General features: G+C 46.5%; 49 protein-coding genes and 1 tRNA gene (1 of these 50 running past the window's edge). 16 read left to right on the plus strand and 34 right to left on the minus strand.

What is annotated here, in order from left to right; genetic code table 11:
- Positions 1–437: 437 nt before the first annotated feature.
- Positions 438–1,781: a DUF2130 domain-containing protein gene (locus Q0144_RS06875; protein WP_298062801.1), complete on the minus strand. Its 1,344-nt coding sequence runs from the start codon at positions 1,779–1,781 to the stop codon at positions 438–440.
- On the minus strand, positions 1,774–3,282 hold the full coding sequence (gene putP, locus Q0144_RS06880) for a sodium/proline symporter PutP (RefSeq protein WP_298062802.1): 1,509 nt from the start codon (positions 3,280–3,282) through the stop codon (positions 1,774–1,776). Before putP ends, Q0144_RS06875 begins: the two co-directional genes overlap by 8 nt.
- A gap of 169 nt (positions 3,283–3,451) precedes the next feature.
- Here putP and Q0144_RS06885 point away from each other — a divergent pair, with 169 nt between their 5' ends.
- The 7 genes from Q0144_RS06885 to Q0144_RS06915 are packed head-to-tail and all read left to right on the plus strand — an operon-like array spanning position 3,452 to position 9,399.
- Positions 3,452–4,114, plus strand: coding sequence for an amino acid ABC transporter permease (locus Q0144_RS06885; protein ID WP_297995910.1), 663 nt, complete (start codon positions 3,452–3,454; stop codon positions 4,112–4,114).
- Positions 4,107–4,835, plus strand: coding sequence for an amino acid ABC transporter ATP-binding protein (locus Q0144_RS06890; RefSeq protein ID WP_298062804.1), 729 nt, complete (start codon positions 4,107–4,109; stop codon positions 4,833–4,835). The genes Q0144_RS06885 and Q0144_RS06890 overlap by 8 nt, the downstream gene beginning before the upstream one ends.
- Positions 4,836–4,846: 11 nt before the next feature.
- Entirely contained in the window at positions 4,847–5,587 is a 741-nt protein-coding gene (locus Q0144_RS06895) for a basic amino acid ABC transporter substrate-binding protein (RefSeq protein ID WP_298062806.1), read from the plus strand.
- Between the two features lie 59 nt (positions 5,588–5,646).
- On the plus strand, positions 5,647–6,183 hold the full coding sequence (locus Q0144_RS06900) for a hypothetical protein (RefSeq protein WP_298062808.1): 537 nt from the start codon (positions 5,647–5,649) through the stop codon (positions 6,181–6,183).
- Positions 6,176–6,790, plus strand: a complete 615-nt coding sequence (gene thiE / locus Q0144_RS06905; protein ID WP_297942543.1) for a thiamine phosphate synthase — start codon at positions 6,176–6,178, stop codon at positions 6,788–6,790. The genes Q0144_RS06900 and thiE overlap by 8 nt, the downstream gene beginning before the upstream one ends.
- Positions 6,777–7,553, plus strand: a complete 777-nt coding sequence (locus tag Q0144_RS06910; RefSeq protein ID WP_298062810.1) for an undecaprenyl-diphosphate phosphatase — start codon at positions 6,777–6,779, stop codon at positions 7,551–7,553. Before thiE ends, Q0144_RS06910 begins: the two co-directional genes overlap by 14 nt.
- Positions 7,554–7,575: 22 nt before the next feature.
- Positions 7,576–9,399: a phosphoethanolamine transferase gene (locus Q0144_RS06915; protein ID WP_298062812.1), complete on the plus strand. Its 1,824-nt coding sequence runs from the start codon at positions 7,576–7,578 to the stop codon at positions 9,397–9,399.
- 620 nt (positions 9,400–10,019) lie between these two features.
- On the opposite strand, the gene Q0144_RS06920 is transcribed toward Q0144_RS06915, so the two are convergent.
- Positions 10,020–11,336 carry an aminotransferase class V-fold PLP-dependent enzyme gene (locus tag Q0144_RS06920; RefSeq protein WP_298062814.1) on the minus strand — a complete coding sequence of 439 codons (1,317 nt, stop codon included), beginning with the start codon at positions 11,334–11,336 and terminating at the stop codon, positions 10,020–10,022.
- A 125-nt stretch (positions 11,337–11,461) separates the two neighbouring features.
- Between Q0144_RS06920 and Q0144_RS06925 the strand changes: the two genes are divergently transcribed.
- Positions 11,462–12,271, plus strand: coding sequence for a DUF234 domain-containing protein (locus Q0144_RS06925; protein ID WP_298062816.1), 810 nt, complete (start codon positions 11,462–11,464; stop codon positions 12,269–12,271).
- A gap of 452 nt (positions 12,272–12,723) precedes the next feature.
- Here the strand turns inward: Q0144_RS06925 and Q0144_RS06930 are convergent, their stop codons facing one another.
- Positions 12,724–13,464, minus strand: coding sequence for a hypothetical protein (locus tag Q0144_RS06930; protein WP_298062818.1), 741 nt, complete (start codon positions 13,462–13,464; stop codon positions 12,724–12,726).
- Positions 13,465–13,552: 88 nt separating this feature from the next.
- Between Q0144_RS06930 and efp the strand changes: the two genes are divergently transcribed.
- A complete protein-coding gene (gene efp, locus Q0144_RS06935; protein ID WP_005871146.1) occupies positions 13,553–14,119 on the plus strand; it encodes an elongation factor P in 567 nt (188 codons plus the stop codon).
- Between the two features lie 274 nt (positions 14,120–14,393).
- Here the strand turns inward: efp and Q0144_RS06940 are convergent, their stop codons facing one another.
- The 9 genes from Q0144_RS06940 to Q0144_RS06980 all read right to left on the minus strand — a co-directional run bounded on the left by Q0144_RS06940 (position 14,394) and on the right by Q0144_RS06980 (position 27,572).
- On the minus strand, positions 14,394–14,627 hold the full coding sequence (locus Q0144_RS06940) for a SelT/SelW/SelH family (seleno)protein (RefSeq protein ID WP_291940039.1): 234 nt from the start codon (positions 14,625–14,627) through the stop codon (positions 14,394–14,396).
- A 153-nt stretch (positions 14,628–14,780) separates the two neighbouring features.
- Entirely contained in the window at positions 14,781–15,491 is a 711-nt protein-coding gene (locus tag Q0144_RS06945) for a metallophosphoesterase (protein WP_298062820.1), read from the minus strand.
- Between the two features lie 368 nt (positions 15,492–15,859).
- A complete protein-coding gene (locus Q0144_RS06950; protein WP_298062822.1) occupies positions 15,860–16,912 on the minus strand; it encodes a GDSL-type esterase/lipase family protein in 1,053 nt (350 codons plus the stop codon).
- Positions 16,905–18,215: a DUF459 domain-containing protein gene (locus Q0144_RS06955; RefSeq protein ID WP_298062824.1), complete on the minus strand. Its 1,311-nt coding sequence runs from the start codon at positions 18,213–18,215 to the stop codon at positions 16,905–16,907. Before Q0144_RS06955 ends, Q0144_RS06950 begins: the two co-directional genes overlap by 8 nt.
- Entirely contained in the window at positions 18,216–19,775 is a 1,560-nt protein-coding gene (locus Q0144_RS06960; protein WP_298062825.1) for an MBOAT family O-acyltransferase, read from the minus strand.
- A gap of 1,512 nt (positions 19,776–21,287) precedes the next feature.
- A complete protein-coding gene (metE, locus tag Q0144_RS06965; RefSeq protein ID WP_298062827.1) occupies positions 21,288–23,570 on the minus strand; it encodes a 5-methyltetrahydropteroyltriglutamate--homocysteine S-methyltransferase in 2,283 nt (760 codons plus the stop codon).
- A gap of 355 nt (positions 23,571–23,925) precedes the next feature.
- Positions 23,926–24,510, minus strand: coding sequence for a hypothetical protein (locus Q0144_RS06970; RefSeq protein ID WP_298062829.1), 585 nt, complete (start codon positions 24,508–24,510; stop codon positions 23,926–23,928).
- Between the two features lie 255 nt (positions 24,511–24,765).
- Positions 24,766–26,946, minus strand: coding sequence for an STT3 domain-containing protein (locus Q0144_RS06975; protein ID WP_298062831.1), 2,181 nt, complete (start codon positions 26,944–26,946; stop codon positions 24,766–24,768).
- A 251-nt stretch (positions 26,947–27,197) separates the two neighbouring features.
- On the minus strand, positions 27,198–27,572 hold the full coding sequence (locus Q0144_RS06980; RefSeq protein ID WP_298062833.1) for a hypothetical protein: 375 nt from the start codon (positions 27,570–27,572) through the stop codon (positions 27,198–27,200).
- Positions 27,573–27,781: 209 nt separating this feature from the next.
- Between Q0144_RS06980 and Q0144_RS06985 the strand changes: the two genes are divergently transcribed.
- On the plus strand, positions 27,782–27,940 hold the full coding sequence (locus tag Q0144_RS06985) for a hypothetical protein (RefSeq protein ID WP_298062835.1): 159 nt from the start codon (positions 27,782–27,784) through the stop codon (positions 27,938–27,940).
- 30 nt (positions 27,941–27,970) lie between these two features.
- Here the strand turns inward: Q0144_RS06985 and Q0144_RS06990 are convergent, their stop codons facing one another.
- The 12 genes from Q0144_RS06990 to Q0144_RS07045 form a co-directional block, all read right to left on the minus strand.
- The gene (locus Q0144_RS06990) at positions 27,971–29,098 is read right to left on the minus strand and encodes a TIR domain-containing protein (RefSeq protein ID WP_298062837.1); all 1,128 of its coding nucleotides are present in this window, start codon (positions 29,096–29,098) and stop codon (positions 27,971–27,973) included.
- A gap of 60 nt (positions 29,099–29,158) precedes the next feature.
- Positions 29,159–30,373, minus strand: a complete 1,215-nt coding sequence (locus tag Q0144_RS06995) for a saccharopine dehydrogenase family protein (protein ID WP_298062839.1) — start codon at positions 30,371–30,373, stop codon at positions 29,159–29,161.
- Positions 30,374–30,746: 373 nt separating this feature from the next.
- Positions 30,747–30,920: a DUF2892 domain-containing protein gene (locus Q0144_RS07000; RefSeq protein ID WP_298062841.1), complete on the minus strand. Its 174-nt coding sequence runs from the start codon at positions 30,918–30,920 to the stop codon at positions 30,747–30,749.
- A gap of 495 nt (positions 30,921–31,415) precedes the next feature.
- Positions 31,416–31,901 carry a hypothetical protein gene (locus Q0144_RS07005; RefSeq protein ID WP_005871117.1) on the minus strand — a complete coding sequence of 162 codons (486 nt, stop codon included), beginning with the start codon at positions 31,899–31,901 and terminating at the stop codon, positions 31,416–31,418.
- Between the two features lie 42 nt (positions 31,902–31,943).
- On the minus strand, positions 31,944–32,573 hold the full coding sequence (locus Q0144_RS07010; protein ID WP_298062843.1) for a LysE/ArgO family amino acid transporter: 630 nt from the start codon (positions 32,571–32,573) through the stop codon (positions 31,944–31,946).
- 10 nt (positions 32,574–32,583) lie between these two features.
- Positions 32,584–33,507 (minus strand): hypothetical protein, encoded by a 924-nt coding sequence (locus tag Q0144_RS07015; protein ID WP_298062845.1) that lies wholly within the window; start codon positions 33,505–33,507, stop codon positions 32,584–32,586.
- Complete coding sequence (locus tag Q0144_RS07020; protein ID WP_298062847.1) at positions 33,504–34,121, minus strand: hypothetical protein; 618 nt, start codon at positions 34,119–34,121, stop codon at positions 33,504–33,506. Before Q0144_RS07020 ends, Q0144_RS07015 begins: the two co-directional genes overlap by 4 nt.
- 238 nt (positions 34,122–34,359) lie before the next feature.
- Positions 34,360–34,917: a formate dehydrogenase FDH3 subunit beta gene (gene fdh3B, locus Q0144_RS07025; protein ID WP_297924332.1), complete on the minus strand. Its 558-nt coding sequence runs from the start codon at positions 34,915–34,917 to the stop codon at positions 34,360–34,362.
- A 9-nt stretch (positions 34,918–34,926) separates the two neighbouring features.
- Positions 34,927–37,848, minus strand: a complete 2,922-nt coding sequence (locus Q0144_RS07030) for a formate dehydrogenase subunit alpha (protein ID WP_298062849.1) — start codon at positions 37,846–37,848, stop codon at positions 34,927–34,929.
- Positions 37,849–37,858: 10 nt separating this feature from the next.
- Entirely contained in the window at positions 37,859–38,056 is a 198-nt protein-coding gene (locus Q0144_RS07035; RefSeq protein WP_298028524.1) for a twin-arginine translocation signal domain-containing protein, read from the minus strand.
- Positions 38,057–38,308: 252 nt separating this feature from the next.
- A complete protein-coding gene (locus Q0144_RS07040) occupies positions 38,309–39,178 on the minus strand; it encodes a molecular chaperone TorD family protein (RefSeq protein ID WP_298062851.1) in 870 nt (289 codons plus the stop codon).
- Positions 39,178–40,860 carry a 4Fe-4S binding protein gene (locus tag Q0144_RS07045; RefSeq protein WP_298062853.1) on the minus strand — a complete coding sequence of 561 codons (1,683 nt, stop codon included), beginning with the start codon at positions 40,858–40,860 and terminating at the stop codon, positions 39,178–39,180. Before Q0144_RS07045 ends, Q0144_RS07040 begins: the two co-directional genes overlap by 1 nt.
- 166 nt (positions 40,861–41,026) lie before the next feature.
- Between Q0144_RS07045 and selA the strand changes: the two genes are divergently transcribed.
- Genes selA through Q0144_RS07060 form a run of 3 tightly spaced genes read left to right on the plus strand, consistent with a single transcriptional unit; the run spans position 41,027 to position 45,215 of the window.
- On the plus strand, positions 41,027–42,637 hold the full coding sequence (gene selA, locus Q0144_RS07050) for an L-seryl-tRNA(Sec) selenium transferase (protein WP_298062854.1): 1,611 nt from the start codon (positions 41,027–41,029) through the stop codon (positions 42,635–42,637).
- On the plus strand, positions 42,630–44,450 hold the full coding sequence (selB, locus tag Q0144_RS07055; protein ID WP_298062855.1) for a selenocysteine-specific translation elongation factor: 1,821 nt from the start codon (positions 42,630–42,632) through the stop codon (positions 44,448–44,450). Before selA ends, selB begins: the two co-directional genes overlap by 8 nt.
- A gap of 51 nt (positions 44,451–44,501) precedes the next feature.
- Positions 44,502–45,215, plus strand: a complete 714-nt coding sequence (locus tag Q0144_RS07060; RefSeq protein WP_298040753.1) for a histidine kinase — start codon at positions 44,502–44,504, stop codon at positions 45,213–45,215.
- 502 nt (positions 45,216–45,717) lie between these two features.
- Here Q0144_RS07060 and Q0144_RS07065 read toward each other — a convergent pair.
- From Q0144_RS07065 to Q0144_RS07100, 8 genes are all read right to left on the minus strand, one after another.
- Entirely contained in the window at positions 45,718–47,679 is a 1,962-nt protein-coding gene (locus tag Q0144_RS07065; protein WP_298062856.1) for an autotransporter domain-containing protein, read from the minus strand.
- A 128-nt stretch (positions 47,680–47,807) separates the two neighbouring features.
- Positions 47,808–48,164, minus strand: coding sequence for a 50S ribosomal protein L20 (gene rplT / locus Q0144_RS07070; RefSeq protein ID WP_297961674.1), 357 nt, complete (start codon positions 48,162–48,164; stop codon positions 47,808–47,810).
- A 98-nt stretch (positions 48,165–48,262) separates the two neighbouring features.
- Positions 48,263–48,454: a 50S ribosomal protein L35 gene (gene rpmI, locus Q0144_RS07075; protein WP_005871089.1), complete on the minus strand. Its 192-nt coding sequence runs from the start codon at positions 48,452–48,454 to the stop codon at positions 48,263–48,265.
- Positions 48,455–48,770: 316 nt separating this feature from the next.
- The gene (gene infC / locus Q0144_RS07080; RefSeq protein WP_177388239.1) at positions 48,771–49,292 is read right to left on the minus strand and encodes a translation initiation factor IF-3; all 522 of its coding nucleotides are present in this window, start codon (positions 49,290–49,292) and stop codon (positions 48,771–48,773) included.
- Positions 49,289–51,112, minus strand: coding sequence for a threonine--tRNA ligase (gene thrS, locus Q0144_RS07085; protein WP_298062857.1), 1,824 nt, complete (start codon positions 51,110–51,112; stop codon positions 49,289–49,291). Before thrS ends, infC begins: the two co-directional genes overlap by 4 nt.
- A gap of 102 nt (positions 51,113–51,214) precedes the next feature.
- A complete protein-coding gene (locus Q0144_RS07090; protein ID WP_298062858.1) occupies positions 51,215–52,414 on the minus strand; it encodes a multidrug effflux MFS transporter in 1,200 nt (399 codons plus the stop codon).
- Positions 52,398–53,135, minus strand: coding sequence for a spore coat protein (locus tag Q0144_RS07095; protein WP_298062859.1), 738 nt, complete (start codon positions 53,133–53,135; stop codon positions 52,398–52,400). The genes Q0144_RS07090 and Q0144_RS07095 overlap by 17 nt, the downstream gene beginning before the upstream one ends.
- 263 nt (positions 53,136–53,398) lie before the next feature.
- Positions 53,399–53,473: transfer RNA gene (locus Q0144_RS07100), tRNA-Glu, on the minus strand.
- Positions 53,474–53,551: 78 nt separating this feature from the next.
- On the opposite strand from Q0144_RS07100, the gene Q0144_RS07105 reads away from it, so the two are divergent.
- Together Q0144_RS07105 and nfo are read left to right on the plus strand one after the other, a co-directional pair.
- Positions 53,552–54,043, plus strand: a complete 492-nt coding sequence (locus Q0144_RS07105) for a hypothetical protein (protein WP_298062860.1) — start codon at positions 53,552–53,554, stop codon at positions 54,041–54,043.
- 369 nt (positions 54,044–54,412) lie between these two features.
- Complete coding sequence (gene nfo, locus Q0144_RS07110; RefSeq protein ID WP_298062861.1) at positions 54,413–55,267, plus strand: deoxyribonuclease IV; 855 nt, start codon at positions 54,413–54,415, stop codon at positions 55,265–55,267.
- Between the two features lie 766 nt (positions 55,268–56,033).
- Here nfo and Q0144_RS07115 read toward each other — a convergent pair.
- Positions 56,034–56,720 carry a tetratricopeptide repeat protein gene (locus Q0144_RS07115; protein ID WP_297949482.1) on the minus strand — a complete coding sequence of 229 codons (687 nt, stop codon included), beginning with the start codon at positions 56,718–56,720 and terminating at the stop codon, positions 56,034–56,036.
- Between the two features lie 192 nt (positions 56,721–56,912).
- On the opposite strand from Q0144_RS07115, the gene murI reads away from it, so the two are divergent.
- A protein-coding gene (gene murI, locus Q0144_RS07120) for a glutamate racemase (protein ID WP_298062862.1) crosses the window boundary here: on the plus strand, positions 56,913–57,671 show its 5' portion. 282 nt of this gene lie beyond the right edge of the window; only the first 759 of its 1,041 coding nucleotides appear in the window; the start codon lies at positions 56,913–56,915; its stop codon lies off the right edge, out of view.

A 57,671-nucleotide genomic window follows, 5' to 3' on the forward strand; every position in this document is an offset into this window, starting at 1 on the left:
AAAAATATTAGAAATTCTAAAATTTCGACGCAGAAATTTAAAAAATTTTATAAATTTTCATGAAATTTGCAGATCAAAATTTTAAAATTTTTATGGTACGGCAAAGCGAATTCCTAAAATTTTGCTATAGCTTTTAGTGTAAAATCTTCCTAATTGAGATACAAGATAGAAATTCCAAATCAAATTTTCGCGACGTGAAGCGCTTCCTTAATTATGAATTTAAAATTTTACACGCTACACAGTGCAACATATTTCTGCCGAGATAAAATTCGCAAGTAAAATTCCAACCTCGCAAACCCAAAAGCATACAACAATTATTTCTTGAAATTTTAGCACCACTTGTCCGCGGACAAATATCGCGTTGCTTACGAAATTTCGGCCTCACGCCGTAAGATCATCTCGCGTTCTCGCTAGAACGGCGACCCGTCCACACGCCGCTATAGCGTCTCGTCGCCGTCTTGGTTTTGAAGCGCGTCCGCTTCGCCCTCCGTCGCAATCGCCTCGAGACTTAAAATTTCATCGACATCCTCCAGCTGCGCTACGCCGCTTCCGGCGATGCTTCTGATACTTGCGTGCATCGCGATCGCGCCGTCTCGCGCACGCGCGATCTGTTTTTCGCGCTGTTTCCAGATGCGCTCCATCGCGTTGCGTTCCTTATTTAGGCTTTCTTGCATGCCGACGAATGCCGATACGATCGTCTTTATCTGGTTGGCAAACTCGGGCGAGGTCAGATAGTCGTAGAGCATCGCCGTTTTGCTATCTTGATTTTGCCCCGATCTTTTGGCAAAAGCAAGCGCCACGACATGTTCGCGCAAGACGGCGCAAAGCCCCTTAAATTCCTCAAACGAACAGATCCAGATGCTAGCATCGCTCGGCGCTTGGTGCAGCCTAGGGCTGTGAGGCGGCATCTGCTCGGTTACGATAACGCCGATCTGCGCGCCCTCGCCTATCATATCGTCTTTGAGTTTGTCGATCCATTTGGGCTCGAAGCTTTTCGTGCGCTTGCTCTCGTATAAAATTTTACCGCAGCCCACAAACTCCCTCGTATGCACTATCTGCACGCAGTCTGCGCCGCGCGCGCCCTTTTTGACCTCGTCTATCTCGTCCAAAGGAAAATTGAGCCGCAGATACTCCTGCAGCGCGAGCTCCTGCACCTCGCCCTGAAGCTGCTGCGAGCCTACTTCCGAGCGGCGCTTGAGCTCGTTTATTTGGCCGATTAGGCTTTGGATCTGCTCATCTTTTTGGCGGAATTTCAGCTCGTTTTCCTGCGAAATTTGCTTCGAAAGCCGCTCGCGCTCCTGATTCACGCGGTTGGTTAGCTCGATCTCGGATTTAGCTTTATTCTCGGCTTCAAGCTCGCTAAATTTACGCTTTTGTGCCTCCATTTCCGCCTTTATTAAATTTAGCTCGGAAATTCTTTGCGATTTTTCTTGCAGCTCCTTTTGTAAAATTTCAAATTTCGCCGCATTTTCGCTCTCGATCTGAGATTTTGCAAGCGCTAAAATTTTCTCCCGCTCGCTGTTTAGCGCAGAATAGGTCGCCGCTTTTACGCGCTGCTCAAAGGCGTTTTCCTTCGCTTGCAGCTGCGCTAAATGCTTAGCATACTCCTCGCGCTTAGCGGCGATCTCGGCTTCAAATTTAAGCGTGGCTTCGTTTTGCTGCTGCTGCCACTTTCGCTTCTGCTGCAAAATTTCATTTTCGAATTTAGCCTTGATATCGCGTTGCAGCGCCTCGTCTATATCAATCTGCGAGCCGCAGTGCGGGCACTTTACGTTAGCCATCTTTACCCCTTAAACTTTGCTCCTTCATCTTTTCAAATTCCTGCGAAATTTGCGCGGCATTGGGCTCATCCGCCATCTTATCGAGCACGGAGTTGTAGCGATTTACGAGCAGTATCGCAAGCGCCGAAAAGCAAAAGCCCGGCAGCAGCTCGTAAACGATCGCCGAAAGCCCCGATAATATCCAGCAAATGACCGTGATACCGCCTACGAGCATGCCTACTAAAGCAGAGAGCGCGCTCATCTTTTTAGAATACAGGCTGAAAAGCAGCACCGCTCCAAAGCTCGCGCCAAATCCCGCCCAAGCGTTTCCGACGACGTTTAGCACCGTATCGTTTGAGCCGAACGCCAAGATCGCGGCGACCGCGGCGATGATCACGACGGCGATACGGCTGCTTAGCGTCTGCGTGCGCTCGCTCACCTCTTTTTTATAAAACGCGAAGATAAAATCCTTCGTAACCGCGCTCGCGCTTACCAGAAGCTGGCTTGAGATAGTACTCATAATCGCCGCCAGCACCGCAGAGATTATGACGCCTAGGATGAATGGGTGAAAGAAAATTTTACCGAGCTCCAGGAAAATTTTTTCGGGATCGTCTATGCTAAGGCCCTTTTGTGAAAAATACACAAAGCCGATCAGACCGCTAAGCATCGCGCCCGCAAGACCTAACACCATCCACGAAATTCCGATGCGGCGCGCGCTATCAAGCTCGCGCGAGCTTCTAATCGCCATAAAGCGTACGATAATATGCGGCTGTCCGAAGTACCCGAGCCCCCAAGCAAGCAGACCCAAAACGCCTAAGAAGCTTTGATTGTAAAATAGATCAAGGTGGCTCGCGCCGTATAGCCGCACCTGTGCCAAAAAGGAGCTGTCCGCGGGGATCTGCAGCGCGCGGTAAGAAAACAGAGGGATCAAAATAAGCACCGCAAACATCAGTGCGCCCTGAAACGCGTCGGTGATCGCGACGGCCTTAAATCCGCCGAAAAAGGTATAAAACACGACGATTAAGATCGTAGCGACCGCGCCGTAGGTAAAATTTAGCCCGAAAAAGCTCTCAAAGGTCTTGCCGCCCGCGATTATGCCGCTGCTAACATAGAGCGTAAAAAATATGATGATCAAAAGTCCTGAGATGATGCGAAGCGTCTTGGTATGGTCTTTGAAGCGGTTTTCTAAAAAATCCGGGATCGTGACACTGTCGCTTGCTACCTCGGTGTAAATTCTAAGCCTTTTTGCAAGAAATTTATAATTGCACCACGCGCCCACGCAAAGTCCTAGGGCTATCCAGATATTGCAAATTCCCGTCGCAAACATCGCGCCGGGCACTCCCAAAAGCATCCAGCCGCTCATATCGCTAGCGCCCGCGCTAAGTGCCGTTACGAATGGACCCAGGCGGCGGTTATCGAGCAGATACTCGCTTAAGCTCGCATTCTTGTCATAATAATACCTACCTATAAAAATAAGCGCGCCGAAATATATCGCGATTGCGCAATAGGTCCAAAAGCTCATCGTTGCCTCCTTTTAAAAAAGCTAATTTTACTCTATTTCAAATAAAATTTTACTTTCGGAATTTAGCCAGATTTTAACGAAATTTTAGTATTCTTGCCGTTTAAATTTTAAGAAAAAGGCGCCTTGGTTGAACGAGAAAATTTTAAAGGTCGTATTTGTTTTGACTGTAATCGCCGTGGGGCTTTATTTCACCTATCCCGAACTGAGCGAAGCGCAAAAAATTTCATACGCCAAAAGCTACGGCATTACTCTTATTTTGACCTCCGGCGGCATTGTGATCGGTATCGCATTAGGATTTATGCTGGCATTTTTAAAATTTCTAAACAATAAATTTTTAAGCTTCATTATCGACGAATACGTAGACATCATCCGCGGAACTCCGATCGTTATCCAGCTGATGGTGTTCGTGTTTATTATTTTTGCTACGTGGAGCAATAATATCGCAGCTGCGATCTTTGCGCTGGGGCTTAATAGCTCCGCCTACGTCGCGGAGATCGTGCGCGGCGGCATAAACAGCGTCGATCGCGGCCAGATGGAAGCCGCGCGTGCGATGGGTCTAGGCTACGGCACGGCAATGAAAGAGATCGTCTTTCCGCAGGCGATAAAAAACATCCTGCCTGCGCTTGCGAATGAGTTTATTAGCCTATTTAAAGAGACCTCGGTCGTGGGCCTCGTAGCAATTACTGATCTTACGTTTTTTTCAAAAAGCATGCAGGCTGCGCTTTATACCGTCCAGCCGATACTTTTTGCCGCAGTACTTTACTATGCAAGCGTGAAATTTTTTTCGTTTTTAGTAAAAATGCTAGAAAGTAGGTTAAACCGCAATGATTGAAATATCAAATTTAACCAAATCCTACGGCAATTTATCGGTGCTAAAAGGAATTTCAAAGAGCATAAATAAAGGCGATATCGTAGCAATCATCGGTCCAAGCGGCGGTGGTAAATCGACCTTTTTGCGTTGCTTAAATCTGCTCGAAATTCCGAGCGGTGGCACTATTAAAATAGACGGCGAGGATATTACCGATAAGCACACTGATATTAATAAAATTCGCCGCAAAGTTAGTATGGTGTTTCAGCATTTCAACCTCTTTGCAAATAAAAACGTGCTGGAAAATTTAACTCTAGCGCCCATAAAAGCGGGCATTTATACTAAAGAGCAAGCCTACGCAAAAGCAGAGGAGCTGCTGCAAAAGGTCGGTCTTAGTGATAAGACCTATACTTATCCGCACAAGCTTAGCGGCGGGCAAAAGCAACGCATCGCAATCGCTAGAAGTTTGGCGGTAAATCCGGACGTGATTTTATTTGACGAGCCCACTTCGGCATTAGATCCCGAGATGATCGGCGAGGTGTTAGGTATAATGAAAGAGGTCGCCAAAGAGGGCATTACGATGCTTGTGGTAACGCACGAGATGGGCTTTGCACGCAATGTCGCGAATAGGATTTTTTTTATGGAGGGCGGCAAGATCGCTGTGGACGATACGCCTAAAAATGTATTTGAAAATCCGCAAAATCCGAGATTGAAAGAATTTTTAAATAAAATTTTAAACCACTAAAGGAGAGGGAAATGAAAAAATTTATGAGATTTCTAGTTGCGGGCGCTTTGCTTTGCGGTTCGCTAGCCGCTAAAGACTTTACCAAAGATACGCTTATCGTAGGCACGAACGCCGAGTATCCGCCGTTTGAGTTCGTGGATGAAAACTCCAAGGTTACCGGCTTTGATATGGATCTGGTAGCCGAGCTTGCAAAGCGCACGGGCGTAAAATATGAAATTTTAAATATGAGCTTTGACGGGCTAATCCCTGCAATTAAAAGCGGCAAGATCGATATGATCGCCTCGGGCATGAGCGCGACGCCGGCTCGTAAAAAGGCTATCGATTTCACGGCTCCTTACTATAAAGTCGAGAATTTATATGTCAAGCGTAAGGACGATAGCTCGTTAAATTCTAAGGCGGATCTACAGGGTAAGCGCCTTGCCGCGCAGCTAGGCACCATTCAGGAGCTTGCGATCAGAGATATAAAAGGCGCCGAGGTTAGCGCTACGGAGAACGTTTTTGTAGCCGTTATGTCGCTGAAGAACAAAAAGATTGATGCGCTTTGCGTGGATTCATCCGTGGGCTACGAATATCTTAAGAAAAACGACGATCTAACCGCATTTTTTAAAGAATCCGACGGCAGCGAAGGTTTTTCGATCGCATTTGATAAGGGCAAGTATCCAGAGCTACTCACTAAATTTAACGCAGCGCTTGAGGATATGAAAAAGGATGGAAGCTACGAAAAGCTTTTGGAAAAGTATAATTTAAAATAATCCGCAAAATTTAGGCGCAAATTCCTCTCACAGAATTTGTGCCGCCTAAGAGGAATCCTATGAAAAAGATATTTTTAGCACTTGCGATTTTGCTCTGCACGCAGAGCTTTGCGGAGCAAAAAGACAGATACGGCATCGCTGCGTTTGCAGGTCTTGGCAATGACGGCAGAAGCTTCGTTTTTACCTTCAGAAAGGCTCAAAAAGATCGTTTTTTTCCCTGCGACTTAAAAAATTTAAACATAATCGCCGCGGGCGCTTCAAGGTGCATAACGGACGCCAAAGAGCTAAGGAAATTCGATAAAGAATATAAAAAAGCTCTCGAGTCCGTGATAAAACCCGGCAAGCGCTACTACGTAAATTTAATCAATCGCGGCAACGACGCCTATGTTTGCGACGCAAGCGATCCTAAAAGCAATCTGCGATTAGACCTAGTGGCAGCAGGGTTTGCCGTGCCGACAACCGACGATAGTGAACTTCTTTTAAAAGCCGCCGAGGAAGCCAAAGAGGCTAAACGCGGAATGTATAGCGCAAAATTTTGGGATGTTACCAACTGCATCCTAAACGGCGCGCCGATGCCGAAAAAGATAGATGAGTGAAATTTACGCACTTAGCGACGATAGCTTAACGCCGCCGCAAACTATCTTTTCGCAGATAGATGAAATTTTACGCTGCGGCGTAAAGCTCGTGCAGTATCGCAGCAAGCTCGCCGCGCGGAATGAAGCTTTAATCCGCTCTCTCATCGGTCTTTGCGAGGATTACGGCGCCAAACTCATTATCAACGACGATGCAGCGCTTGCTAAAAAGCTTGGTGCGCATGGCGTGCATATCGGAAAGGACGACGGCGAGACGGCGCAGGTGCGTGAGTTTTTAGGCGCGGATAAGATCATCGGCGTTAGCTGCTATGCTGATCTTGCTCGCGCGCAAAGGGCCGAGGCGCAGGGCGCTAGCTATGTAGCCTTCGGCTCGCTAAGGCGCGGCAAGACAAAGCCTGATGCGCCGCTTTGCCCCGATGCGCTTGTGCAAGAGGCGCGAAAATCTTTAAACCTCCCAATCGCCGTAATCGGCGGCATAAGCTTAGAAAATTTAAATGAAATTTTAATTCTTAAGCCCGATTATATCGCGATGGTAGAGGCGATCTACAGGCCCGCTTCGATCACGCAAAATTTAGCAAATTTAAAGGAAAAAATGGATGAATATATTTGACGCCGTGATTTTAGGCATCGTCGAGGGGCTGACTGAGTTTCTACCCGTAAGCTCGACCGGGCACATGATCCTAGCTGCAAAACTGATGGGCCTGCAGCAAACCGATACGCTTAAATGCTTCGAAGTCGTTATCCAGCTAGGCTCGATTTTAGCGGTCGTCGCGATGTTTTACAAGCGGCTTTTGGTTGATTTTAAGCTCTGGTGCAAGCTCGTCGTGGGTTTCATCCCCACCGCCGCGATCGGATTTTTGCTCTATAAAAGCATCAAATCGCTCTTTGCGCCCCAGACCGTCGCCTACGCGCTGATCGGCTGGGGCGTTATTTTTATCGCGGTCGAGCTCTTTCGTAAGGCGCGCCCGAGAGAAAGCGAGCTAGAGCATCTGGATCAAATTTCATACGTTCAGGCCTTCATCATCGGGCTTTCGCAATGTTTTGCGATGGTGCCGGGCACTTCGCGCAGCGGCGCTACCATCATCGCAGGGCTTTTGTGCGGGCTAAGCAGAAACCTAGCCGCGCGCTTTAGCTTCCTACTCGCGATCCCTACGATGTTTGCGGCGACTTTTTACGACACCTATAAAAATTTAGACACCTTCGCGCAAAACTCTGACAATATCACGACCTTTCTCATAGGCGGCGCAGTAGCGTTCGTCGTGGCGCTTGCGGCGATCAAGCTATTTCTAAGCTTCGTTTCGAAGTTTGATTTCATCCCGTTTGGAATTTATAGAATTCTAATCGGCGTCGTATTTTTTATCTTCGTTTTTTAAACGCAATCATCAAAGGAATTTCATGAGCCTAGCAAAAAATATCGGCGCATTTTTAAAAGACAGATTTAGCCTCCTATCGGTATTTGATGGCGCGGTACTAAACACATACGCGCTAGTTTTAGTATTAAATTTAGCGCTCGGGCTGCTTCTTATCGCGCGTGGCGGCGAGCTGTTCTCCTCTCAGGCGCTGTTTTTCGTGGCGTCTGCGATCTGCGGCGTGACGATACTTTTTTTCGCGCTTTACGTGCTCAGCTTTTACAGCGCCAGGCTATATAAAATTCTCGCCTTTGCGCTTTTGGCGCTAAACGTAGCCTTCGCGATCGCTCAGATTTTTTTGATCTTTAGCCTGGAGCTTACCTACTCGCACGGCACGCTGGACGCGCTAGTGCAAACGACGCCTAAGGAGGCCTTTGAGTTCGCGCATGCGTTTTTAAATTTCAAGCTTATCGCGGCTTTTTTGGCGCTTTTGATCTTCGTCTTCGCCGCTCTTAGGCTTAGAGTGAGCCAGCGAGCACGGATGAAGCTATGTCGCGCGATAAAGCTAATCTTTTTGCTTAGCTTGCTCGTTTTTATCGCGCATGCGGCGTTTAAAAGCTACGTAGCCAAAAGCTCGAAAATGCGCGCCAGCATCATAATCGCACTGAATAAAATTCCGATTTATAACTTTGCTTTCGTTACGAAGGATTATTTCGGCGCCGATTTTAAAAGCGTGCGCGAGCTGCAAGCCGGATACCAAAGCATTTACGCCTCACATTCGCATAAAACCGCGCCAAACCGCATCTCAAACGTCGTTTTTATTATCGGAGAGAGCCTGCAGCGAAATTTTATGAGCCTATACGGCTACTATCTGCCCACCACACCGAATCTGCAAGCGCTTGAGCAAAGCGGAAATCTAATCGCCTTTAGCGACGTCGTCTCGCCGGGTGCCAAGACCAACGACGTATTAAAATACGTGCTAAATTTCGGAAATTACGAGAGCGAAAAGCAGCGCCCGTGGAGCGCCAACCTCGACATCGTAAATCTCGCGCGGCTGGCAAACTACGAGACCTTTTGGATCAGCAACCAGGAGCGCTACGGGCAGTGGGCGGTAGCAAGCGGCGCGAGCGCGAAGATGACGGATCATTCGGACTTTACGAATCAAATCCCGGTTTACAAATACGCCTACTCGCTCGACGAGGTCATGCTTCCGAGTATAAAAAATTTCAAATCCAGCGCGAAAAAATCGCCTCTTGCGCGCAAGGACGAAAGCTCCGCCGCAGAGGTAAATGGTACGCAGAAAAAGGATAAATTTTTCATCCTTCATCTGATGGGCTCGCACCCGAGCTACGAGTTTCGCTATCCGAAAAGCTTTGCTAAATTTAGCGCCGCGGATATTTCGCGAGAGCCGCTTGATGAGGGGCAGAAAAAAGAGCTCGCGCACTACCTAAACACCGTGGCTTACAACGATTTTATCGTGAGCGAAATTTATAAAATTTTTGCGAGCGACAACACGCTGATAGTCTATTTCAGCGACCACGCTCAGAGTCTTTATCAATACCGCGGCAAGCTGATCCACGGCGGCATCAACCGCTTCACGCTCGAAATCCCGCTGATTTTCATAGCGTCTGATAAATTTAAAGAGCAAAACGCTGATCTTTGGGCGCGCATCGCGGCAGCCAAAGACAGGCCGTTTTTAAACGACGATCTCATCCACGCGATCGCAGAAATTTTAGAGATGACCGATCTACCGGAGTACGATCCCGCTCGCTCGGTGATCAATGCTGATTTTAACGCCTCGCGCCCGCGCATTATCGAAGGGGTCGATTACGATAAGGTTTATAGGCTGCAGAAGGAATTTGGCGAGTAAATTAGGTGAAATTTTAAGTCTTTCAGCTGCGCAGAATTTTGCCTCTTAAAATGCGCTCTTATCACAAGCGGCTCGCGCCTTAATTTAGCTTTCGGACGGGCGCGGGCGCGTCAATTTACGCCGCCACGAGCTCTGCGGTAAAATTTCTCGCCGCGGAAGTCTGCCGAGTAAAATTCGGCTTTGTAAAATTTCAAAATTTTGCGGCTAAAATTCCACGGCGCAGAATTTTCCATGCGGTCACGAAATACAAAATCCGCAAAACTTATTTGAATAGGAAAATTTCAAAATTTCAAAATTTAGCGGTGTAAAAATTTATCCGCGCGGCACGGAATTCTACTGCTCAAATTTCACGGCGCAAAACTCCTCAGCACAAAATTTACCGATAGAATTCAGCTCGCAATTTAAAATTTCAAAATTCTAAGCCGCGAAATTTTATGCCGAAAAATTTCACGTTCCAATCGGCACGGAGTATCTGCTGCCCGAGCCGCGCATAAAATTCTACGCTTTAAAATTCCAAGCCATAAAATTTTACGCTACAAAATTTCACCGATAAAATTTTATGTCGCAAAATCCCGCGCCGTAAAATTTAAAAGCGGCTCTTGCTACAAAATTCCGCGAGCTTAATTTACGCTGCCGCAGCGGTATTTGCCTGCTACGAAGGTGATTTTATCGCGGATCTGAGCGATCTGTCTTAGCGCCTCCGCCAAGAAATCTACGTCGCTTTCGTCATGGATGAACGAGAAGCTAGCCCGCACCCAAGCGGGTTTGCGCGACATTTCGGTATCGGGCTGCAAACCGAGTAGATCAAAGCCGTAAGGTGCTGCACAGTCGCATCCTGCGCGGGTCTGGATCTCAAATTTCTGCCCGAGCACCCCGGCTAGCGCGTCTGCGCCGAGACCTTTCATATTAAAAGCAAAGATCGGCACGCGCGGCGCGGCGAGATTGCCGTAAATTTCAATCTCGGGGATTTTTGAAATTTCGTTTATGAAGCGCCTGCAAATCGCCTCCTCGCGCGACTTGATAGCCTCTAGCCCCACGCTTTTACGAAGCTTTAGAGCAAGATAGGTTCGCACCAGCGCGATGATGCCGGGCGTGCCCGCTTCCTCCAAGCGCTCCTTGTCGATTATAAAGCGCTGCGTTTGGGCGTCTGCGTATTTGATCGTGCCGCCTCCCGCGAATGTCGGCTCCTCACCGAGCAAAAGCTCCTTTCGCACCGCCAAAATCCCGCTAGCGCCCACGCCGCCCAAGAGCTTGTGCGCGCCGAAAAATACTCCGTCGCAAAAGCTGGTATCTACGTTTTCGTGCGCGATAAGCGCGCTAGCGTCCACAAACAGCCGCCCGCCGTGCGCTTTAAGCATCAAGTAAGCGCGCTTGTAATCGAGCTTTAGCCCCGTCACGTTCGATGCCGCGGTAAGCACGCCGTAAATTTCGCGCCCTTTGTTTGCGGATAAAATTTCGCCCAAGCGCGCAAAATCCATCAGCCCGCTTGGATCCGGCGGCACGCGCACGACCTCGCAAAGCCCCTGCCGTAGGCTGATCTCCACGGAATGATGCTCAAAAGGCGAGATGATGAAAAGCGGCAGTTGCTTTAAGCTCTCGCGCCGCAAGCCGAGCCTATCTCGCGTCGCGGGCGGCAGGTAGATGCCTAGAATTTCCCAAAGCTTCTTAATCGCCGCGGTCGCGCCAAATCCGCACGAGATCAGGTAGTAGCGCTCCTCGCAGCCCAGAAGCTCCTTGATTTTGGCCCTTGCATTTTCATAGTAATCACTCGTAATCTCGGCGTTGGCTCCGCCTGCGGAGTGGACGTTGGCATATGTTGCAAGCACGCGCTCGATCTCCGCTTCTATAGGGCGATACGCGAGCCCCGAGGCGGCGCAATCGAAGTATTTGATCCCCTCTTTTAAGATGATATTTTCTTTGATCGTTTGAAAATCCAAAGCGCGACTCCAAAATTTTTGCAAATTATATCCAAACTCGCTAAAATTACGCCCGCAAGGAGGACGAAATTTACCAGTTAAAAGACACTGCGCGAAATTTAGGCGATGTTGGTATCGACGCGATTTTGCAGTTTCATTTCGTATTTGACGAGATAGGTTGCATAAGCGGCTACGCGGACGTTTTCGAAGCGATCGAAAATGAAATTTTGCTCTGCTTTGAACATCTCGGCGAGCGCTTTAAATTCGGCGGCGAGTACGAAGAGCAGATCAAAAAGGCGCTGATGAAATTCGCTAGAAGCGACCGCAAAAAAATAGGAATTTCAAAAATCTTGCCGCGGTTTACGGCACAAAAAATCACCGCAGATCTCATAAACGCGAAGTTTTTAATCACCGAAAAATCAAGCGAGCAAAGAGCGCAAAAAGAGCGCAAAAACGACCGCCTCCCGCGCGCGCTGCGCCGCTACCATATCACCGACAAAGTCCATTTTAGCAGCAACTTTGCAAGGTTTTGGTTTAGATTTATCGAGCCGAACCTGCCCGCGCTGCGACGCGGCGAAATAGGGCGCGTGCTAAGCCTGATCAAAGCGGATTTCAACGCCTACGCGGGGCTCGGGTTTGAAATTTTAAGCAAGGAGCTACTCGCGAAGTATCTAAATTTAGAGATTTCGCAAATTTCGAGCTTTTGGAACAAAGAGGTCGAGATCGACATCTACGCGAAATTTGAGAGCTTTTGCGTCGCGGGCGAGTGCAAATACAAGGAACGAAAAATTTCAAAAAACGTACTAAACGAGCTAATGCTCAAATGCGAAAAAGCGCACCTCACGCCCGATCTGCTCGCGCTGTTTTCCAAAAGCGGCTTTAGCGGCGAGCTACGTAACCTAAAAAGCGATAAAATTTTACTCTTTTCGCTCGATGATTTTAAAATTTTACTTTAAGCTGCGCGCCAAAAAAGCCTAGAATATGGCGCGAGCGAGCGGTACCGTGCGCGTACGGTATGCCGCAAGCAAACGAATGAGGCGTTAATGACGAATACGCTATCTACGGGCGGCACGGGCAGAGCATAGGTAAGCACAAGGCATGACAGACGCGCTATTGATAGGCGGTATGAAGGTGTGTTTGAGCGGACGGGGCGCTATGGATAGGCAGACAGCGCGCCATCAGAGGCGCGCGCTATGGCAGCAAATTTTAAACACAATCTGCAAGCAGAAAATCCGCCAAGCGTAAAATGCGAGTTTTTAAAATTCTATCACTAAATTTTAGCACAGGCTTAGACGGTTACGTCACCCACGCACAAATCAGTCACTTGCGAATTTGCCGCGACTATTGATAAAAGCAAACACTCGCTGTTCGCGCACAAACTTCGCGCTTTAAATTCCGTAAATTCAGACTATTTTTTCACCTTAATCACGTATGGGACTGATTTGATCACGCCTTTGGAAAACAGCGTCTTGGTGTCCGCATATACGGCGTCAAGCTCGGCTTTTGAGACGTCCGCATCGCTTACCTGCGCGTCCTTATTATAGTATTTCTCGATCACGTCGATCGCGCCCTTTTGATCGCTCGGAGAGAGGGCCTTCAGATGCTTTAAAATCAGCGCCGATTTGATAAACGCGCTCTTGCCGTGCACCGGCGCAAATATCAATTTTACGTTGCTATTGCGAAGATGCTTCGTGATCCTCTTCATCTCCTCGGCGCAATACGGGCACTCCGGATCGCCCACGATGTAGGTCATATAAGGATTATTTTTATCAAACGACTCGATATAGGCAAATCTCGCAGGATCTATGCTCTTTAACAGCTCAAGCGCGGCAGCGTCCCTGGCGTCCTTTAAAATTTGAGTTCTCATCTTAAATAGCGCCGCGTCTGCCGCGTCCGCGAGCTTGGGCTCCTCGGTCACTGCCACTAGGCTTTTGCCGTCGTCGCTAGCCAAAAACGCCTCTTTTTTCTCGCCCGAGCGGACGATTAGTAAATTTAGCCCGTTTAGCGAGTTTAGCTTGTCGATCGAGATGAGCTGAGCGTTTTTATCATTTAGACTTTGCTTTAGGTTTTTTACGAACTCCGCTTCGTTCGCATTCGCACCGAGCACAAAAGCCGCACACGCAGCCAAAACGTAGATGAGTTTTTTCATAGCTTCCCTCCCCTTAAAATTTCGCCAATTATATCAATTTAAAATAAAATTTGTTATAATCGCGCCTCATTAATTTAAGGAGAAATTTATGGCTTATTCAATGGGCGATCTAAAAAAAGGTCTAAAAATCGAGGTGGACGGAATTCCGTTTAAAATCATAGAATACCAACACGTAAAACCGGGCAAAGGACCTGCTTTCGTGCGCGTTAAAATAAAATCTTTCATCGATGGCAAGGTGCTTGAAAAGACCTTCCACGCGGGCGATAAATGCGAGGCGCCGAATCTTGAGGAAAAAGAGATGCAGTATCTCTACGACGATGGCGAGGCGTGTCAGTTCATGGATACCGATAGCTACGAACAGATCGCGATTAGCGACGAGGACGTGGGCGAGGCGAAAAAATGGATGCTAGATGGTATGATGGTAAATATAATGTTTTACAACGGCAAGGCAATCGGCGTGGATGTACCGCAGGTGGTGGAGCTTAAAATCGTAGAAACTGCGCCAAATTTCCGCGGCGATACGCAGGGCAGCAACAAAAAGCCCGCCACGCTTGAGACCGGCGCCGTGGTACAGATCCCATTTCACGTGCTCGAAGGTGAGGTCATCCGCGTTGACACCGTCCGCGGCGAGTATATCGAGCGCGCAAATAAATAATCCCCCCCTGTTTTTGCGAAATTTTGATTTCGCAAAAATTCCTCTTTCTTTTAAAATTTATAAATTCCAGACGATAAATTTAAACCGCATCGGTTGCGTAAATTTTGATTAAAATGGCTTTTCGAATTTGCCGCAGCATGGATCATTTAATCTAAATTTTGCGTAGCGCCGATCTGGCAAATTTAGGATGGTTTTACGATTAAATTTACGGATTTGAAATTTGAGTATAAAAACGCCCAAAAGCAAATCTTGCGACCCGCTTTCGGGCTTTGAGCTAGGCTGCAACTTTAATTAGATTTAAAATTTCACCTTCACTTGGAAAACGAGGCTTAGCAAAATCTTTATTGAAGAAAAGCTTTCTGCCGTCAACTTCTACTAGAAAGTCTCCGCTGCCACCAGGGACCAACTCGACAACTGCATCTTTATAGACGCTTGTTATTTCATCTCTCACACGGAGAGCTTGCGGTCTATAAGATCAAGAATTACAATAAGTAATTACAACCTTCATCTTTATTCCTTTCTAAAAAAAGTGCCACATTGTAGCCAAACTAGCTTAAATTTTAATATAAAGGCTCAATTTCGCGCGCCTCAGCATTTAAAAATTTATGAGCGAAATTTCGTCGTTTGCAAAGCTCTAAATTTCACTACTGCAAGCTTGAAGCTAGTCCTCAAATTTTAAAATTTCATCGTAGCAGAGATAAAAATCGCAGCCGTGCGCATGGAATTTCTTATCGCCGTGAAAGTGTCCGAAATACCACCGCGCAGGCCTTACGAGCTCAAAGATCCTCTCTAAATACTCAGACGTTTTATCGGGAGTACTTTTGCCGCACCAGAGGTATTCTTTTAAAAATTTCATCGCAAACCCCGGTGCCGTGTGGCTTAGCACCGCATCGATCCGCCCGCCCGCGGCGATGAAATCGCGCGCATTTCGCATCGCGTAGCTAAACTCCTCCTCGCTTGGAATCTCGCGCGCCCACCAGCTAAGCCCCGGTATCCGATGCGCCTTATCGACGCTAAGCGCGCCGCCGAAACACAAAAAATGTCGCCCCGCAATCTCGTAAATTTCGCCGCGTCGCAGCCAAAAAATATTTTCGCCGCCCACGCCTACGCTGCCGCCGAATTTCCGCTCGCGCGGCAGTTCGTCCAACATATCGAAATTTTCGTGGTTGCCGTCGATAAAAAGAAGTGTGGCGGGAAAATATCTTTCTATATTTTTGCGCGCCATAAACTCATCTATCCGCTCGCTCCAAAATAACCCGAAATCCCCGAGCACGATGACGAAATCATCGGTGCTAAGCCCGCTAGTAAAGGCTTTGTTCGTGATTTTGCCGATCTCGTTTATGCCGTGCGTATCACCGCAAAGATATATCATCTGTCTCTCCTTTTTTACTTTCTTAAATTTAACTCGCCGCGCTTTGTCGCAGCCCATGCGAATAGAATTTTAAGCGCTAAATTTACGCGGCACACGCGTCGCAAAAACCCGACTAGCGTTCCGATCCGCAACCACGCAAATTTAATCCAAATTAAAAGCGTAAATTTAGATGACGAAATTTTAAAAGCGCGGGCATCAAGCCTATTACCGAATAAATTTAAAGTCACGGCTTCCGATTTAAATTTCGTGGCGCAGATCTAAGCGGCGAAATCCGAATAGGCACAGCTTTGCTTACTGCCGCTAAATTTTAAATTTAGCGACCAACTTTGTAAATTTTACGGCGAGCCACCTAAATTTAAAGATTAATTTTAAAGCCTGCCGCGCAATTTCGTCGCCAGCGCTGCGCCGATTTTTTCGTAGCCCTCTTTTTGCAAGTGGATTTCGTCAGGGCGGATCAGCCCACGCTCGCGCCAGCCGCGCCAGCCGCCATCCTCATCCATAAGACCGGCTATGTCGTAAAACATTGCCCCTTCGTCTCGCGCTAGATGTGCTAGTACCTCCGCAGCGCGTGAGGCGTTTGGCACTTTAGGGCTTCGCGGCGGCGCTACGAGCAAGATTTTTGCACCGGGAGCTGCGGAGCGAACGGAGCGAAGCAGCCCACGGACGCTTTGGTAGAATTTTTGCTCGTCAAATTTCGGATCCATCGCGTCGTTTGTGCCATAAGCGATAACTACGAGATTGTATCTAAGTCCCGAAAAATCCCTACCAAAGGCATCTGCGCCCCATTTTTCATAGAGGTTGCTAAACGCGCCGTTGCTCGCGCAAGAGTCTGCAAAGCGCGCGTTTTTACGGTAAATTTTATATCCTCCAAGCTCTGCTCCATCACGCAGCGATCGAATTTCGATAGGAAATCTAAGTCGCAGCTTAGAATACTCCCATTTCTGCGGCACTTCTTGCGAAATATACGCGCTTAGCCCACTTGCATCGCGCACGCGAAAAATCTCGCCGCCCTGATCCGATTTATGCAAAATTTCGACGTAAAAATCGCCGCTAAGCTGCTTTAGCTCCAGTCGCACATTAGCGCCTTTTTTGCCGGTAGCGATCACTCCGCATAGCGGGAAATCTGGGTCTTGCTCGGTGCGAGACGAGATCACATTAAAGCCGCTTTGCTTAAATTCTATATTTTCGCTTTTGTGATATTTAGGCATCATTGCAGGCACGAAGCCGACGCTATTTTGCACGAAAAAGCCGTGCCTGAAAGCATCTATCAGCGCGTCGCTTCCTAAGTGCGAATCGCCAAAAAATTTCACTCCAAAGCCCGCAGAGCTTTTTACATTTGCGGAATTTATGCCGCGGACGCCTGCGTTTGCCGCGCATCCGCCCAATAATGCGGCAAATAAAATCACTATAAATTTACTCAACTTCAATCCTTGATAAAATTTCTTTCGCTACCGCTTCGCAACCCTCTTTGCTCATATGAATGCCGTCGTCTTGGCGCACGCGCACGAGCTTGGAGCCGCTTTGCAGATAGGTTTTATAGACGCCTTTTTCGCACACCAGCGGGGTTGTTTGCATAAAATACCCGCCAAGCACCATACTAGCGTCGGCATATATTTGATTTAGCAGCTGCGTTTTCTCCTCAAAATCCGGCTTTTGCATACACGGCATCGCTAGCCACAGCACTCCCGCGCCGTGCGAGTGCGCCGTATCGTAGATCTCGCGCACCCTTGAGGCGTAAAACTCTCGCCAACGCGGCGTTTTAATACCATAGGTTTTGCCGCCCGCGCGGTACTCCCAGACGTCATTGGCTCCCAGAAGCACGACTACGAGCTTAACGCCGCCGTTTTCGCGAAGCGCGGTATCGAGCGTCTTTTGCCAGTCAAAAGATTTCTTGCTCGCAAGCCCCGTCGATTGCTTGCTAAGATCGATCACCCTCAGACTTCGCTTCGGGAAAAATTTCTTAGCGTTCATCCCCACGTATTGCATCAGACTATCGCCCATAAAAAGCACCTCATCGCCTGCATTTAGGCGGATTTTGCCATCGTCGCTAAGCGAAATTTTAGCATCGATCCCCGCGGAGCTTTGCGTCGTTAAATTCTGCTCCAAAGCCTGCGGAACAGGAAGTTGAGAATCGGAATTTTCGCCGCTTTGCAAGGTTGCGCTTGCCGTAACGGAGTTTTGTGACGCAGAGGAGCTGCGCGGCACAGAGCTTGTTGTAGCCAGGCTTTGTGACACGGAATTTTGCGAAGTAGAATTTTTAGAAGCGGAATTTTGTGCGTAAGGCCCCTGCGCAGAATCGCGCGTCTTTAAATGATGCGTAGAATTATTTAAAGAGGAATTCTTTGCAGCATGAGCTTGCGGCTTGCTATCTTGCGGTTTAACGCTTTGCGAAGCATCGTGATCTCGCGCCCTCGTGCTTTGCAAAGCTTGATTTTCCGCCATGCGATCTTGCGCAGATTTTTTAAAATTTTCGCTTCCGCTATGCGGACTTGCGTCCTCATCCTTGCTAAGATCCTCGCCTTTGATACGCTGCTCTAGCTTATCTGCGACATTTGCAATCTTTTCGTAGATCTCTCCGCCTACGCGAAACGGCGAGCGGCGCAGCCATTCTTCCAGCCCAAAGTCATCGTGAAATCGCTGCTCCAAATAATAAAGCAGCGAGCCTTGCATAAAAAATGCCGAGAAAAACAGCGCAAAAAGCAGAGTCGAAACAAACCTAAGCATCTAAAATCCTGCGTAGATGAAATTTGGAATTCCGCTTGGCATCAGCGCGAAAATCAGCGTGAATATCACGCCGAGCGCGAGAGCTTTAGGCAAAAACGGCAGCTCGGCAAAAAGCGCGATCAAAGTATCTTTAAGAGCTGAGATTTTAGGATAAACAAAAATCCCCGCTAATATCACCGCCAGCACCGCTAGCTCACTAATATCTCCGAAAGCTCGTGCGCGGGTAAAAGCGCCCAAAATCGCCGCCGCATCTGGAAGGGAATTGGCGAAAAAAATCCAAGCGAAACTTACAAAAATATAGGTGCAAAATAGCGCCAAATGTGGATTTAGCGGCTTTACGCCCACTTTGGCAAGACATTTTAAAAATACAAGCGCCACTCCGTGCAAAAGCCCCCAAATCAAAAAATTTAATCCCGCGCCATGCCAGATACCAGATAGCGCAAACGCGATTAGCAAATTTACGCAGGTGCGCGTAAAACCCTTGCGCGAGCCGCCAAGTGGGATATAAATATAATCGCGTATAAACGTGGATAAGCTGATATGCCAGCGATCCCAAAACTCGCCTAGGCTCTTAGCCGCGTAGGGCATATTAAAATTCTGCGGCAGCTTAAAGCCCATCGCAAGCCCAAGCGCTCGTGCCATATCGATAAAGCCGCTAAAATTCGTATAAAGCACCACGCCGTAAAGCAGCAGTGCAGCTAGAATTTGCGCCGCGGAGGACTCAGGCTCGTCGCCGTAAACGCCTGAAATCACATCACTATAATACGCGCCCAAATAGCCGCTAATAAGTAGCAGCTTAACTAAGGCAAAAATTATAAGCACATAAATTTCATCGGCATTGCCAAAGTGCTTGAAGCGATCAAACTGTGGCAGCACTGGCTCTACGCCCTTAGCCGCGCTAGCGCGTCCGATAGGACCCATTACGACGCTAGGGAAAAACGCCAAAAAGCACGCCAAGCTCAAAAAGCCCTGCTCACAGCATTCGCGCCTATAAACCGAGACAAAATAGGTGATTGACATAAAAACATAATATGAAATTCCAAGCGGAAACGCCACGCTATCTACGGCACCTAGGTGCAGCGCGGCAAGCGCGGCATTGAAAAACTCCCTGACGTAGCCGTAATATTTAAAAAACGCAAGAAAAAATAAGCCGCCAGCAACCGCCGCAAGCATCACCGCACGCGCCTTCGCAGTGGGTAATGGGAGTTGCCTCGCTAACCCCGCTTTTTGCACCTGCTTTGCTATGCCAGCTTGTTTTGCTGCGCTCATCTGCTTGGCTGCCGCTTTACGCGAGAGCTTTTTCTTATGCGAAGACTGCTTTGCGGGCGGTATAGCTTTTGTGACTACGCGATTAGCGCGCGCGATACACACCCCTGCAAAATATACGAAAGCACTATAGGCTGCAAGCACTAGCGCAAAGCGCGGATTTATGGAGCACATAAAGCCGTAGCTTGCCAGCAGGATCAGAATTTTTTGCGCGAAAATGTGATTTTTGAGCGTCCAATAAACGATTAAAAACGCTAAAAAAACAAGGACAAACTCAGGCGAAAAAAATGTCATTCAATCTTTCCAATTTAAATTTTTAAAGCTCTTGCGGCTTTTAAACGCTTGCGGTGCGAAATTTATACGAAGCAAAAAAGCCAAAAACTTTTTTAATCGCTTGCAGCGCGAAATTTTATGCGCAGGCGCGGCATTACGCCATTAAATGCGCGAATAAATTTAACGTCCAAACCCTTAAATTTCACGGGCACCTTGCATGCGAGCCCTTGCCGCGTGAGCGAAATTCCGCCACAATGGTAAAATTTGAAACGCAAATGAGGGCTCGACGCATGAATAAAATTTTTAAATGCGCTGAGCGGTTTGCATCAAATTCTTACAAAACCTCGTAAACGCAGTCTCGCAGGTTCTACCCGCAGGATTTCAAAATAAGCGCCTTTTGAAATCATGTTATATAAATTAGACGCGCGCGATGCCGCTAAAATCCTACGAAATGAGATGAGCCACACTTCATCACAACCATGAGGGCTGAAATTCTACAAAGCAAAATTTTAAAAGCCAAAAATTTTGCAGCGATAATAGAATTCCGCCCGTTAAAATCTGCCGCGTGAAATTACTAAGTAAAATCTCACTTTAAGGCGTGATAGAAACCATCTAAAAGCTGCGCCTTATGAGCCAAAATCATAGCTTTTAATTTTTACCGCAAATTGCAGACCTGCGCCACCATAAAGCCCCTTTTAAAATTTTGTATCAACGCAAACGCACCTTACGCTAGCCTCGCTCTTTCTTGCAAAAAACACAAGTTAAAATCAATGAGCTTTGCATCGTAAATTTTAGCTCTAGACTCGAATTTTAGCGCGACAACGCAACTTCAGACTCGCCAGGCAAAATTAGTCGTAAATTTCAATGCGGCTACATAGATTTTGACTTGGCTGAAATTTAACGTAGCAGAGCCGAATCTCGCTTCGCAATCCAGCCATTCTAACGAGATAATGTAAATTTTAATTTGTAATTTAAAATTTCTAGCGCAACGATACCGGCTTTGGCTCGCGTTTTGAAATTCTAATTTAGCGGCGCGAGTAGCTCATAAAACGCCGCGTAAAATTGCAAATTTCAGCGTTTTTTATTCGGCTAGCGAAGAGATCTGTGTGCGCAAGAACTGATTTGTGAAAATTTTAAAATTTTATCGCTTGCCCCAGCCCGCCTTCAGGGCAATCGCGATAAAATTTACGCTCTGCGTCTCAAGCAAGCGAGTAGTTGCGATGAAATTCCGAGCTAGCAATCGAGATAAAATTTTACGCCACATTTTCAAGAAATGCCCGTCTCTGTGCGTCTGTAAAAGCCGTAAAGCCTGCACTAAATTTCATATTGCTGCATTACTTAGCGGCTATCAAATATGCTTGCCAAGCAGACGCGTAGAAATCTCTCACCGTCCTTTCATGCTCGTTCGAAGTAAAATTTCGCACAAATATTTTAGTGGTCCATACTCGAAATAAACGTTCCACATAATTCTATCGCAAAACGGCTGCCGGGCGGAATTTTGCCCAGCAGCAAAGTCTTTTTCTTGCGCGAAATTTACCCCTCTGCGCGGATGATCCTAACCGCTTCGACCATATTTTTTAGGCTAGGGCGGACCTCCTCCCATTTACGGGTTTTTAGGCCACAGTCCGGATTGATCCACAGCTGCTCTTTAGGAAGCACCTCAAGCAGCGCGCGGATCTGGCTTACGAGCTCCTGCACACTAGGAATTCGCGGACTATGGATGTCGTAAACGCCCGGACCGACCTCTTGCTTATAGCCGACTGATTTGAAAACTCGAAGTAGCTCGTTGCCACTGCGAGCGGTCTCGATGCTTATGACGTCGGCATCCATCGCCTCTATCGTTTTGATTATGTCGTTAAACTCCGAATAGCACATATGTGTATGGATCTGCGTGTGAGCGCTTGCGGCGCTGACGGCGAGCTTAAAGGCGCTGACGGCAAATTTTTCATACGCAGGGATATTTTCCGCGCGTAGCGGATAGCCCTCTTTAAACGCAGCTTCGTCCACCTGAACGATCTTGATATCTGCGTCTTGCAGATCCGAAATTTCATCAAAAATCGCAAGTGCGAGCTGTTTTACTATCTGCTCGCGAGGCTTATCGTCGCGCACGAAGCTCCAGTTCATCATCGTAACAGGCCCCGTTAGCATGCCCTTCATAATCTTTTTAGTACGGCTTTGAGCGTATTTGATCCACTCCACGGTCATTGGTTTTGGGCGGCTCACGTCGCCGAAAAGTAGTGGCGGTTTCACGCAGCGGCTGCCGTAGCTCTGTACCCAGCCGTTGGCGCTAAACGCGTATCCGCTCATCTGCTCACCGAAATACTCGACCATATCGTTGCGCTCAGGCTCGCCGTGAACCAGCACGTCTAGACCAATCTCATCTTGAAATTTAACGCAGTCGTCGATGTAAGCTTTGATGTCACGCTCGTAGGCTTCGCGGCCAATTAAGCCCTTTTTATAGGCGTTGCGAACCTGGCGAAGCTCGGCAGTCTGCGGGAAGGAGCCGATCGTAGTGGTAGGCAAAATTCCATATCCGAGCTCTTTTTTTTGAACTTTGATGCGATCCTCGTAGCGATCGGTGCGCTCGAATTTATTTAAATTTGCGGCACGGCTTTGCACTCGCTCATCATGAATAAGCGGCGAGCTAGCGCGAGTTTTAGCGGATTTTTGATTTTCCTCGTAAGCCTTCATGCCGTGTTCGCACATCGGAATTTCAAAGAAAAGATGGGTTAAAATCGAAATTTCGCTTAGTTTTTCGACCGCGAAACTTAGCCAGGATCTGATCTCGGTGCTTAGCTTGTCCTCATATTTTAGCGTAAAAGGCACGTGCAAAAGTGAGCAGGAGGTGCCCACATAGATGCGCTCCTTAGGAACGTAGGCTTCGATGGCTTTGAGCTGAGCGAGCTTTTTGTCGATGTCGCTCTTCCAGATATTACGCCCGTCGATCACGCCCGCAAAAAGCACGGTCTTAGCGTCTTTTAAAGCTTGAAGCTCTTTTTTGATATTCTCTTTGCTTGCGTAAACAAAATCAAGCCCGATCGCCCAAACATCAGTCTTTACTATCTCGCGTACGGCCTCGGTCGCATGCTCGAAATAGGTCATAAAGATGATTTTTACGTTGCTTGCAGCCTTGCTTAGGCGCTGATAAATCGGTGCTATCTTTGACGCCAACTCAGCCGCGCGATCCGTCACGAAGATCGGCTCGTCGATCTGAACTATAACCTTGCTATCAAGCTCGCTAAGAAGCTTTAGCAGTTCCTCGTATTTCGTGGCAAGGGCATCTAAATGCGCGAGTGGATCGCTTTTATCACTTGATTTGCTAAGCGCAAGATAGGTGATAGGTCCGATTAAATTTATCTTTAGCGCGCAGGAATCCTTAAAATCGTTATTTTTCGCAGCTTTGTACTCGCTTAAAATTTTACTAGGATTTAGGCTAAATTCCGTATACGCCGAGATCTCAGGCACGATATAGTGGTAGTTTGTGTTAAACCACTTCGTCATCTCCATCGCGACTGCGTCTTTGCTGCCGCGCGCCATCGCAAAGTACTGCTCATGTGCCGAAAGGGCCATAAAGCGCTGCGGGATCACGCCGAAAAGCACACTGGTATCGAGCATCAGATCATAGTATGAAAAGTCATTTACGCTAATTAGGCCGCTCCAAGCGTCCAGCTGATATTTGATGTGGCGATCTTTTAGCTCTGCGGCGACTCGCTCTAGCGCGTCATAATCGCACTTGCCCGCCCAATAGCTCTCCAAAGCCTTCTTTAACTCGCGCTGCTCTCCGATACGCGGAAAGCCCGTAACGTAACTCTTCATCTCTATCCTTTAAGTAAAATTTTGATATGAAAATATTGATTTTATCTAAAATTTCTTTTGCCGTCATTAAAATTTTAATCTAATCTCGAAAATGAACGAAATTTTATCCAAAAGCGCAGGGGTGGAATTTAGCCAATAAAATCTGAAATGGAATTTTTATCGACGAAATTCTATGAGTTAAAATTTGATGATGGAATTTGAAGACGTTAAATTCATCATAATTTAAACCTCATCGCAAGATTCTACTAAAACTTAGTAAAGCCTTGCGACGAAGCTAGCCTTACCTGATACACCGCAAAGCCACTGAGCATCAAGGCTCTATGAAAGCAGTGCAACGCCTCAAATATGAAAATTCTTAGAATTTATAATTATATCCTGCGTAAACGCCGTATTTTTTACCGTCGTTATCTTCGATATAATCGCCGTCTTTGTACCACGCCTTGCTTGCTTTAAAGCCCATTTCAATCTCGCTATTGGAGCCAAACTCATACGCAGTACCTATCTTGCCGCCCAAAATGAAGCCGCCCAGCGTATCGTCCGCTCTAACCCAGCCGCCATTGCTATAGTCTATTTTAACTTCAGTATCTAAAACCGAAAGCCCAGCGTAAGCGCCTAGGATAAGCTTAAATCTACCGAAAAGCTCCGGCGTAAAATCCGCACCAGCTACGAAATCGTGTGTGCTCCATTTAACCTTTCTTTTCGAATTGGCATTCGAGCTAGAATCCTCGCCCTTAAATCCGTAAAAATACCCGCCGTAGGCCCTAAACGTGCCGAAGTCATATCCGGCTTTAACGCCGATTTGCGGCTGTCCGTCATCAAAACCTGCGGCTTGGTTTTTGAAATTATATCCGCCTTCGCCGCCTATGAAAAGACCCTCCGCCATCGCGCTTACTGCAGCTAAAGAGCTAAGAAGGGCCACTTTTGCAACTAAATTTCTCATTTTTACTCCTTTTGGTGAAATTTTATCTCAATGATAGCGACACGCTTCGAAACCTAGGCTAAATTTAAAGTAAATACATAATATTTACGATTTTTAGTGACAAAATTTTGAAGTATTTTTATAACTTATTTATAACCAGTATAAATTCTAAATCTAAGCATATAGCTTGCATTATAAATTTTATCGCTTAGTAACATACGCTTTGTAAAAGCATAATGCAATAAGAATTTACGCAATATTCCTCTGAATATAAATTTATCTTAATAACTTGTAAATCCGCGCATAATTACTTAAATAAACGGGCTCAAACAGATCTTTATCATAGTTTTCCAGCACAAAAAGTTGGATAAAGGCTGACTCAAATACCTTTTTATCTAAGATTAAAATTCTTTGGTAATCCGGTAAAAATATAACGAACAGATCAGAGCTTTCATCTACCTGCTTTGATAATTTAACGAGTTTGCCGTCTACTTCGCCTACCTGATAATAGGAATTGATAGGTTCCTTTTTGCCGTTAAAAATTAGATATTCCGGATCGGCGCTAGGTAGCGTGCACTCATCATTTACTATGATACTCACTCCATCTTTACCCATTCTAATATCATAACCCACATGAATAAATGGTGTCCAAGACTCTTTACCTGTTTCTATATCTACAGTAGAAAATTTTAAAATATTGGGCAATATATCTATCATGTGCGGTACAAAATAATAATATATATCCCTAGTTTTCCGTGGAAGCTTGAAATTCTTATCACTCAAAGAACTTAAGAATTTATTGATATCGGCTTCGCCATAATCTTTTTGAATTTGATATAGATTTAGTTTAAATTTATCTTCCAGTTTAGGATCAAATTTTTTACCTTGCAACTTTTGTATATATTCGACATTAAGCCTTGCCATATTAGCAGAGCTTACCTCATCTTTATTAAAGGAAAACGCACTCATAAAAGTGTATTCTCCTGCCTGTCTACCTCCGGGATCAGCTACTACTTTTACATCGGAGTAATATCTGATTAAATATCCGTAATCCCACCACGATAGCACATAATCCTCCCTGCTAGCCTTATTTTTTAGCTCCGCAAGAGGCATTATGGAGTCTTTCGTAAGCGTAGGCGCAACTCGGAATTTATAAATAAAATCTATGCTAGGCATTAGCGCTAAACAGGTTAAAATAGCCAACAAAGTACTTCTAAGCCAGGTACGTATTTCAAAGTAATTCAGCGTGAAATATATAAAATAAGCAAATCCAAGCGCTATCATCGGTGTAGCGTACATTGTAAAGCGAGTTCCACCGAAAAGTGCTAAAACTCCAAGCGCTATCATCGGCAAGGTTAAGATGAACGAACGGAATTTTATCAACAATAGAGCCAGTCCCCCTACTGCACATATAAATATAAATAGATGCCCACTAGATTCAAGCACAAATTTCATGAAATTAGCGTTTTCTACCTCATTAACCGTATTCCTAACGCCATAGAAGTAGAAAATTTCCTCTTTGCTTACATCCTTTAAGATGTAAGCTTTAAGCTGCACTGCTATAGGCACAAGTCCGCCGAATATGACGAACGTAATTACGGCGATCGTACCCAAAATCCAAAGAGCTTTTTTGCTTTTATGGCTTGGAATTTTAATCATTAAAAAATATAAAAACGCAATTAGTGCAATCTTAAGCAATAAAATATAATTTACAATTATTGTCTCGCCTTCGTAATACGCGCCAAATTTTATAACCGCTGCGACCATAAGAATAATCGCTTTGTAATTTTCCTCATTGTGTCTATTAAAAATCAAAGTATAGATTAAAAATATCACTATAATCGCCATATTTAGTGAATACGAGCTAGGATACCACCAATCATAAATCACCGTAAAAACGGTAGGTAAAGCAAAGCCGCTCTGCTCGCTTCGCCCTATGAGCCTAATCAAAGCCCATAGCGTTAGCAGCGGCAGAGTAACATTTAACATATCGCTATCGAAATACCCACCCAAGGTTCTAATATAATACCCTGGCAGTATGCAAGCAAGCAGCGCCGCGATGATGCCGGCGCCCAGGATCTTATACTCTCTTGCTATTAAAATAATCGGTACGGCCACTAGCGGCGCCAAAAATACGCTCATATAGATCGTAATGCTGTTTAAGCTGACAGGTAAAATTTTGCTAATTAAAAATGCCAGAGTTGGGATCGACGCGCCGTACGGGCTAAGATCGCCAGTTTGATGAAAGCCCGCTATCATATCGCGCGCGCCCTCGGCATTGGCAAAAGCGTCATTTGTAGTCATGATGAGCTCGCCGTCAAAGGAAAACTGCTCGATCCCGCTCGCCCAATATATCCAAAAAAACCTACACGCCATGCCGAATATATAAACCAGCGTCATGATCAGAAAAATATCCATGCGGGAGTATTCGCCGTTTGTAATTCTAAATTTTTGCATCTTTTTCCTTGATTTACCGTTTGAAGTACCGAGCGGCAGGGTTAAAATTTGCCTCTACAAATTTTACTCGCTTTATCGCGCCCGCGCTACGTTTTTAACGGCATTGTTTAATTTCCGTTTATTATAGCAGAATTTACCTGATTTACGATGCAAGATGTAGAAATTTATACGACAAATTACTGCGGGGGGCGCGAGCAAACCGAAATTTAATCCATTTTACTCGCGCTATAAAGTATCAAAATTTACGCGATTTAATACGCGTCGCACATAAATTTACAGACGGTTTTCGTGCGCAGATTAAGTATGATCGAGCTTAGGCATCTGCCGTCCTTGTTGCCGCTTAGCAGGCGCACGGCGTCGCCCTCTTTCCACTGCTTGCTGTCGCCCTCGATCGTCCTGTAATGCGCGCCGTTAATGACAAGCGACTCGCCGCCCTTTAGCGTTTTATCGATCTTTAGATCGCTTGCGATCTGGCTTAGATCGCCTTTTAGGGCATTTGCGATTAGTTTTTCCTCGGCCTGCTCATGCGTCTTCATCGAGCTTTTAGCAAAGTCCGGCACCTGCACAGTTTCGGTCTGAGCCGAAGCAAACACGGCGAGCACGCAAGCAGCGTAAATTAGTTTCATATTTTCTCCTCGGTTTTTTCAAAATTTCGGCGATTATAGCAAAGTTTACTTAAAAATTTCGGTCTAAATTTAGCTAGAGTTTAAATTTAAGAAAGCGCCCGTCTGTTTAAAACAGAGCCGGACTCGATGGCAAATTATAAAATTTCGCCGCAATTTAAAATTTACTTATTAAATATGCAGCAAGCGCGCTTAGCCAAACAAACAGCGCTATGATCCAAAACATCACTCGCGGCGTACCCGCGGAAAATGCCGCAAGCATCGCCGAGGAGAGTATTCCTCTGCCGTATTGCAGCAAGCCTATGAGTGCGGTGGCATTCGAGCGTGAGGCGGATTTTGGGGATGCTAGTTGTGTAACGGAAAGCGGCTAAAACTTTGCTGCTGTTAACTTCAAATTTCTTTTAATCCAAATAAATTATATCAGTTGTCTTGAAACGACTTGCCCAATTTTCTATGGTTTTTGGAATTTTATTTTTGTATCTTTGTTCTGTTGTAAAGTAGTATACTTTTTCTGCATCAGAGTAGGCACCCCAAATTTCTTTATTATCATCTATTATTAAAATCGCAGCATAGTCACTATAGAATCCTGGAACAAATGCGTCAATTATAGTTGCTTTAAAGTCATCAAGATTATCAATGCATACACTGCTACTACCAAAGCATTTTAAAAAATCATCCCATTTGGATTCCGGACTATAGTTTTCTAAATCATGTTTTTCATCTTTAGTGATTAATGCATATATTTTTGATAAAACAAAATCATCTATGATGTCATCATAAAATGTAAAAATATCCTTTTGAAATTCATAAATACCGTCGAAATATGCACCTATGCCACACAAATTTTGACAGTTTATCGGATCTATTTGAATTCCGTCTTTTATTTTCACAAATTTAATTTTACTTTCGCCTTCTTCGAATATAGCTTCATTTTTTGATATAAATTTGGCATATTCATTTCCCAATATACCCAAATATGCTCCATTTTGAACCATTAAATCAAAAATAAAACCATTTTGTTTTACGTCTTTTATAAATAAAGAGCCCGTATTGCTAGGCACGATACTATCTCGCTCCCATTTACCCCACCATCTTTGATTAAAAACTAATCCGATTTTCTTAATAAAAAAATCTACTATCTCTTTTGGTGTTTTATTTTTGGCACTTATATATGCTAAATTTTCATTAAGACCAGGCAACTCTGTATTATCAAATTTAACTGGAAGTATATATTCTTGGTCTATTTCGTTTAACGCTCTTACTTGAACAGATCTATATTCATGCCTGGTCCACTTTTTATTTTTATATTGCTCGGAAATAAAAACTATTGTGTATTTAGCCTTATTTTGATAGATATCTTGAAGGTATTCAAATAAATTTTTACCCCAAATTTCATCTTGGTTAAAATCATCATAAAATACTTTTACGCCAAAGTTTTTAAGAAAACTGGCAACTTCTTCTACATACTCTCTATTTTCTCCAGCAAATGACAATGCTACATCATACTCGTATATTTTATTTTGTTTCATATTTATCCTTTATGGTTTATATAATGTAAAAAATTAAATTACAAGTATATTATAAGAGTATCACTCCGCTTCATACCTCTCGCCGGGTTTCATTTCTATCATCTCCCACGGTAAACCCTGCTTATTTAGCTCATCCATGAAAGGCTTGGCGTCGAAATTTTCCATATTAAAGACACCCTTTCCGCTCCAGATACCCTTTGCCACCATCATCGAGCCGATCATCGCAGGCACGCCTGTGGTGTAGCTAACGGCCTGTGCGCCCGTCTCGGCGTAGCAAGCCTCATGGTCGCAGACGTTATAGATGTAGACTTGGCGCTCTTTGCCGTCTTTGAGCCCGCGAATCACGCAGCCGATGTTGGTTTTACCCTTCGTTCTAGGGCCTAGCGACGCAGGATCAGGCAGTAGCGTCTTTAGAAACTGTATCGGCACGATTTTGGCGCCGTTATGCTCGACCTCGTCGATACGCAGCATGCCGACGTTTTCTAGGCATTTCATATGCGTGAGGTAGCTCTGTCCGAATGTCATGAAAAAGCGGATTCGCTTCAGCCCTTTGATGTTTTTTACTAAGCTTTCTAGCTCCTCGTGGTAGAGCAGGTAGCTGTCTTTGACGCCTACTTTCGGGTAGTCCCATTTGAACATGATCTGCATCGGCTCGGTTTCTTTCCACTCGCCGCGCTCCCAGTAGCGGCCTTTTGCGCTTACTTCGCGCAGGTTGATTTCAGGGTTGAAATTCGTCGCGAACGGATAGCCGTGATCGCCCGCGTTGCAGTCTAGGATATCGATCTCGCCGATCTCGTCAAAGAGATTTTGCTGCGCGTAGGCGCAAAATACGTTCGTCACGCCAGGATCAAAGCCGCTTCCTAGCAGCGCCATCGTGTTTGCGGCTTTAAACTCGCCGTCCTTCGCCCACTGCAGCTTGTATTCAAATTTGGCGGTGTCCGGGTGCTCGTAGTTTGCGGTGTCGATGTATGGAATGCCGGCGCGAGAGCACGCGTCCATTAGCGTTAGGTCCTGGTACGGCAGCGCCACATTTAAAAGCAAATCGGTGCCCGTTTTTTTGATTAAATTTACGACCGCGTCGGTGTGGTCCGCGTCGATCTGGGCGGTGCCAATTTGCACGCCTAGGCGGTCTTTGATAAATTTAGCGATCGCGTCGCACTTACTTTTGGTGCGGCTTGCAAGTGTGATTTTTGTAAAAACGTCCGCGTTCATCGCGCATTTTATGGTCGCGACTTGGCTCACGCCGCCCGCGCCTATGATTAAGATATTTGACATTTGGGCTCCTTTAAATTTTAAATTTTGCTGCAATTTTAGCAAATTTAAGATGAATTTTAAGAGGCTAGGTGTAATTAATCATAAAGTTTGGCTATGGCTAGCACGGCGCACAAACCAGTCATAACAAGAGCGTCGAAAGCGGCACGGCGTTAAAATTTTACGCGGATAGCAGCATACCGATTGACGGCAGCACGAGATTAAATTTACCGCCCTGCATCGCGCGATAAAATTTTTAAGCTTTAAAGCGCTCGTTTAAATTTAACGTTCCGCGGCAAGGCGTGGATAATTTAAAATTTAAAGCTCGCCCGCTTCGCCGCTAAATTTATCGCGCTTCTTGCCCAGGCGCGCAGCAAACCGCATACCGCAGCTAAATTTAGCGCTTTAGCGAACAGCGGTTTAAAAAGTAGCAAGCCGGACAAAATCCCGTGACGCCCACGATAAAGGGCACCAGTCCGATCAGTCCCCACCAGCTGCCAAACACGACTCCGGCGATCATTATCGCTAGCCCGATCAGCGCTCTTATTATCCTAGTTTTTCTGCTTAGCATTGCGTTTTCACTTCTTTGTTTTTACATTTTGCACGTATTAATGCTTAAAAATTTTTAAAGTAAGCAATGGCAACAAACCGCCATCTAGCGTATCATCTTTGAGCTCGCCTTCCTACATACGCGCCTTGGTTAAATTCGGCTTCGTTTAATTATCTTTTCTTTTGCGTAAAAGTGCGATACAACAAAATTTATGTGCCTAAGAAATAAAATTTTATGCGAGCGATTTAAAATTTTGGCAAGCGTAAAATAAGGTGAACTCGAATGCCGGCGGGCAGTAGGATAAAATTTGCGTATCGAGGGATAAAAATTTGTACGCAGCTTTAAATTTGGAATTACGATAAATTTTAACCGAGCGGAATTCTATCGTCACAGAAAGCTTGTCTAAATTTAGCTCGCCGCGTGTTTTAGGGGGTTTAAATTCAGACGCTGCAGCAAAAAAGCGTAGTGCGATATTTACGATCGAGGCGGCACCGATCTTGCGCCGCACCGCTAAAATCAAATTTCGTAGCGATAAATTTTGCCGAAATTTTCATCCAGAGTGTAGCTAAACTCGCCGCCTGCGTAATAGATTGTCTCGCCGCTCTCCAGCTCAAAGCGCTGATATACGCGCAGCACGACCTCGTTTTCGCTGATGCCTTGGACATGGATAAAGATATCACTCTTTCTGCCCGCGGTCATCGCCATTTGGTAGAGCTGATTAAATAGTGCATATTCCGGATCTTTCTCGGCATCCTCTTGGGATAAAAAGCCCTCCAGCACGCCCAGCATCTCCGCGCGAAATTCCGTCCTGGCGCGCGCATAGGCGTTTTGGATATTTTCGATCTGGTTGGTATCGAGTAAATTTAAAAGCGAATGTTTGCCCACGTAAAGCGTCGCGCTCGATGTGATTTTGCCGTCCTTATCGGTCACTAGTCGCAGAGCTTTCTCTACGCGCCACAAGGCCTCTTTTAGTTCGAGCCCGCTTTCAATTTCAATCTTCATCATAGATCCTTTATCAAGAATGCGGAATTTTAGCGTGAAATTTTAAATTTTAAAGACAAACTTCGTGATCAGATACGCCATATACAGCATCAAAACTCCCACGAGCGCGTCGATTATGCGCCACGCTCTGCTGCTTGCAAAAAGCTTCGAAAGCGCCCCTGAACCGTAGCCCAAGCCGAAAAACCACGCAAACGATACGAACATAACTCCCGCGTAAAACCACGGCTTTTGGGCATCTACGATCGTAGCGCCGAGCGAGCCCACGACCACGACGGTGTCTAAATACACGTGCGGATTTAGAAGCGTCACCGCAAGAGCTTTGGCTACGACGGGCGCCAGCGGGCTATTTGCAGAGTTTTGAATCTTGGCAAAATGCGAGCCTCTGTAGGCGCTAAAAAACGAGCTTAGAGCGTAGCAGAGCAGAAATATAACCCCGCCTATGCCTAAAATTTGGGTAAGAAGAGAGTCTTGCTTAAGAGCGCCGCCGATTAAAAATATCCCTACGGCCGTAAATACGGCATCGCTTAGCGCGCAAACCATGCAAACAGCCGCGACGTGGTTTTTCGCAAGGCCTTGGGAGATGACGAAGATATTTTGCGCGCCGATAGCAACGATGAGCGAGAGCATCAGCGCGGCTCCTTGCAAGAAAATTCCGATCGATAAGGAGTTCAAAGCCGCGCCTCTACTTGTTTTTACTTTCGCAGGCGGAGTTTCGCATCGCGGTATCGACGGCATCATAGCTAGCCGCTGCCGCACTTTCAGGCGCAGCGTCAGATCCATTATCGCCCGCGAGAATTTTAGGCGCGGAATCCTCGGCGCCTGTGAAATTTTCGCCCGCGCTGGCGCTATTTAAGGAAGCGGCACCATTCGGCGCGGCGGAGCTTTGTTCGTTTAAATTTGAAGCGCCCTTCAAATTCTGCGCGCCGTTTGAATTAGCGGCGCTATTAGAATTTTGCACGGTGAAATCCTGTGCCACGCGGAAATTCTGCGCGCCTAAATTTTCATCTAAATTTTGTGCGTCGCAGGAATTTTGCGAAGCGGAATTTTCATCGCGAAGGTTTTTAGTTTTAAAATTTCTACCGCTACCCGCGCTTTTTTTAAAGCCCTTAGCGCCCTTGCGAGCTTTTGAGGCGGCTTGCTCTTCCTCAGAGCTTTGCGAAAGACCCGCTTTTTCGCGCAAAATTTTACTCAGCTCGTAGATCGAAATTTCAAACGAGCCAGGCAGCGTGGCCTCCGTGTCACTGTAAAATCGTAAAAAATTAAAGCGGTCCTGTGCCTGCGGCGCTTTTTTGAATACAAAATTTAAAAGCTCCGTTTTGTTTCTGCCTGCGACGAAGGTTTTGGTGCCTAAATTTGCGATATCTTTGTATTTGAAGCTCTCGGAATTTGCGCCGCGCACGATTGTAAGGGCGTCCTCGCCGATCTGCAAATAATTTTTAGCGCCGAGTCTGAGCGCGCAAAAAAACGCGCAAAATGCCGCCACTACGGAAGCAAAAAGCGCCGCGCCGCCAAAGCCCGCGTGGTAGCAATACCCGCTAGCGAGCGCCAAAATCGCCGATCCCGCCAGCGTCATCGCTACGGGCTTTTTATTCTCTTTTACTATCATCTTCCCTGCTTAATCAGTTGTCTTATATATTCGTAAATTTTAAAATTTAGCGCATCCATTACCGAGTCTTTAGAGCCCGGATTTTTGATGCTTTGGTAGTTGAGGTTCGTTACGTAGTCCTTCCACGCACCCTTGCTTTTAACGCTTATGTAGAGGCTAATCTGCGAGTCGTAGAAATAATCTCTGTAATAATCGTCGTCGTCCCACGGATCATAACCGAACGGCATCCCCCAGCCCACGCCTACGCCCGTATATCTGTAATATCTGCCAAATCCCATACCAAAGCTAAATCTTGGATTATCCCACGATCTGCGCGAAAAATCCGCCTTGCGGAAGTAGTTTAGATTGCCGCCGATTTGGACGTTCGCCGCGCCTTTATTTACGACCTTAAATCCGTCCGCACGCAGATGCTGGATCACTGCTTGGGTTAAATTTGAATCCGTCGTAGAGGTATTGGTGAAATTTACGCTTATGAGTTTATCCTGCGGAAATTCCATAATGTGAAGCGGCTCGGAAGTGCGCACAATGCCGCTATTTACGGGCACATTTTTAGAGCAACCCGTAAAAATCAAAAACGCCGAAATGACCAAAAAAAGTGAAATTTTATTTTTCAAGACAGATCCTTTCGCTTAAGATTTCAAATCCTAAATTTGAGTGATTGTAGCATAAATTTAAAATTTTAATGTCAGCAAGAGAGGATTTTTTGAAATAACTTAGCGGCAAATAGGCAAGAGCGAAATTTTTAAATAAAATTTTGCGCCGAGCGACCGCTAAATTTAAAGCTGTCGCTCGGTTGAAATTTCTGTGAAAGGAAGCGAAATCTTAAACCGGAGCGTTTAAAATTCCACAATCTTATAGGCTCACGCCGCGCGTAAGTACGCGCTTGCGATAAACCTCCGAAACTCTGCTCGCGTCGCCCACGATTAGAGCGTTCGTGCAGCAGATCGCCGCACAAATCGGAACCTTGCCCTCTGCGATGCGGTTTTGACCGTATTTATGCAGTTCCTCGTGCGAAAACGTAGGCTCCGGTCCACCCGCGCACATAGTGCACTTATCCATCGCGCCTTTGATACCGAAAGCTCCGTCTCTAGGGAATTGCGGAGCGCCAAACGGACACGCGTAAAGGCAGTATCCGCAGCCGATACATTTATCTTTATCGTGTAAAACGACGCCGTCGGTTCTGATATAGAAGCATTGAACCGGGCAAACCTGCGCACAAGGCGCGTCGGTGCAGTGTTGGCAAGCGATAGAGCTTGAAACCTCCTGCCCCTCTATGCCCTCGTTTAAAGTAATAACCTTGCGCCTATTGATCTGCACGGGAACCTCGTGCGCCGAGCTGCAGGCTACCTGGCAACCATAGCAAGCGATGCAACGCTCGACATCGACGTAAAATTTTAATCTTGCCGGCATTTTATCTCCTTATGCTCTTTCTAGTCTGCAAAGACCGGCGTTAAATTCCGAAATTTGCGTATTTATGTCAAAGCCGTAGTTGGTAATCGTATTTGAGCTCTCGCCTCTGATATATGGCTTAGTGCCCTCAGGATAGCGCTCGCTTAGATCCTCGCCCTGGAAAATTCCCGCGAAGTTATACGGCATAACAATACGATCGGGCGTAACGGCGTGCGAATAGATGCACTTGACTTTGATCTTCGTGCCTTGCGGTGAATGAATCCACATCATCTCGCCATCTTTGATACCTTTATCAGCGGCAAGCTTAGGATTTACGTGCGCAAACATCTCCGGAGTAATCGCCGAAAGATACTTGCTCGTGCGCTCTATCATGCCCGCACCGCTTAAATTTACAAGCCTTAGCGAGCTTACGATAGTAGGGAAGTCCTTGCTCCAATCCTGCTTTTTCTGCTCGGAGATAAATCTAGTAAATACGCGGAAATTTCGTTTTTGATCCGCAAAGGTCGGATATTTCTCCACTAAATCCCATCTAGGCGAGTGGATCGGTTCGCGATGCTTTGGAATTTGATCCGCAAACTGCCAAACCTTCGCTCTGGCTCTTGCGTTTCCGCAAGGACAAATTCCGAACTCTCGGCATTTTTTAGCGATAATGCCACTATAATCTGTGCTCCACGTAGGCCCCATCTTGGCTTTCTCTTCCTCACTTAGCGTAATGCCTAAAACCTGCTCGATATTTGCCTTAGTAATCTCTGCGTGTCCGCCTTGAATTTTTGATCCCGGAAGGGTAATGCTCTCGTCGGCTAGCTGCGAAACGCCGTCGTGCTCTAAGCCAAAGCGGTTTCTAAATCCCATACCGCCGTCGGCATAAGGCTTAGTTACGTCGTAAAGAATCGGCGTGCCCGGGTGTTGCGTATCCCAGCAAGGCCATGGAAGCCCGTAATATTCGCCCTCGACCTCGCCACCTATGCCGCGCAAAGTATCGGGATCAAATAGATGCCAATTTTTCTGCTGTCTGCGAAATCTAGCTGCGGTGCGTCCGTTATTTCCAATACTTTGAGTATTGCGTGCGATCTCATCGGTAGCGTCGTCAGGCCAAACAAAATCGTCTTTAACCTGCTTAAGCTCACCGTCAACGATGCCCATCTTCATGCCGCGAACATATTCGTCGTAAAAGCCGAATTTTTTCGCGAATAAAAACATTACTTCTTGATCCTCTTTGCTCTCAAATAGCGGCTTAACAATCTGAGTTCTCCACTGACCGCTGCGGTTTGTAGCACTTAGATGACCTTCGCTCTCGAACTGCGTAGCTACCGGCAAAACATAAATTCCATCCGGTCTATCGTTTAGAATCGCTACTTCGTTTAAGAACGGCTCGGCGACTACCAGCATATCGATCTTGCCTAGCGCTTCTTTAGTCTCGCGAACGTGAGCCATAGAAGTAATTCCTGTGCCTTGCACCCAAAGAACGCGGACATTGCCACTACTTAAAACGGGCTCGTTTTTCAAAACGCCCTGCCACCATTTAGATAGCGAAAAGCCCTTTTCGTTGCGCCAGTTTATCACGTCCTGCTCGATGCTCGGATCGTAGTGGAAATACTCGGTAAAATTCGTACCAGGCACTTTTTCACCCTGCTTTTCGTGCGGCTGCTTAGTAGAGACGGCAAATCTTTTAATAAACTGCTCGTAATCTACGCCCCAGCCTTTGCAGAAGTGCTTCCAAGCGTTATCGGCTAGTCCGTAATACGCAGGTAAGCTATCGGAGAGATTGCACATATCAGTAGCGCCTTGAACATTATCATGGCCTCTAAGGATATTGCAGCCGCCGCCCGGCTTGCCCATATTGCCTAGTATGAGCTGCAAAAGAGCCAAAATTCTAGTATTTGAGCTACCGATCGAGTGCTGTGTAATGCCTAGAGCCCAGCACAAAGTAGCGGGCTTTGTGGTAGCAAACATCCTAGTAAATTCTATCAGTTCCTCTTCTTTGCAACCAGTAACATTGGCTACCTCTTTAGGATCCCACTTCTCAGCTTCCGCCTTGATCTCCTCTACAGCGTAGGTTCTGGTTTTTATTAGCTCTTTATCTTCCCAGCCGTTTTTGAAGATTAGATGCAGCATTCCGTACACAAACGCTATATCAGTTCCCGGACGAATTCTAATATACATATCGGCTTTAGCCGCAGTTCTAGTAAAATTTGGATCGACGACGACGATTTTCGAGCCGTTTCTATCGCGAGCTTGAAGAGCATGCTTCATAGCCCCCACGGGATTTGCAACCGCAGAATTCGCACCTATGAAAAGGATCATTTTAGAATTTTTCGCCATATCGCCTACGTGATTTGTCATAGCTCCATAACCCCAAGTATTCGCCACACCGGCGACTGTTGCGCTATGTCAAATTCTGGCTACGTGGTCGTTGCTGTTCGTACCCCAAAAGGCTGCAAATTTTCTAAAATAATATGCTTGCTCGTTGCAAAATTTAGCCGAACCCAGAAATACCACACTATCTGGACCGTCCTCTTTGCGGACTTGAAGCATTTTATCGCCGATTTCGTTAACGGCTTGCTCCCAACTTATGCGCTCCCACTTGCCGCCAACCTTTTTGAGCGGATATTTAAGACGCATTTTAGATTTGGTTAGATCGATTTGATCGATTCCCTTACAGCAGTGGCTGCCTTGCGAGATCGGGTGATCTACTGCCATATCTTGGCGAATCCAGGTATTGGTGCTCTCATCCACTTGAGCCTCGATACCGCAGCCTACGGAACAGATCGAACATATCGTTCGCTTCATAACGGAACCTGGAAATGGGTTTTTGATCTCTTGCTCAGTAGCGGCTCTTAGCGTATTATTTTCGCCAAATGCAGCTACGCTGCTCGCTCCTAAAGCGGCGAGTTTCAAAAACGATCTCCTTCCGATTGCATTCTCACTCATGAAAATTCTCCTAGTAAGCTACTTTATAGTATTTTTTCCACGCTTCACTCTCCCAGTAAAGCACCTCTTTTTTCGGTGATTTGCCACGAACGGTATCGCCATAGTCCTGCTCATTTTTTGCTAGAGCCTGAGATGCAGCAATGCCCACAGCGCCTACTGCGCCGATTTTTAGAGATTTTTTAAGAAAATCCCTGCGTTTGTTCTCCATGGTTTTCCTTTGTGAAGAAATCGCTTTAAATCTTTTATTGTAGTAACGCCTGTTACAGGATTTAAGTCTAATGAATTATAACGAAAAGGCAGTGAGATGGAAATTAAATTTTAAGTTACTTTTTAAATTTTATTTAAAATTCAAAATATAAAGTTCTAACTAAAAAACTACTCGCAAAACTCGAGTTTGCGAGTTTAAAATTTAACCGAAATTCTGCTTTCGCGTTAAGATTTCCGTTAAAAATTTTATTTATCAATCCAGATCAAAAATATCTTCCGGATTGGTAAATTTATTTTGATAGCCGCCTTTTTTGATCGCTTCTTTAACGACGCTGCGATCTTTCTTTTGCGGAGCGGCAAGCGCTAAAAGAGAGCGCTCAAGCGCAAAAAAGCTTCTCATTAGTGCGCCTAATGATTTGAAAAAATCCGCCCGCACATGCCCGCACAAAAGCTCGCTAAACTCATCCACAAAGCTGTCGGTGACATTCGTAAAAAGCTCTAACGCCAGCGCTTCGCCGTCTTGCGCGCCGACGAAATTTTTAGCGTATTGCGCGCTCGCAGTATTTTTACCATCCTGCGGGCCTGTAAAATTTTTACTGCCATGCGAATCTACAGAATTTTTTCCGTCTTGCGCCGTTAAGCTCACGCTATTTGTGGAATTTTGCTCGTTTGTCACAGAATTTTGTCCGTTTAAAACCGCGCTGTGTTTTGCAGCTGCGTCGCGAAGCAGAGTCGAATGCAGGTAAAAAATAAATCCCACATAGTCCTCGCACTCTTTGCAAAGCTCCATATTGCGGCGAAATTTACTCTTTTTTAGCACGTCGATTACCGCGACACGCATACGCCCATCGTCGCGTCCCTCGTCGTAGAAGCTCGCACTCATCGGCACGTTGGCGTATGAAAAATCAAAAAGCACGGAATTTTGCTCGCTTTTAAACGCTGCAAAATCGAATTTCGCCAAATTTTGAAATTCCGCCTCATCGCTAGACACGATGGGCGAGCTACGTAAAAACTCCAGCTGCTCCTTCCAGCGCTTAAATTTCGCATCCGTTTCATAGAAAAAAAACGGAATTGCAAAAAATTCATAGTAGTAGCTTCTTGCTTTGATTAAATTTGCATCCATTACATTGCCTCTTTTCTAGCATCTTCTATCTGCTTTTTTATCATTATTTTCGCCTTGCAATCGCCGCAGCAAAAAAGAGTCTTCATCTTTTCAGGCTCGTTTGCAAAATGCGCACCCATCATATCCGCGATCTTCATCACGGCTTTGCTCGTCGCAAATTCCTTACCGCATTCAATGCACTTAAAAAGCTCATCTTTAGCTAGCATTTTGTAATTAAAAAATCCCGGCTCAAGCTCCACGCCGCAAGGCTTAAGCTCGATCGTATCCTTTTCAGCGCAGCTTAGCACGCAGTAGTTGCACGTCGTGCAAAGCGAGGCGTTAAATTTAATCGAATTGTCGCTGTTGTCGGCATACAGCGCGCCGGTATTACAGGCACCCACGCAGCTAAGACAGAGCGTGCAACTCGATTCGTTTATGCTAACCTCGCCGAATCTCAGCCGCTCGCCGCTCTTTACAGTGCCGAAGCTGCCCTCGCCAACCATTGCGCTTACGCGTTTGGAAAAAATTTCTTTCTTGCTAAGGCCCTGCTCGTTTATCGAAAGCCTCCACGGCTGCGCGCTTTGCGCCTGCTTTAGCGCCTCTTGTAGCTCGATTAAATTTCGCGCTAAAAATACTGCGTCCTTGCCGTAGATCGCGCGCGAAATTCCATTGATAAGCTCCGCCGCCTCGCGCGTGCCCTCGCCCGCGTCCGCGCCGTAAACGATCACGCTCGAGCCGCTTTCCTGCATAGCGCTTAGCAAATTTACCTCATCTATTTGCTTGCTTCCAAAAATTCCAAACGGCAGCACGCCGCACGGAAGCTGCACTGCAGGTGCGGATGCGGTTTCGCTCTCTGCGATGAGAAGCGGAATTTTGCCTGCATAGAGCTTTGCGATCTCGCCAAATACGCTTTGGGGCAGCTTGGCAAATTTCAGCGCGCCGCTAGGGCAGACGCTTACGCACGCGCCGCAACCGATGCAGTCGATATATGAAAATACTAACTCGCGCTTTTCGTCGTTTTTCAAAATCGCCACTGTAGGGCAAACCTCCGCGCATGGCGCTCGCAGCTCATTTCGCCTACCTTGATACTGGCAAATCGCAGGATCAAAGATCGTGGAATTCTTATAATGATAAACCGGGCTTTTGGAATTTAAAATTTCTAAAATTTCATCGTCTTTTAGCCCCGAGATCTCGTAGCAGCCGCTTTGTCGTAGCTGATAGGGCGCTGCGCCGCTAATCAAGAAAAAATCAGCCTCGGTCTCAACCTCATCCCGCTCGCTTAAAATCGTAACCGCAAGATCACCAATCTCGCCGTAGACAAACTTAATCTCGGCCCTGCTTAACGCGATCACCTTAAATCCGTGCTGCCTAAGTAGCCCCACAAGCCCCTCTCGCGGCTCATCACAGGCGAGAATTACGTTTTTGCCGACGGGCTTTTGATAGTCGCTATCTAGGGCACCGTCAAAGGCGATATCTTTGGCGCGATACAAAATATCTACGTTTTTAGCGATTTGTAGCGGCTCATCTGCGGAATTTTCTATATAAAAATTTATCTCGGGCGCATAAATTTGTGCTTTTAATTTCAGCGAATTCGCAACGATAAATTCCTCATTTTTCGTCTCCTCTTCATCGCCGCAAATTTCGATATCGTCGCTTAAGACGACATCCTTTAGCCCCGCGGCGTAAAATCCATGTTCTTTCATAATCTATCCTAAATTGATAATTAGGTGGGTTTTACTCTTATTTTCTAAACAGCTTTTAAATTCTGCACTTAAAGTAAATCAAATTTAAATTAATAATTTTATAGATAAAGCAAAATCAAAGCTTTAAATGATAAAATCGCCTAAATTTTAAGGCATCGGGGTCGCAATGCAACGAATCAAACTACCAAAAATCGACAAAATCGCAAACGCGCAGGAGTTTCAAAACTGCCTCCGCCCGCAAATCATCAAAATCGCGCAAGAGCTCATCGGGCAGGAGCGCGAAAAGGCGCTGCAAGGAGGCGAACTCGCAAACGAAAGCGAGATCATCGCGCGCATCAAATCGCGCTACGAAAAATTTCAAAATCTAAGCCTCAAACCGCTCATTAACGCAACCGGCGTCGTGCTGCACACAAACCTCGGCCGCAGCGTCATCAGCGCAGAAATTTTAGCCCGCGCGCAAAAGATCATCACCTCATATTCAAATTTAGAATACGATCTATCAAAGGGCGCGCGCGGCAATAGATACGACTACATAGCGCTTTTGTGTAGCGAGCTCTTCGGTGCGCAGGACGCGCTCGTAGTCAATAATAACGCTGCGGCGGTATTTTTGGTGCTAAATACCTTCGCGCGCGGACGCGAAGTCGTGGTAAGCCGCGGCGAACTAGTCGAGATCGGAGGGAGTTTTCGGGTAAGCGAAGTGATGGCAAACTCAGGCGCAAAGCTCGTAGAAATCGGCACTACGAACAAAACCAAGCCGGACGATTACGAGGAAGCGATCAATGAAAACACGGCGATCTTGATGAAGGTGCACCGCTCAAATTTTAAAATTTCGGGCTTCAGCTCGAGTGTAAGCGCTGCGGAAGTGGCGGCTCTCGCACGTCGCGCCTCGCAGGCAAAGAGAGAATTTTTAGCGCTTAGAGCGGCGAATTTTAAAAATTTAGCAGATCTTTGCGGTGGTTCTTCGGATTCGGCGGGCGAAATTCTAAATTCCGTGCCGAACGGTTTAGGCTTAGCGGCAGGCTCTGCAAATTCTTTAAATTTAAAAAGCGGCGAGCCGTCCGTAAATAGCGAGCGTTTTTATGAAGGCGGCACGGGCGAAATTCTGGGTGAAATTTCTAAAATTTGCCCCACAAAATTTAGCATGAAAAAAGAGGAAAGCTTTAACGAGATCATCGATTATTACGATCTTGGAAGCGGCTACGCGAGCGAGCTGGGATTTGAGCTCGGCAAAAGCGAGCCCTCTATTTTTGAGCTTTTAAAAAGCGGCGTACGGCTGCTTAGCTTCAGCGGCGACAAGCTTTTCGGCTCTGTGCAGTGCGGCATCATCCTAGGAGATCGGCAGCTTATCGCGCGCCTGCGCAAAAACCAGCTACTGCGAATGCTGCGCGTGGATAAGATCACGCTAAGCCTGCTTGCCGAGACGATCAAGGCGTATATAAATAAAGAATTTCACCTCATCACGACGATAGATCAGATCCATCTGAGCCTGGACGAGCTGCGTGAGCGAGCGGAGCTAGTGCAATCGCGCATCGGCGTAAAATCGCAGATCGTGCCTACTACCACCTTTGTAGGCGGCGGTACGATGCCCGGCGCCTCCTATCCTAGCGTCGCGCTTGCGATACTTGACGGGGCAGACCCGCAGAGCACGCAGGCAAAATTTCGCGCTGCGGGCATAATCGGGCGGATCGAGGATGATAAATTTTTGCTCGATTTCAGATCGATTTTAAAAAGCGACTTGCAAGATTTAATAAAAAAGATCGGAGAAATTTATGAATAGCGTAATCATCGGCACCGCAGGCCATATCGATCACGGAAAGACCGCGTTAATCAAGGCGCTAAACGGCTTTGAGGGAGACCGGATGCCGAGCGAAAAGCAGCGTGGCATCACGATCGATCTTAGCTTTTCCCATCTGCGCTCGGGGGATACCAATGTTGCTTTCATCGATGTTCCTGGGCATGAAAATCTAGTAAAGACGATGATTAGCGGCGCGTATGCCTTCGACGCTGCGATGCTGGTAGTCGCTGCGGACGACGGGCTGATGCCACAAAGCAAAGAGCATATTCAAATTTTATCGCTGCTTGGGGTAAAAAGCGTGATCTTGTGTATCAGCAAGTGCGATCTGGTGGGCGACGCGCGCAAGGCAGAGGTCGCGGCGCAGTGCAAGGAATACATCAGTAAATTTAAGGATTTGCAAATTTTAAATACCTTTTTTATCAGCATAAAAGATCCCGCAAGCATCGCCGAGCTGAAAAACTATCTCTTTAATATCAAGCCCGCGCAGCGCCAAGGAGGCGGCGTGGTGCACTACTACATCGACCGCGTCTTTTCGCTTAAGGGGCTCGGCACCATCGTAACGGGCAGCCTCATTAACGGCGCGATTTCAAAGGGCGAAAAGCTTTATAACTGCGATCTGGGTAAAATTTTTAACGTCAAAAGCGTGCAGATCCACGACGAGGATACGCCGCTAGCGCAGGCTCCAAACCGCGTCGCGCTAAGTCTGGACGCCAAAACGAGCGAGCTGCAAAAGGGGCAAATTTTAACTAAAAAAGGCTTTTTCCGCGGCTTTAATGAAGCGGACTGCACCTTTAGCGGCGAAATTTCGCATAATCAAGACGTGCTGTTTTGCGTCGGAAGTAAGCAAAGCGCGGCAAAAGCGCTCATTTTAAAAGAACTTCCTAGCGGCGAGAAGCTCGTGAGCTTTAAATTTGACAAAAAGATGTTTTTGAAATTCGGCGAGCCCTTCGTCTGCTTGTCAAACTCGCGCGTAATCGGCGGCGGACGCGTGCTAAACGCCGTAGTCGAGCCGCTAAAAAAGCAGAGCAAAGCCGTGCTTCTCACCGCGCTTTTGAAGCGAAATTTCACCGAAGCGTTTAAAATTTTAAGCCTCTTTCACAAGCATGGATTCGGGCTATTTTCGGCGTATCAGCGCTTCGGAATGGAGTACGACGAAGCGATAAAGATCGCGCGCGGCATAGAAGGGACGTATTTTGACGAAGCAAATTTATGCGTTTACGATCTAAGCGCGATCGAGGACGTAAAAAGCCTCATAAAATTTATCGTCTCAAAAAACGACTACGCGATCTTCTCGCCAGCCTCGATCGCCCTAAAACTCTCATGGGCTAGCGAAGATCTCGCCGCGCGCGCGCTTAGCGAGCTTGAGCGGGGCGGCATCGTCTCCAAAAAGGGCGGAGTTTACGTAAAATCTGGAGTGGATTTTGACGCGCTCAAACAGAGTCTGGAGAGTAAAATTTTTGATCTCATCAAAAAGGGCGGCATAGCGCCTCTCGCGCCCTATAACGTATATGACGAGCTGGAGATCGACCGCAGTAGCGGCGATGACGCGCTAAAGAAGCTGACCTACGCCAAAAAAGTCGTCCGTCTCGCGCACAATCTCTTCGTCGAGGCTGAAAATTTGGCCCTAGCGATCAAACGCCTCTACGCAATCATCGAAAAAGATGGCTTCGTAAACGTCACTAACGCCAAAGAGGAGCTTGGGCTTAGCAGGAAATTCGTCATCTGCTATCTCGAGTACCTAGATAAAATGGGGAATATCGTGACGATTGATAATAAGCGCTATTTGAAAAAGTAAAAATTTAAAATTTTGCACTACAATGCGCGGAATTTTTTGCAAAGGAAAAAAATGAAAAAAGCTATTTTAACTTCAGTTGCGCTCGCAGCGAGCCTAAACGCGGCTTTAAGCGACAGCGAAATTTTATCTATCTACGGCGGCGCGCCTCAAGGCATCGAAATAAAGGTCGCCGAGCGCATCCCACTTAGCGAGCCAAAGGGCGTTGAGGCGGTCGTTTTAAAAATCTCTCAAGGCAATATGTCGCAAGAGGAGATCATCTTCACCCAAGGCGATCTGATCTTTACCGATATCATCGATCCTAAAAAACGCGTAGTCTATAAGGAGCAGATCAAACAAGACCGCATCGCAGGACAGCTAAGCAAGATCTTCAAAGCAGAGAGCAAAGACAATATTATCAAGCTAGGAAACGATCCCAAAAAGCCTACGATTTTGATGCTGACAGACGCTTTGTGTCCATTCTGCCGCAAAGAGATGGCAAGGATCGAAGAAACGTTAAAAAATAACAATGTCGATATAATCATGACCTCCGTTCACGGCGATGACGGCCACGCAAAATCCGCGCTCATCTACAAAGAGATCAAAAATGCTAAAACCGACGAGCAAAAGATAGCGGTTTTTAAAAAATATTACGCTGAAGATAACAAAGCAGGTGCCAAAGACGTAAGCGCTGCCGAGCTAAATGCTGCAAAAGCCCTAGCTGCCAAATATTTCGGTGCGGGAGTAAACTCAGTGCCTTACATCATCGAACTAGACAAGCTAAAATAATCTCTTTTAAATTTTGCGGAGCGATCCGCAAAATTCTACCCCATCGTCTTAGTCTTAGCGATTTTAATTAATCCGGATTGACCTTTTATTTCACGCGGACCATTGCTTTAGAATTTTTATAATCCCGCCGCTTAGCAAAATCTCTTTATCGAACCAGATTTAAAATTTTAAAATTTCTTTGCATATGGAATTTTAAAATTTAATAATCACGGAATTTAAAGCAGGCACAGATCTTTAAAATTTCAGACCACTTTTAAAAGACACGTGCAAAATTCTACTGCAAAATCCGCATTATTCTTTATATTGAAAGTAGCATAAAAGCGATAGTGTATGAAATTTAAAAGCGAGAAAATATATAAACGAAATCCACGGCCAAAATTTTAAATTTTGCGGCAAAGCCCAGATAAAATTTAGCCGCAAATTTCATAAAATTTTCGCTTTGCGGCAAAGAGGAATTTGCAGTTGTGCTTCAGCCGCCTATCTTGGGCTACTCCAATTAAAATCAAAACTCCACGTCAAAAGCCGCTCTAGCGAGGCTATTTTTGCTCTCGCTTAACTCGTACGACGCGCTGAGTCCGACGCTTTGAAGGATATTATATTTCAGCCCGATCGCGCCGTTAAATACGCCGCTAGAATAATCAAGCCCCTCGACGTCGTATCTGTCTGAATACTTTCTGCTCGCGTGATACGAATCGCCGCTAAATCGATGCTCGTACTCCGCATTTGCGAATATCTGCAGATCGCCGAAAGCTTTGATCGCGTAAATTCCCGCGGTGCCGTTTGGCGCGGTTTTTGAAGCGGAGCTAAATCTAAGCCTGGAGATCGCATCCTCGTCCACTCTAATCGCTCCAAGTCCCAAATATGGCTTAATATAGCCGTTTTCAAATAAGAATTTATACCCGGCTCTCGTGCTGAAATCCCAAATTTGCGACTTGTATTTCGCGCCGTAGATAGCGCCGAATCCGTTGTTGGTTTCAAATTTATGATCGTTCGTCGAATATGTTAAATTGACCGCCAGATCCACGTTCTCGTTAAAATCGTATCTACCCGCCAGACCGAGCTCGTAGGATTTGATATTTTCTTTGACGCCGTCAAATTTACCCTCATACCAAGCGTCTGATTTTTGATACCCAAAGATCACGCCCAGCGTAAGATCATCTACTCTCTTGGAGGCTCCGAGTAAAATTCCGTCGCTCTTGTGATCGTATTTGACGCCACCCGAGCGGTCTTTGTAATCCCCGCCGTAGTTTCCAATCGCGCTTACGTTTACGTTAAACTCCTGCCCGTCGGTATCGGTTAAATTTTTATAAGCAGAATTTCTTGCAAGCTTTGTAAGATCCAGATCGACCTTCGAGCGCGGCATCTCGATGCCTATGCGGTTGCCGCCTCTTGCGACCTGCGAAAACAGGCTGCCGTTTTTAGGCGTGAAATTATTGATCGCCAGCATCAGCGCTTCAAAATAGGTAGGCAGATCGTCGTATCCGCTAGGATAGGCATTCGTATCGGAGGTGATAAAGAGATTTGCCGCGTTGCGCTCGCGAGATAATCTTATGATCTCGTCGTATTGATCGGGTCTTGCGTTGTATATCACGTGCAAAATTTTAGAGGAGTTTGCCGGGTCTTTTTCAAACTCAGAGGTTCTAGGACGATAGTGGTTTATGTAGTCGTCCGCGCTCACCTCTTGCAGCATCCAAACGTCCGCATAGGGAGCTATGGCGTCGCGCACGCCCCAGCCGTTGTTTGCCAAAACGAGCATTCCAGGGTATTTGGTCTTGATATAGTTGTAGATATTCGCCATATAGGCGATAGTTGCGGGATTGTTTTCGGTATTAACCTCGTCGATAAAGTATCCTGCGATATTTTCTCTGCCGTAGAAATTTACGAAATTATCGATATCGGCATAGACCAAATTTAGATTTCTAGTAGAATTTTTGGTATAGGTATAGCCTAAATTTGCTATGCCCGCCGCGATATTTCGCTTCATCTGAACAGCGTCCTCGTCCCTTCTGACCAGATATTGCGTAGTTTGATCGCCCGGTATCGCCGCCTCGTAAGAGCCGAAAGCCACATAAGGAACCAGCGCGCCGCCTATATTGGTAATGCCGTTCCAAAACTCGGCATTTACGCCGCTATTGCCCGTCCAGCGAAACGCAGGCATCATAACGCGCTGATTATTAAGCCTGCCCGAATATGAGCCCTTTTTGGCAAAGCCTCTTGCGTATTCGAGTTTGATACGAAATGAACTCTCATACTGCTCACTCTCGGAGTTATCGCTAGCCGCGTCGCGCCTGCTTAATTTCGCGCCCAAGCTGTCCGCAGCGCTCATTACGTCGGAATGGGAAGTGTTGTTGGAAAGAGATTTTTGTGCGTTTGCATAGCTCCAGGAATTCTGCTCGCTCGCATAGCCGAACCCTGCTGCACCGATAAGCGCAAGAGATACGATTTTTTTCAAAGACTTTAGCATTCTGCACCGCCTCAAATAAAATTACCCAAATTCTTAAATTTCGACAAATTTGCGGACGCGCTTTTAAAATTAAAAGCTTTGTCGAAATTTAAAAATTTAGCCGCCTTGGAGCGGCCAAATTTTAAAGTTTATTTTAATGCCGCTTTTGCCTTCTTTGCGACGGTTGCGAAAGCTTCAGCGTCGTTCATAGCCATATTTGCTAAAATTTTTCTATCAAGCTCGATGCCAGCTTTTTTCAGTCCGTTTATAAATTTAGAATAGCTGATGTCGTTTAGCCTGCAAGCTGCATTGATGCGCACTATCCAAAGTCTGCGGAAATCGCGTTTTTTCGCGCGTCTGTCACGGAAGGCGTAAACGAGGCTTCTTTCTAGCTGCTCTTTAGCCTTTCTGAAATGTTTGCGTCTTGCGCTATAAAATCCGCGCGCAAGCTTTAGCACCTTGTTGTGACGGCGGCGTCTAACGATGCCCGTTTTTACTCTTGCCATATTAATCCTTTCTTAATCGGCGTCCCTTTGGGGATCTTGCCCTAAAATCCATAAATTTAGGGGAGTTTGAATGACTTTCGTCAAAAACTAACTTCGCACTATTTGCAAAGCATTTTTTTAACCGCAGATACGTTCGTAGAATCGACGTATTGGGCCTCGCGCAAATTCCTCTTGCGTTTTTGAGACATCTTCGTCAAAATGTGGCTGCGAAACGCCGAGCCTCTTTTGATCTTGTTTTTGCCCGCTTTAAAACGCTTGACGGCACCGCGCACGCTTTTCATCTTTGGCATGGTCGTCCTTTTTTTAAAGTGAACGGGAAGTATATAATAAAGTTTCTTTGAAAAATTTGAATTTAAGGAATTTTATAGCTTAAATGAACGCAAGATAAATTTAAAGTTAAATTTTGCCACTCGCTTAAGATTCGGTTTGGCTGGATACAAAAAATTTTATACAAATTTAAAGGGTTAAATTTAGAGATGAACTTAGCCCGCATTAGATTTTAAAACTTCGCTATTTAGTTTAAATTTACACGCTGTACCGCAGGAAAAAACAGCGCGTAAATTTTAAAATTTTACCGCACGCAGCGCAAATGTCGCTAAATTTACGCTACGCCTTTTTCGGCGTGATCAGCATATTTACGTAGCGACCCTCCAGCGCGGGCGCCTTATCGCGATCGGCAACTTCAGCGAAAAATTCATCCCAAATTTTATTGAGCAAATTTACGCCGATTTCCGGGCTCGACATCTCGCGCCCTTTTAAAAATACGCGAAGCTTGACGTGTTTGCCGCTACTAAGGAATTCTTTTGCGTGTTTTACTTTGTAATTAATGTCGTTTTGAGCGATTTTGGCGGACAGCTTGATCTCTTTGACCTCGATGATTTTTTGCTTTTTTTTCGCCTCTTTGAGCTTTTTTTCCTGCTGATAGCGAAATTTGCTGTAGTTCATGACCTTGCAAACGGGCGGCTTTGCATCGGGCGCTATCAAAACCAGATCCACACCCTCTCGCTCGGCGATTTGCAGCGCCTGCGCCTTTGAAATTATGCCGTAAACCTCGCCGTTGTCGCCTATGCACCTGACTTCGCTAGCCGGAATGTCCTCGTTTAGAAAAACCTCTTTTCCTCTGCTCAAAAATTCACCTCGTTTAATTTAGCTTTTACGAAATTTAAAAACTCATCCAGCCCTAAATTTCGCTGTTCGCGCGCCCTGCGATCGCGCAGGGCCACGCTGCGAGCCGAAACTTCATTATCGCCTAGGACGATGATGAGCGGCACCTTCTGCTTTTCAGCCGTTCTGATTCGTTTATTTAGCGTCTCGTTTTTATCTAAAATTTCGCCGTCAATGTCCGCTTCGCGCAGCAAATTTAAAATTTCCTTCGCATAGCTTGCGTGCGCCTCGCCGATCGGCACGATCGATACCTGCGTAGGACAGATCCAAAACGGAAGCTCGCCCGCGGTGTGCTCGAGCAAAATCCCTACGAAGCGCTCGAAGCTTCCCAAAATCGCGCGATGTAGCATCACGGGCTGCTTTTTTTCATTATTTTCGTCGATGTAGCCAAGCTCGAAGCGCGCAGGCAGGTTAAAATCGACCTGCACCGTTCCGCACTGCCATTTTCGACCGAGCGCGTCGGTGATTTTGATGTCGATCTTAGGTCCGTAGAATGCACCGCCGCCCTCGTCTAAGCCGTATTTTAAGCCCTTTTCGTCAAGCGCATCTTTTAAGGCCTTCGTCGCGATATCCCAAACCTCGTCGTCGCCGACCGCCTTTTGCGGTTTGGTCGAAATTTCAAGCTCATATTCAAAGCCGAAAGCTTTCATCAAGAGCTCTACGAAATCTAAAATTTCATAGACGTTTTCCTTGATCTGGCTCGGCATCACAAACAGATGCGCGTCATCCTGCGTAAACTCGCGCACGCGGAAAAGCCCGTGCAAGACGCCGCTTTTTTCGTGGCGATGTACGACGCCGTACTCGCAAAATTTAAGTGGCAGATCGCGATATGAGCGGATTTCGCTTTGATAAACCTTGATGTGACCGACGCAGTTCATCGGTTTGATGCCGTATTCTTGCTCCTCGATCGTCGTAAAATACATATTTTCTTTGTAGTTGCTGTAGTGCCCGCTGATCTTCCACGCGTCGGATTTTAAAATTTCAGGGCCGCGCACCGGCTCGTAGCCGCGCTTGCGAAGCTGCCTATAAAGGCGCTCCTCGAGCTTTATGCGCATCCTCGTGCCCGCAGGAAGCCAGATCGGAAGTCCCGCGCCGATCTGCTCGTCGAAGGTGAAAAATTTCATCTCGGCTCCGAGTTTTCGGTGATCGCGCTTCTTGGCTTCTTCTAGCATCGTAAGGTGTTTTTTAAGGCTATCTTTATCGGCGAATACGACGCCGTAGATGCGAGTTAGCATCTCGCGCTTCTCGTCGCCGCCGAGATACGCCCCCGCAATGCGCGTAAGGGCGAAATTTTTCAAAAATTTCGTATTTTGCACGTGTGGACCGCGGCAGATGTCCTCAAACTCGCCCTGTGCGTATAAGCTAACCGGGCCTTCGGGGATGCGCTTTAAAACTTCCTGCTTAAGATCGTCGTTTGCATATTTTTTCGCGACCGCCTCTTTGGTGGAGGCTATCTTTTTAATCTCTAAATTTGCCTCGGCGAGCGCTCGCATCTTTTTTTCAATCGCCTTTAAATCCTCTTCGCCGAGCTTCTCGCCGTTATCTTTGCTGACGCGGATGTCGTAGTAAAACCCATCCTCGATCGCGGGTCCCACGAAAAATTTAGCGCTCGGATAAAGCTCGCGCACCGCCTGCGCCAAAAGGTGCGCACAGGAGTGGCGCAGAATTTTAAGCGCGTCCTCGGAGTTATCGAAATATATCGGCTGCGCCTCGCTTGTGTGCTCGCCGATACTTTGAGTATCGTAAATTTCACCGTTAAGTTTATATGCGATAATATCGCTCATTGGCTTGTTTCCTTTTTTACCGAATTGTCTTTCTTACACTGAAAGAACGAGAGCTAATTTTAGCTAATCAATCCTTAACGATAAATTTAAAAAATATTAAAATTAAAATTTTTGATTCTTTTCTCTCAATAAAAAATACACGGCGTTCGCGCAAAGAGCACAAATCACCATCACACTTGCGAGCAAAAACGGCTTATTCGCTCCCACTGCACCCACGATAAACGAAATAGCCCCGGCAATAGCAAACTGCGCAGTCCCCAGTACCGCCGAAGCTGCGCCAGAGTTGCCGTCCTTATATAGCGCCATCGCAAGCGTCGTGGTGTTAGGCGCAACAAAGCCAAGAGACGAAAGTAATACGAAAAGCGAAGCCTCAAAGCAGATGAAAGGAAGGTCAAGCATAGCGCATGCGAGCAAAATCAGGCTCATCACGAGCATCGCTATTAGACCGAAATTTAATAAAGCGGCGGGTTCGCGATTTTGCACGAGTTTGGCATTTAGTGCCGAAACAAGGGTCATTCCAAGAGCGTTGATGCCAAATATTACGCCAAAGGCATGCTCGCCCAGCCCATAATAGCCCAAAAATATAAAGCTAGAGCCCGTGATATAAGCAAAAAGCGCGCTCATCGCAACTGCAAATCCTAGCGTATAGCGCATAAATTCTTTATTTCGCAAGATTATGCCGTATTCGCCAAGCACGCCTTTTACGCTAAGTGTAGCAGTCCTGTCTATCTGAGCGCTCTCGCTAAGTCCGAAAAATATAAATGCAAAAAGCAAAATTCCAAGCGCGAATAAAATCGCAAAAATCGCTTGCCACGAGAAAAAATCTAGCACAAATCCACCTAGAGTTGGTGCTAGCATCGGCGCTAGCGAGCCAACGACCATCATCAGCGCAAACATCGCCGCAGCCTCGTGCAGCTCGAATTTGTCGTTAATAACGGCTCGCGCAAGTACCACTCCCGCGCACCCGCCTAAAGCTTGCAAAAATCTAAAAAATATAAACGCGTAAACGCTATCAAAGCTCACGCAAGCAAGCGACGCACATATAAAAAGCAAAATGCCCGCGTATAACGGCTTTTTACGACCAAATTTATCGCTTAACGGCCCATAAACGAGCTGTCCTAGCGCAAAAGCGATGAAAAAACTCGCAACCGATAGCTGAGTGTAAAACTCGCTCGTAGCAAAGCTTGCCTTTACCTTTTCCAGCGCGGGCAGATACATATCGGTAGATAAGGGCGCCAGAGCGGACATATAGGCGAGTATAATCACCAGCTTAAATTTAGCGAATTTACTTTGTTTGACCATCGTTTTTCTCAATTATTTTTAGGCAGAGCTCAAACGTGCGCACAAGCGCGTTTAGATCTTTAAATTTTTGCGGCAAGAGCCTGGCGATAAAATATATCGGACGCAGCGCAAGCACCGTAACCCACGAACTTTGCACTACGCCTTGCCCGCCGCTTGAGGCATAGGTGCGAATGCCTGCGCGCACTAAGCCTTCGCTCAGCCCTTCGCGACACAGATCATAGACAAACAGCAAAAAATCTCGCATTTTGGCTTTTTGCAGATTACCGCGCTCGCTGCGATTTTCAAAATCTATAAATTTCATCTCGCCGTTTTTTACTAAAACGTCGCGCAGCGCGGGCCTGCCGTGTATGAAGCCGCGCGAATGCAGCTGTGCTAACGCCGCAGCGTAGCCCTCAATGAGCGCCACGCAAGATGCCTTATCCGAGCTTTTTAGCACCTCGTCCACCGGCGTGCCGCCGTCTTTGAGTACGAAAAAGCTCTCGTCTCGCAGCACCAGCTGCGGCACAGGCGCGCCGGCTGCGTACAGGCTCTCGCATTTTAGCGCTTCGTAATCGAAAGCGGCTTTCGGATTTGCTTTAAATATTTTCGTAAGCAATCCGCCGCGGATGCGCAGCTCCGGCTGCTTGAGCCAGTATTTCTCGCCCTCGAAACCAAAGCTCGTGATGCGCTCGCCAGGATGATTTTTTAGAATTTCATTTACATATTCTTTAAAATTTTGCATTCAATAAATTTAGCGAATTTTTTTTAGAAAGAGCTAAATTTGCGAGTTTTATTTCATTAAGTTCCATATGTCCGCATAAAATTTATTACGTAAATTCGGCGGGGATAAATTTTAAAATTATCAGGTAGAATTTTTATTGCAGTCTTGGAATTTTATAGCGCAGGAAGCAACAAAAGCGCATAATTTTAGAATTTAGTAGTTAGATAAAATTTCAGAATTTTACAAAAACTAAGATTTGCGTCAAAAAATTTTAAAACTAGAAGTGGCGACCCCTACGAGATTCGAACTCGTTTTACCGCCGTGAAAGGGCGATGTCCTAACCGTTAGACGAAGGGGCCACTTTAATCTGGTATTAAGATTAAAGGCGGTATTCTACTCAAGACGCACTTAAACCCAACTTAAATTAAGGATTATTTATGAAATGCTCTTTTCTGGCGCCACTTGCACTTTCGCTTCTGCTCGCAGGCTGTGCTACCACCGCACTCAAGCCCGCTTCTACGCAAGCTGTAAATTTCACCGTCATTTCGCCGCTTACCCGCACCAGCGACGCGGGCTTTATGCGTAAATTTAAAAACCAAACCGAGGTTCAAATTTACGCAAGCGGCATCAGCGTGCTGAGCCTGGTTTTAAAAGGCGATAAAATTTGCATGAACGGCGCGTGCGACGACGAGCTCGTTTTCAATAAAAAATTCTTCGGCGCCGAGCACTACCGCGGGCTTCTCGGCGAAATCCTAGAAGGCAAACCGATCTTTGGCGGTAGCGATACGGGCGGTCACTGCTTTGAACAAAGCCTACAAGAAGGCTCTATCGATTATAAGGTTTGCCGCGGCAAGGACGGCGGCGGAAGGTCCATAAGCTTTGCCGACGCAAAGCGCGGCGTAAAGATCAAAATCCGCGAGCTGCAGTAAAATTTTGCGCTAGCCGCGAGCAATATTTGTAGCACGTGAAATTCAATTTCGTGGGCGGCGTGAACAAATCGCGAACGAGTAAAATTTCGTGCGGTGCGTTCTTGTAACCGCACGGAAATAATGCGCTCTAGTAGCCGCCCAAAACACGGCGCGAGCGGTCAAAATTCCATTATTCGGCGAGGTAGCCGCCTAAGCTTTGCAAACGGCGCGGTTTTATTGACGCTCTGCGCCGGCTCTTCGCGGCGAAATTTACCGAGCAGCGCGTATTTGCGAAAGAAAAAGCGCGCATTTAAATTTAAAAAATCCGCGCGCGGTTCGGGTTTATGAAATTTCGGCGCACGCGGCGTAAAATAAAATTTAGGAGGTAAAATGAAGCGGATCGGAGCGCACGTGAGCGCTAGCGGCGGGGTTTCCAACGCGCCGCTAAACGCCGCAAAGATCGGGGCGGACGCGTTTGCGATGTTCGTCAAAAATCAGCGCAGATGGGATGCGCCGCCGCTTAGCGCGGAGGAGATCGTCGCGTTTAAGGACGCGCTGAAGCAAAGCGGCATCCGCGCGGAACATGTCTTGGTGCACGACAGCTACCTCATAAATTTGGGCCATCCGCGCGAGGTGGAGCGCGAGAAGTCCCTAAACGCCTTCATTGGCGAGATCCGCCGCTGCGAGGCGCTCGGGCTTAGGCTTTTGAACTTTCATCCGGGCTCGCATCTAAATGAAATTTCAGCTCAAGTGTGCCTGGATAATATCGCAGAGTCGCTAAATTTCGCCATCGCAAACACCGCAGGCGTCAAGCTCGTGCTCGAAAACACCGCCGGGCAGGGCTCCAATCTGGGCTATGATTTCGCTCAGCTCGCCTACGTGATCGATAAAATTTCAAACAAAGATCGCATCGGCGTCTGTATCGATACCTGTCACGCGTTCGCCGCAGGATACGATCTGCGCAGCTCGCAGGCTTACGAGCGCACGATGAGCAAGTTTGACCGCGCGATTGGCTATAAATTTTTAAGCGGCATGCACCTAAACGACACCAAAAACGAGCTTGGCGTGCGTAAGGATCGGCACGAGAGCCTCGGGCGCGGATTTTTAGGGCTCGCGGCGTTTGAAAACATCATGAACGACCCGAACATCGACGAGATCCCGCTGATTTTAGAAACGATCGACGATAGCCTCTGGGCGGAGGAGATCGCACTTTTGCGCAGTATGCAAGGACGCCGCAAAGCCTAATCGGGCGCCTTTTGCGCCACGTAGAATTTATCTCTTTTCGCTTCAAAGTGGCGTGGAGCGACAAGAGCCTTATGCCGTGCTAATTTAACATCGTGAGATTTATCGCTTAAATTTTAACAAGCAAAAATAATGAGGAACTTCGCGCTAAAAATTCTGCGCCGTAAAAAGTCGCGAAATTCTGCGACAAAAACACATCGTCATAGCAAAAAAAGCAAAATTTTTATAGAAAAACGCAGCGGCGCAGCAGAGATGAAAAATTTTACACTGCATAATTAAAATTTTCAAGCAAGATTTTTAAAGCGATGCGGCGGCAAATTTTAAAATTCTATCGCTACGATATTTCAAGGCTCAGCGTCAAATTCAAAGCTCTATGAATTTTAAAATTCTAAATTCCACATCAAAAAATCGGCGCTAAGCTTTATATTTGCGACTGCGTAAATTCCAACCTCACAATTCTACTTTCACCCGATCCTTGCAGAGGCGCAAGCACATAAGGCCTCCATAATCCTAACTTAAAATTTTGCTACGTACCAATCTATGCTTTTAGCGCGCATTTGCTTATGACAAATCTGCTTCTTTATTTTAGCGCTTTGCTCGCGCCAAAATCTGTGCAGGATCCGTGTAAATTTACGCTAAATTCTACCGCATATCGCCCGATCAATTTAAAATTTTATCGTCGCTTTGAATTTACTTGCGTTTTAAATTTAGACGCGGCGGGATTTTAAGCCGCAGCCGACGCGCATCGTACCAGCCGCAACTCAGCGCGCTATTTTAGCAGCTCATACATATCGCAGGATTCTTTATATATTTCCGACTCTCGCAAAATAAGATCGTCTTTGCATGTATCGCAAGCTTTTTTAAAGTACTGCGCAGCTTTGCTTTTATCTTTCATAGTGTAATAATTAAAATTTGCAAAGTTATTGCACGCGACACAATCACTTAAATCACAACCTTTCTTCATATAAACCCCCGATTTTAATTTATCCATTTTTACCTCTTTACCCTCATCATACATTTTCATTAGACTTTCGCAAGAGAAAGCATCTCCTATCTTAGCATTACAAGCCTTGTCGTAATAATTTATCGCCTCTTTTATATTTTTTTCTACAAATTTTCCAGTATGATATAACATCCCTAAATTTAAGCAGCTTTTTCCGCTTCCCTCACTGCATTTTCTTTCGGCAAATTTGATACCCTCCTTTGGATCTTCATCTATTATTTTGTAAATCACAAAGGGACAAGCCAAATCCTCTCCTCCGTCGCAAGCTTTTTTAAGTATATCGACCCCTTTATCGGGATTGCCGTTATTAATATATGACAAACCGGCTACATAGCAAGAGTTCATATCTCCGCCTTCGCACTTCTTTTCCGCAGCCTCAGCAAATTTAAGACCGTCTAAATCAGCGAACGCAAAGTAAGCGATAAACGCTAACGCAAATAGCGATTTTTTCATTTAGTATCCTTTCCGGGTAAAATTTGGCTAATTCTACCCCCCCCCCCCCTAAGAAATTGATTAAATTTGCCGCTAATTTTAAAAAGGCGGCGAGAATTTAACGGCCACGGATCCACCAAGCCCGCTCAAAATTTAAATTTTACCTGGATTGAGCTATAATCCCTTTTTTGAAATTTAACCTTGGATAAAGATTTGAAAATAGCGTTTTTTGACTCGGGTATCGGCGGGCTGAGCGTGCTCGCCGAGGCTTTGCGGCGGTTTAACGGGGCGGAGTTTTTGTATTTTGCCGACGAGGATCACGTCCCCTACGGCACGAAAAGTAGGGCGGAAATCGTGCGCCTGAGCCTTGATGCGGTGGGGTTTTTGGTCTCGCGCGGCGCGGACGCGGTCGTCGTTGCTTGCAACACCGCCACAAGCGCGGCTATTTCCGAGCTTCGCGGCGCTTTTAGCGTGCCGGTTATCGGCATGGAGCCCGCTATCAAGCTCGCCGCGGACAGCTTCGGCGCGTGCCCGACGCTGCTCATCGCCACGCCGCTAACGATCGCGGGCGAGAAGCTAGCGCGCCTCGTGGGGCGGCTGGAGTGCGAGACGTGGAGCCTGCCGCTGCCCCGCCTCGTTGAGTTTGCGCAGGATTTGGAGTTTCGCTCGCCCGCGGTTCGGGCGTATCTGCGGGAGGAGCTGGGCAAATTTGAGCTTGAGCGCCTCGGTTCGCTCGTGCTTGGTTGCACGCATTTTAACTATTTCAAGGACGTTTTGCGCGAAATTTTGCCGTCTCACGTGCGCATCATCGACGGCATAGACGGCACGCTAAATCGCCTTGCAAGCGAGCTGGGCGGAGGGCTAAAGCTTGCGCGCGGCGAGGATTTGTCCTCGCGGGCGGCTAAATTTAACGCGGACGGCGACGTAAAATTTGATACGAATTCATCGGCGCAAGCCCACAAATTTGGCGCG

This window comes from uncultured Campylobacter sp. (genome assembly GCF_938045345.1).
Lineage (GTDB): Bacteria > Campylobacterota > Campylobacteria > Campylobacterales > Campylobacteraceae > Campylobacter_B.

Excerpts from the sequence above, each read along its gene's own strand:
- Q0144_RS06875 (WP_298062801.1), bottom strand. The coding sequence starts at position 1,781 with ATGGCTAACGTAAAGTGCCCGCACTGCGGCTCGCAGATTGATATAGAC.
- putP (WP_298062802.1), bottom strand. The coding sequence starts at position 3,282 with ATGAGCTTTTGGACCTATTGCGCAATCGCGATATATTTCGGCGCGCTT.
- Q0144_RS06890 (WP_298062804.1), top strand. The coding sequence starts at position 4,107 with ATGATTGAAATATCAAATTTAACCAAATCCTACGGCAATTTATCGGTG.
- Q0144_RS06895 (WP_298062806.1), top strand. The coding sequence starts at position 4,847 with ATGAAAAAATTTATGAGATTTCTAGTTGCGGGCGCTTTGCTTTGCGGT.
- Q0144_RS06900 (WP_298062808.1), top strand. The coding sequence starts at position 5,647 with ATGAAAAAGATATTTTTAGCACTTGCGATTTTGCTCTGCACGCAGAGC.
- thiE (WP_297942543.1), top strand. The coding sequence starts at position 6,176 with ATGAGTGAAATTTACGCACTTAGCGACGATAGCTTAACGCCGCCGCAA.
- Q0144_RS06910 (WP_298062810.1), top strand. The coding sequence starts at position 6,777 with ATGAATATATTTGACGCCGTGATTTTAGGCATCGTCGAGGGGCTGACT.
- Q0144_RS06915 (WP_298062812.1), top strand. The coding sequence starts at position 7,576 with ATGAGCCTAGCAAAAAATATCGGCGCATTTTTAAAAGACAGATTTAGC.
- Q0144_RS06930 (WP_298062818.1), bottom strand. The coding sequence starts at position 13,464 with ATGAAAAAACTCATCTACGTTTTGGCTGCGTGTGCGGCTTTTGTGCTC.
- efp (WP_005871146.1), top strand. The coding sequence starts at position 13,553 with ATGGCTTATTCAATGGGCGATCTAAAAAAAGGTCTAAAAATCGAGGTG.
- Q0144_RS06945 (WP_298062820.1), bottom strand. The coding sequence starts at position 15,491 with ATGATATATCTTTGCGGTGATACGCACGGCATAAACGAGATCGGCAAA.
- Q0144_RS06955 (WP_298062824.1), bottom strand. The coding sequence starts at position 18,215 with ATGCTTAGGTTTGTTTCGACTCTGCTTTTTGCGCTGTTTTTCTCGGCA.
- Q0144_RS06960 (WP_298062825.1), bottom strand. The coding sequence starts at position 19,775 with ATGACATTTTTTTCGCCTGAGTTTGTCCTTGTTTTTTTAGCGTTTTTA.
- metE (WP_298062827.1), bottom strand. The coding sequence starts at position 23,570 with ATGAAGAGTTACGTTACGGGCTTTCCGCGTATCGGAGAGCAGCGCGAG.
- Q0144_RS06970 (WP_298062829.1), bottom strand. The coding sequence starts at position 24,510 with ATGAGAAATTTAGTTGCAAAAGTGGCCCTTCTTAGCTCTTTAGCTGCA.
- Q0144_RS06975 (WP_298062831.1), bottom strand. The coding sequence starts at position 26,946 with ATGCAAAAATTTAGAATTACAAACGGCGAATACTCCCGCATGGATATT.
- Q0144_RS06980 (WP_298062833.1), bottom strand. The coding sequence starts at position 27,572 with ATGAAACTAATTTACGCTGCTTGCGTGCTCGCCGTGTTTGCTTCGGCT.
- Q0144_RS06985 (WP_298062835.1), top strand. The coding sequence starts at position 27,782 with ATGATCCAAAACATCACTCGCGGCGTACCCGCGGAAAATGCCGCAAGC.
- Q0144_RS06990 (WP_298062837.1), bottom strand. The coding sequence starts at position 29,098 with ATGAAACAAAATAAAATATACGAGTATGATGTAGCATTGTCATTTGCT.
- Q0144_RS06995 (WP_298062839.1), bottom strand. The coding sequence starts at position 30,373 with ATGTCAAATATCTTAATCATAGGCGCGGGCGGCGTGAGCCAAGTCGCG.
- Q0144_RS07000 (WP_298062841.1), bottom strand. The coding sequence starts at position 30,920 with ATGCTAAGCAGAAAAACTAGGATAATAAGAGCGCTGATCGGGCTAGCG.
- Q0144_RS07005 (WP_005871117.1), bottom strand. The coding sequence starts at position 31,901 with ATGAAGATTGAAATTGAAAGCGGGCTCGAACTAAAAGAGGCCTTGTGG.
- Q0144_RS07015 (WP_298062845.1), bottom strand. The coding sequence starts at position 33,507 with ATGATAGTAAAAGAGAATAAAAAGCCCGTAGCGATGACGCTGGCGGGA.
- fdh3B (WP_297924332.1), bottom strand. The coding sequence starts at position 34,917 with ATGCCGGCAAGATTAAAATTTTACGTCGATGTCGAGCGTTGCATCGCT.
- Q0144_RS07035 (WP_298028524.1), bottom strand. The coding sequence starts at position 38,056 with ATGGAGAACAAACGCAGGGATTTTCTTAAAAAATCTCTAAAAATCGGC.
- Q0144_RS07040 (WP_298062851.1), bottom strand. The coding sequence starts at position 39,178 with ATGGATGCAAATTTAATCAAAGCAAGAAGCTACTACTATGAATTTTTT.
- Q0144_RS07045 (WP_298062853.1), bottom strand. The coding sequence starts at position 40,860 with ATGAAAGAACATGGATTTTACGCCGCGGGGCTAAAGGATGTCGTCTTA.
- selA (WP_298062854.1), top strand. The coding sequence starts at position 41,027 with ATGCAACGAATCAAACTACCAAAAATCGACAAAATCGCAAACGCGCAG.
- selB (WP_298062855.1), top strand. The coding sequence starts at position 42,630 with ATGAATAGCGTAATCATCGGCACCGCAGGCCATATCGATCACGGAAAG.
- Q0144_RS07060 (WP_298040753.1), top strand. The coding sequence starts at position 44,502 with ATGAAAAAAGCTATTTTAACTTCAGTTGCGCTCGCAGCGAGCCTAAAC.
- Q0144_RS07065 (WP_298062856.1), bottom strand. The coding sequence starts at position 47,679 with ATGCTAAAGTCTTTGAAAAAAATCGTATCTCTTGCGCTTATCGGTGCA.
- rplT (WP_297961674.1), bottom strand. The coding sequence starts at position 48,164 with ATGGCAAGAGTAAAAACGGGCATCGTTAGACGCCGCCGTCACAACAAG.
- rpmI (WP_005871089.1), bottom strand. The coding sequence starts at position 48,454 with ATGCCAAAGATGAAAAGCGTGCGCGGTGCCGTCAAGCGTTTTAAAGCG.
- thrS (WP_298062857.1), bottom strand. The coding sequence starts at position 51,112 with ATGAGCGATATTATCGCATATAAACTTAACGGTGAAATTTACGATACT.
- Q0144_RS07090 (WP_298062858.1), bottom strand. The coding sequence starts at position 52,414 with ATGGTCAAACAAAGTAAATTCGCTAAATTTAAGCTGGTGATTATACTC.
- Q0144_RS07095 (WP_298062859.1), bottom strand. The coding sequence starts at position 53,135 with ATGCAAAATTTTAAAGAATATGTAAATGAAATTCTAAAAAATCATCCT.
- Q0144_RS07105 (WP_298062860.1), top strand. The coding sequence starts at position 53,552 with ATGAAATGCTCTTTTCTGGCGCCACTTGCACTTTCGCTTCTGCTCGCA.
- nfo (WP_298062861.1), top strand. The coding sequence starts at position 54,413 with ATGAAGCGGATCGGAGCGCACGTGAGCGCTAGCGGCGGGGTTTCCAAC.
- Q0144_RS07115 (WP_297949482.1), bottom strand. The coding sequence starts at position 56,720 with ATGAAAAAATCGCTATTTGCGTTAGCGTTTATCGCTTACTTTGCGTTC.